This is a genomic window from Nonomuraea maritima (assembly GCF_900100395.1).
GTDB lineage: Bacteria > Actinomycetota > Actinomycetes > Streptosporangiales > Streptosporangiaceae > Nonomuraea > Nonomuraea maritima.
This window is the reverse complement of the sequence record NZ_FNFB01000003.1, coordinates 172,203-229,160: the sequence shown is the minus strand read 5'-3', so window position 1 is coordinate 229,160 and position 56,958 is coordinate 172,203. Positions and strand designations below refer to the sequence as shown.

Below are 56,958 nucleotides of genomic sequence, written 5' to 3'. Positions count from 1 at the left end.
CGACGGTGGCGGGCACGCCCATCCCGACGCCTCTGATCATCGAGCGCGGCCGGTCGCCGAGCAGCTCCTCCCAGGTGTCCATGAGGAGCGGCAGGACCACGTCGGGGCCCGCCTCGACATCCATCGCGAACTCGCGGCCGGCGAGCTCGACCCCGGCCAGGTCGCAGACGGCCACGCGGGTGCGGCTCGCGCCGAGCGCGGCCACCAGCACCACGCCACCCGAGGCGTTGAACTCCAGCCGGACGGGAGGACGCCCGCCCGTCGAGGGGGCATCGGTGCGTTCGACGACGAGCCCGCGTTCCAGCAGCTCGCCGACGCGCAGCTGCACGGCGGGGCGGGACAGGCCGGTCGCCCTGCCGAGCTCGGCCCGCGTGACGGCCTCGCCGGTGCGGATGAGACGGAGCACCTCGCCACTCGTGGCGAGGGCTGCGGCAGTACGTCGAGGCATCGCCTTAGTGAACCACACAGGCTTGTGTAATGAAAAGTCGTGACTTTTTCATCTCAGATACCAAAACTCCGCTTGTGTGCGACCCAAACTCTCGTTAGTGTCCGTTCTGTCCACGCTCGGCAGATCATCGGAGCTTCACCGTGTCCCCCGCAGTGCCCACCCACCAGGAAGCCGGTTCGCAGGCCGGCCAGCCCCACCTCGCCGACCTCGTCGTCTTCGGCGGCACGGGCGACCTGTCCATGCGCAAGCTGATCCCGGCGCTCTACCACGCCGACCGGGACGGCCGTCTGGCGCCGCAGACCCGCGTCATCGCCATGTCCCGCGGCGGACTGACCGACGATGACTTCCGCGGCAAGGTGGACGCCGAGGTACGCGGCCAGGTGCCGATCGACGACCCTGAGATGTGGCAGCGCTTCCTCGGCCGCCTGCACCACGTGTCGGTCGACGTCGGCAGCGACGACAAGTCCGGCTGGGACGGGCTGGCCAAGCTGCTCGCCGGCCACGAGGAGCGCGACCGCGTCTACTACCTCGCCAGCCCGCCGCGCACGTTCGGCCCGTTCTGCCGCGAGCTGCAGGGGGCCGGCCTGGTGACTCCGCACTCGCGCGTGGTGCTGGAGAAGCCGCTCGGCAACGACCTGCGCAGCGCGCAGGCCATCAACGACGAGGTCGGTGCCATCTTCGACGAGCACCAGATCTTCCGCATCGACCACTACCTGGGCAAGGAGACGGTCCAGAACCTGCTGGTGCTGCGCTTCGCCAACGCCTTCCTCGAGCCGATCTGGAACTCGCTGTGGATCGACCACGTCCAGATCACCGTGGCCGAGACCGTCGGCACGCCCGGCCGGCGCGGCTACTACGACCACGCGGGCGCGCTGCGCGACATGGTGCAGAACCACCTGCTCCAGCTGCTCACGCTGACCGCGATGGAGGCCCCGGCGCGCAACGACCGTGAGGCCGTCCGCGACGAGAAGGTCAAGGTGCTGCAGGCGCTGCGGCCGATCATCGGCGGCGAGGTCGGCCGTTTCACCGTGCGCGGCCAGTACACCGAGGCCGGCGACATGCCGGGCTACCTCGACGAGCCCGGCTCCACGCCGCCCACGGAGGCCTCGCGGCAGGTGGAGACGTTCACCGCGATCCGGGCCGAGATCAAGAACTGGCGCTGGGCGGGTGTGCCGTTCTACCTGCGCACCGGCAAGCGGATGCCGTACCGGCGTTCCGAGATCGTGGTGCAGTTCAAGGACGTACCGCACTCCATCTTCCCTGGCGGCTCCCCCAACCGGCTCATCCTGCGTCTGCAGCCGGAGGAGGGCATCGAGCTGCACATCATGGCCAAGGAGCCGGGCGCGGGCGAGACGACGCTGCGGCCGGTGCCGCTGTCACTGAGCTTCGGCGAGACGTTCACGGCCCGGGTACCTGAGGCGTACGAGCGGCTGCTGACCGACGTGCTGGCCGGCAACCCGACGCTGTTCATGCGGCGCGACGAGGTCGAGGCCGCCTGGCGGTGGATCGACCCGATCCTCGAGGCATGGAAGGCCGACCCCGCCCTGCCGGAGCCGTACGCCGCCGGGACCACGGGCCCCGCCGCGGCCCACGAGCTGCTCAGCCGCAGCGGTCGTGCCTGGCACGACCAGGAGGATGTGTGACCGATCGTGACCCCGGGTTCGCCCCGATGAAGGAGTGTCCATGAACCCCGTCGTCCAGGAGATCACCGACCGGATCGCCGAGCGCAGCGCCGCAAGCCGGTCCGCCTACCTGGAGCGGATCCGGCGGGACGGCGAGGCCGCGCGGGCGAAGGGCCCCGCGCGGGCGCACCTGGGCTGCGCCAACCTCGCGCACGGCTTCGCGGGCGCTCCGGCCGAGGACAAGCTCGCCCTGCGGGCTGTCAGCAGCACCGCCAAGCCGGGCGTGGCCATCGTGACGAGCTACAACGACATGCTGTCGGCGCACCAGCCGTACGAGACGTACCCGCCGGAGCTGAAGGCCGCGGTGCGCGCGGCCGGCGGCGTGGCGCAGGTGGCGGGCGGCGTGCCCGCCATGTGCGACGGCATCACGCAGGGCCGCGACGGCATGCAGCTGTCCCTCTACAGCCGCGACGTCATCGCCATGGCCACCGCGATCGCGCTGTCACACGACATGTTCGACGCGTCGCTGCTGCTGGGCGTGTGCGACAAGATCGTCCCGGGACTGTTCATCGGGGCGCTGCACTTCGGGCACCTGCCCGCGATCTTCGTGCCGGCCGGGCCGATGACCTCGGGCCTGCCCAACAAGGTCAAGGCCCGCACCCGCCAGCTGTTCGCCGAGGGCAAGGTGGGCCGCGACGAGCTGCTCGACGCCGAGGCGAAGTCGTACCACTCGCCCGGCACCTGCACCTTCTACGGCACCGCCAACTCCAACCAGGCGCTGCTGGAGGTCATGGGCCTGCACCTGCCGGGCTCGACGTTCGTCAACCCGCACACCGAGCTGCGCCACGCCCTGACGCAGGCGGCCGGCCGCCGGGCGGTGGAGATCACCGCGCACGGCGCGGAGTACACCCCGATCGGCGAGCTGGTCGACGAGAAGTCGATCGTGAACGCCTGCGTCGCGCTGCTCGCCACCGGCGGGTCCACGAACCACACGCTGCACCTGGTGGCCATGGCCGCCGCCGCGGGCATCGTGCTGACCTGGGACGACCTGGCCTGCCTGTCGAAGGTCGTGCCGTCGCTCACCAGGATCTACCCGAACGGCCAGGCGGACGTGAACCACTTCCGCGACGCCGGCGGCATGCAGGTGCTCATCGGCGACCTGCTGGACGAGGGCCTGCTGCACGGCGACGTGATGACCGTCGCCGGTCCGGGTCTCGACCGCTACCGCGAGGCTCCCGAGCTGGTCGACGGCGAGCCGGCCTGGGCGCCGGTCACCGGCGGCAGCGCCGACCTCGACGTGCTGCGCCCGGTCGCGCGGCCGTTCGCCGAGGACGGCGGCATCCACATGGTGGAGGGCAACCTCGGCCGGGCGGTCAGCAAGGTGTCGGCGGTCAAGCCGGAGCACCTGGTGATCGAGGCGCCGGCCAAGGTCTTCGACGACCAGCTCGACCTGCTGGCGGCGTTCGAGGCGGGCGAGCTGGACGGGCAGGACTTCGTGGCGGTCATCCGCTACCAGGGTCCGAGCGCGAACGGCATGCCCGAGCTGCACAAGCTGACGCCGCCCATGGCCGTCCTCCTGGACCGGGGGCAGCGGGTGGCGATCGTGACGGACGGCCGCATGTCGGGCGCCTCCGGCAAGGTGCCCGCGGCCATCCACCTGTCGCCCGAGGCGGCCGACGGCGGGCCGATCGCGCTGGTGCGCGACGGCGACGTGATCAGGCTGGACTCGGCGGCGGGCACGCTGGAGCTGCTGGTTCCCGCCGACGAGCTGGCCCGCCGCACGCCGGAGGGCCGTCCGCTGAGCGACGCGCAGTGGGTCGGGACCGGGCGTGAGCTGTTCGCCGTCTTCCGCCGCATGGCGGGTCCGGCCGAGCTGGGCGCGAGCGTCTTCGGGGTGAGCGGCGCCGAGTCGGCGCAGCACGGCCCCGGGCTCGGGTTCCCCGCCCAGGCGGGTTTCTCGCACCTGGAGACGGAGGCTCCGGCGGGTCCGCGTCCCGCCGGTCTGCCGCGGTGAGCCGCGCTTCGGATCCCGCCGCGCGCGGGATCCGGCCCAGCAGGAAGCTCGGCGCCGGACGTGGCATCCTTCCAGGTAATCGTGACATCGTCCCGGACGCCGGAGGTATGCGTGGGGGCCTTTGAATTTCCGTGGCTCGTCGCCGACATCGGGGGGACCAACGCCAGATTCGGACTGGTCACCTCGCCGGACGCGCGGCCGTCGAACGTGGCGGTGCTGGCCGGCGCCGACCATCCGACCCTTCCAGAAGCCGTGGCCGCCTATCTCGCCGAGCACGCGGGCGGAGTGCGGCCGGGGGCGGCCTGCCTGGCCCTGGCCGGACCGATCGAGGGCGACTGCTACCGGCTCACCAACTCGTCGTGGGCCGGGTCGGTACGCGAACTCGGCGTGCCGTTCGCCGCGCTGCTCAACGACTTCGAGGCGCTGGCCGTGTCGCTGCCGCACCTCGACGCCGACGACCTCGTCTCGCTGGGCGGGCCGCCGCCCGGCGAGGGGGTGAAGGCGGTGCTGGGCCCGGGCACCGGGCTCGGCGTCGGCGGGCTGGTTCCCTCGCGCGAGGGCTGGACGCCGGTGCCCGGCGAGGGCGGGCACGTCACGGTCCCGGTGGTGGAGCCGCGCGAGTTCGAGATCGTCCGGGCACTGCGGTCGCAGGGGCTCCCCCACGTGGTGGCCGAGCACCTGCTGTCCGGGCCGGGCCTGGTGCGGCTGCACCGGGCGCTGGCCGAGGTGAACGGCGTCACCGCGCCCGAGCTGACGGCCTCGCAGATCGCGGCGCGGGCGGACGACCCGCTGTGCGCCGAGACGGTCGAGGTGTTCTGCGCGATGCTGGGGAGTTTCGCCGGGAACGTGGCGCTGACGCTCGGCGCCCGGGGAGGGGTCTACCTGGGTGGCGGTGTGCTGCCCCGTATCGTGGACCGCGTGCGCACCAGCGACTTCCGCACACGTTTCACCGACAACCCCGACATGTCGCACTATCTGGCGGCTATCGGGACCGTGCTGATCGTCGCGTCCCAGCCGGCGCTCACCGGCGCCGCCGCGTGGCTGCGCCAGCGCGCCCGCACGGAGATCGCGAAGTGAGCCGGCGCCTGCCCGGTGGCGCCCGGCCCGACCATGGAACACACGGCCGGACACGTCCGGCCGACGAGGAGAAGAACACATGAGCCTGCTCGATCTCGCCCCCGTGATCCCCGTCGTGGTGATCGACGACGTCGCGACCGCCGTCCCGCTGGCCCGGGCGCTGGTGGCCGGGGGTCTTCCGGTCATCGAGGTCACCCTGCGCACGCCGGCCGCCCGTGAGGCCATCGCCCGGATCGCCGACGAGGTGCCCGAGGCGACCGTGGGCGCGGGCACCATCCGGACGAACGATGACATCGCGGCGTCCGTGGCGGCCGGGGCGCGGTTCCTCGTCTCGCCGGGCACGACGCTGTCGCTGGTCGAGGCGATGGACGCGAGCGGCGTCCCGTACCTGCCGGGCGCGGCGACCGTGTCCGAGGTGATGGCGCTGGTCGAGCGCGGCATCAAGGAGCTCAAGTTCTTCCCGGCCGAGGCGGCGGGCGGCGTGGCGTACCTCAAGTCGCTGGCCGGGCCGCTGCCTGACGTGCGCTTCTGCCCGACCGGCGGCATCCGGGTCGACACCGCCGCCGACTACCTCGCGCTGCCGAACGTCGGCTGCGTCGGCGGCAGCTGGCTGACCCCGGCCGACGCGCTGGCGTCCGGCGACTGGGACCGCGTCAAGAAGCTCGCCGCCGAGGCCGCCGCTCTGGGCTGACCTCCCTCCACCGGCCCGGCCCGGCGTCGACAATGATCGGCCGCGCGTCCAGGCCACGGGCGCGCAGGTGCTCGACCAGCGCCTCAAGCGCCAGGTCATATCGGCATCGGATGGTGCCGTCCGCCGGTTCGGCGCGTGGCGCCACGATGGCATGATCGCGACATGCGGATTCGCCGGGCTGTTGTCGACGATGCTCAACGTATTGCCGAGGTTCACGTGCGGTCCTGGCAGAAGGGATACCACGGGCTGTTGCCGCAGCCGTTTCTCGACGGGTTACATCCATCGCAGCGTGTGCCGCGGCGGAAGCTGATCATCCAGCAGGCGGCATGGCCATGCCGGGGCACGCTCGTCGCGGAGGATGCCCGTGATGTGGTCGGCTTCACCGATCTCTGCCCCACTCGGGACGACGACCGTGATGCCGTAGAGGTAGGGGAGATCGGCTCGTTCTACGTGCTGCCCGCCGCCTGGAGGCGCGGTGTTGGACGCGAGTTGATGACAGCGGCGATGCTCGCGCTCAGGGCGGCGAACTTCTCTTCTGCCACTCTGTGGGTACTGGAGGGAAATGTCCGTGCGATTCGGTTCTACGAACGGATGGGCTGGCAGCCGGACGGCGCCGTCAAGAACGCCGTGACAGGCGGGATCGCGGTCCGTGAGCTGCGGTATCGGTGTGAGTTCAGCTGACCACCCGCCAGGACGTGTCGCAGACCACGCGCAGCCGGAGCGGCTCGCGGGTCGGCGTTGTCGCCGTAGGCGGCATCGGCCACCACCACTGCGGGTGCTGCTCCCCCGAACGGCGCGTTCGTCCGGCATCTCCACGGCCATCTGTCATGTCGGGCGATGTGCCGTCCCGCGTCGGTCCTCGCAGATGGCCTCTGGCCCGATGATCGGAACGGGCTGATGGGTGAGCACCTCATGCGCGAGTGCGGAGTCACCCGCATCCGAACACCCTCCGACCAGCCCCAACAGGACTGCTAGCTCCAGATCGAGACGTGTACCGGGGGGCGGAAGCGGCTGCGGGGGATGCCGTCGTCCGGGGTGCGCATGACCTGGGTGGCGGCCGGGGTCGTCAGGAAGTCGAGGAACGCGTCGGCGGCGGCCGGGCGGTGGGGCGGCTCCAGGGTGGTGGCGTACCAGTAGGCGGACAGCGGGGTCACGGCGGTCTCGACCGGCACGAGGTCGCCCCTGCGCAGTTGGGAGGCCACCAGGTGGGCGGTGGCCGGCGCGACCCCCGCGCCCTCGGCCGCCGCCTTCCACGCCGCCGTCTGGTTGGCGAAGACCCGTACGCGTGACTCCTGGACGCGCAGCAGCCGCAGCAGCCGGCTGGTGTCGCTGGCCGGGTCGGTGCCCGACGGGCCCACCAGCCAGTGGTCGCGGCGGCCGTGCGGGGAGCCGACCACGATGAGGCGGCAGCGCAGCACCGGACGGCTCGCCAGCCCCGCCCCCGTGACCTGTGCGCCGAGGGCGACGTCGGCCAGCCGGCTCGCCAGCAGCAGCGGCAGCTCCGCCGTCGGCGCCACCCCGCTGGAGGCGTCGACCGGGCGGCGCTGGGTGAACAGGCAGAGCAGCGGCCCGGCGACGTACTCGGCGAGGTCGTTGGCCATGACGACGTGCAGGCGCGCCGGATGCCCGGCGCGGACGGCGGTGGTCGCCTCCGCGCCGAGCGCGACGATCTGCGCGGCGATGCCGACCAGCCGCCGCCCGCCCTCCGTGAGCACCATGCGGTCGCCGGATCGGGTGAGCAGCGGGTCGCCGAGATGCCGCCGCAGCTGGGCCAGCGACTGCGAGACGGCGGGCTCGCTGACGCCGAGCGCCCTTGCCGCGGCCTTGACGGAACCGAGGCGCGCCACGAAAACGAACGCGCCCAACTGGCTGAGGGTCACCCATTCTTCATAGATGGGGATTTCTCCTTAAGGAATCCCTTATTCGCCGATTGCCGTGGCAGATCGGTGACAGCACTGTGCTGTCATGCAGGTTCCCGCGAGGTTCGCCTACGAAAGAGCCGACAGCGTGCCCCACGCGCTCCAGCTGCTGGAGCGCTACGGCCCCGAGGCCCGCGTCGTGGCGGGCGGGCACAGCCTCATCCCCATGATGAAGCTCCGCCTGGCCCAGCCCGAGGCGTTGATCGACATCAACGGCCTGACCGAACTCGGGCAGATCACCGTCGAGGGCGAAGAACTGGTCATCGGCGCATTGGTACGGCACGCGGAATTGCTCGCCCACACCATTGCCACCGATCTTTTCCCGATATTTCGGGACGCAGAACGCGTGATCGCCGACCCGATCGTCCGCAATCGGGGCACCGTCGGCGGATCGCTGTGCCAGGCCGACCCGTCCGAGGACCTGTCGGCCGTCTTCTCGGCGCTGCGCGCCACGGCCGTCATCCAGGCCGGAGGCGCGCCTTCACGGAAGGTGCCGATCCGCGCGTTCCACCACGGCCCGTACGAGACCGCGGTCGAGCCCGGCGAGCTGCTCGTCCAGCTCCGGGTGCCGATCAGGACGGGCACGGGCAGCGCGTACGAGAAGGTCGAGCGGCGCGTCGGCGACTGGCCGGTGGCCGCGGCGGGAGCCGTCCTGCGGGTCGTGGACGGCGTGATCGAGCAGGCCGGCATCGGCCTGACGGCGGTCGGGGCCGAGCACTTCTGCTCCCCCGAGGCCGAGCGGTACCTCGAGGGCCGGCAGCCGGGCGAGGAGGCGTTCGCGCAGGCGGGCAGGATCGCCGCCGAGCACTGCGAGCCGCACGCCGACCAGCGCGGCCCGGCCGACTACAAGCGCCACCTGGCCGCCGAGCTGACCCGGCGCGCCCTGGCCGCGGCGGCGGAGAGGATCTGACATGCGCATCACGGTCTCCGTGAACGGGCAGCCGTACACCAGGGACGTCGAGCCGAGGCTGCTGCTCGTCCACTTCCTGCGCGACGAGCTGGGCCTGACCGGCACCCACTGGGGGTGCGACACCTCCAACTGCGGGGTGTGCACGGTGCGGCTGGACGGCGTGCCGGTCAAGTCGTGCACGGTGCTGGCCGTCATGGCCGACGGGCACGAGGTCACCACCGTGGAGGGCCTCGAACGCGACGGCGAGCTGGACGTCGTGCAGAAGGGGTTCGTGGAGTGCCACGGCCTGCAGTGCGGCTTCTGCACGCCGGGGATGCTGCTCACCGCGCGCTGGCTGCTGGAGCGCGACCCCGACCCCGACGAGGGCACGATCCGCGAGGCCATCTCGGGCCAGCTGTGCCGGTGCACCGGCTACGAGAACATCGTCCGCTCGATCCGCTGGGCGGCGGAGGCGCAGGCGCAGGCACAGCCACAGCCACAGTCACAGGCACAGGCACACGCACCGACGGACGCGGAGGCGCGACAGTGAGCTACGGACGCATGCACCGCAAGGAGGACGCCCGCTTCATCAGAGGGCGCGGCACCTACACCGACGACGTCCGGCTGCCCGGCATGCTGTACGGCGCGATCCTGCGCAGCCCGCACGCGCACGCGAGGATCGTCTCGGTCGACGCCTCGGCCGCCGAGGCGCACCCGAAGGTCCGGGCGGTCATCACCGGCCAGACCCTCGCAGGCCTCGGCCTGGCCTGGATGCCGACCCTGTCGCAGGACATCCAGGCGGTGCTGGCCACCGACAAGGTGCGCTTCCAGGGCCAGGAGGTCGCGTTCGTGGTGGCCGAGGACGCCTACTCGGCGCGCGACGCGCTGGAGCTGATCGACGTCGAGTACGAGCCCCTCGACGCCGTCGTGGACGCCAGGACGGCCCTCGACCAGGACGCCCCGGTCATCAGGGACGACCTGGAGGGGCGTACCGACAACCACCTCTTCGACTGGGAGGCCGGCGACCGGGCCCGTACCGACGCGATCTTCGAGCGGGCGGAGGTGAAGGTCGCGCAGGACATGCTCTACCCGCGCGTGCACCCGGCGCCGCTTGAGACGTGCGGCGCGGTCGCCGACTTCGACAAGGTCACCGGCAAGCTCACCGTGTGGTGCCCCACGCAGGCGCCGCACGCCCACAGGACGCTGTACGCGATGGTGGCCGGGCTGCCGGAGCACAAGATCCGGGTGATCTCCCCCGACATCGGCGGCGGCTTCGGCGGCAAGGTCGGCATCTACCCCGGGTACGTGTGCGCGATCGTCGGCTCGATCGTCACGGGCAGGCCGGTCAAGTGGATGGAGGACCGCTCAGAGAACCTCATGAGCACCTCCTTCGCCCGCGACTACCACATGCGCGGCGAGATCGCCGCGACCCGTGACGGGAAGATCCAGGCGATCCGCGTCAAGGTGCTGGCCGACCACGGCGCGTTCAACGGCACCGCGCAGCCGACCAAGTTCCCCGCCGGCTTCTTCCACGTCTTCTCCGGCTCCTACGACGTCGAGGCCGCGCACTGCGAGGTCACCGGCGTCTACACCAACAAGGCGCCCGGCGGCGTCGCCTACGCCTGCTCCTTCCGCGTCACCGAGGCCGTCTACCTGGTGGAGCGCATGGTGGACGTGCTCGCCGCCGAGCTCGGCACGGACCCGGCCGAGCTGCGGCTGCGCAACCTGCTGCGGCCGGAGCAGTTCCCGTACCACTCCCCCACCGGATGGGAGTACGACTCCGGCGACTACCCGCGCGCGCTGCGCCTGGCGCTCGACATGGCCGGCTACGACAAGCTCCGCGCGGAGCAGGCCGACCGGCGGGCCAGGGGCGAGCTGATGGGCATCGGCATCAGCTTCTTCACCGAGGCGGTCGGCGCCGGCCCGCGCAAGCACATGGACATCCTCGGCCTCGGCATGGCCGACGGGGCCGAGCTGCGCGTGCACCCGACGGGCAAGGCGGTGCTGCGGGTGTCGTGCCAGAGCCAGGGGCAGGGGCACGAGACCACGTTCGCCCAGATCGTCGGGCACGAGCTCGGCATCCCGGCCGACGACGTGGAGGTCGTGCACGGCGACACCGACCAGACCCCGTTCGGCCTCGGCACGTACGGCTCCCGCTCCACCCCCGTCTCCGGGGCCGCGGCGGCGATCGTGTCGAGGAAGGTCCGCGACCGGGCGCGGATCGTGGCGGCGGCCATGCTGGAGGCGTCGCCCGACGACCTGGAGTGGTCCGACGGCACGTGGTCGGTGGTGGGCGACCCGGCGAGCGGCAAGTCGCTGGCGGAGATCGCGCTGGCCGCTCACTCGAACCTGGAGCTGCCGGACGGCGTGGAGGGCCACCTGGACGCCGTCACCGTCTACAACCCGCCGAACCTCACCTATCCGTTCGGTGCGTACATCTGCGTCGTGGACGTGGACCCCGGCACCGGGCAGGTGCGGGTCCGACGGTTCGTCGCGGTGGACGACTGCGGCGTGCGGATCAACCCGATGATCGTCGAGGGGCAGATCCACGGCGGCCTGGCCGACGGGGTCGGGATGGCGCTCATGCAGGTGATGGCGTTCGACGAGGACGGCAACCACCTGGGCGCGTCGTTCATGGACTACCTGCTGCCGACGTCCATGGAGTGCCCGTCGTGGGAGCTGGGCGAGACCGTGACGCCGTCGCCCGCGCACCCGATCGGGGCCAAGGGCGTCGGCGAGTCGGCCACCGTCGGCTCCCCCGCCGCCGTGGTCAACGCGGTCGTCGACGCGCTCGCCCCGTACGGGGTGCGGCACGCGGACATGCCGCTGACCCCGGCGAACGTGTGGCGGGTCGTCAACGGCGACCCCTTCCGCACGGACCTGGCGATCTCGTGAGCGAGTTCCTCGGCATGCCGGCGTCCCGTCCCCGCGGCGGGGCGCCGGCACCCGGCCTGGACGACCGGCTCGCGCGGCTGCGGTCGGGGCGGGAGCCGTACGTGCTGGCCACGGTCGTGCGGGCGCAGCGGCCGACCAGCGCGCGGGCCGGCGACCGGGCGCTGGTGCTGCCCGACGGGACGATCGAGGGGTTCGTCGGCGGGGTCTGCGCGGCCGACACCGTCCGCGACCAGAGCCTGCGGCTGCTGCGCACCGGACGGGCCACGCTGCTGCGGATCTCCCCCGAGACGCGGGAGCGGCACGAGGAGGACGGCCTGGTCGCGGTGGGCCAGCCGTGCCTGTCCGGCGGCACGCTGGAGATCTTCCTGGAGGCGGTGCTGCCGCCCACGCTCGTGCGCGTGCACGGCGACAGCCCCATCGCGCGCGCGTTCGCCACGGTCGGCCGGGCACTCGGCTACGAGGTGGGATCAGGCTCCGTGGCCGAGGACCCGATCGCGCCGGGCACCTCGGCCGTGCTGGTCGCCTCGCACGGCGTCGGGGAGGAGCCGGTCCTGCGCGAGGCGCTCGCCGCGGGCGTGCCGTACGTCGGGCTGATCGCGAGCCGCGGACGGGGCGCGGCGGTGCTGGCCGGCGTCGAGGGCGGCGAGCGGGTGCACGTCCCCGCCGGACTGGACATAGGCGCCAGAACCCCCGCTGAAGTGGCGGTTTCCGTCTACGCGGAGATCATCCGATTGCGCTGGGACGGGTATCAGCGGGCGGCACCCGGGTAGGCATGGGAATGTCAAAACGCAGCCCCGGGAAGCCCCATCCGCTCCTCGGAGAGCGAAAGGGACATCCATGCCGACGCAAACGGTCACCCAGAGCCCGACGGTTCCCGACCAGCGCCCCGCGCCCCAGCCGGGCAGCCTCGAACGCGGGATCGACATCCTGATCGCGCTGGGCGCGTCCGACCACCCGGTGACGCTGGCGCAGGTGTGCCGTGCCACCGGGCTGCCGAAGTCGACCGCCCACCGGCTGCTCGGCGTGCTGTGCTCGCGCGGGCTGGCCAGGCGGACGGGCAACGCGTACGTACCGGGCGACCTGGCGTCGTCCATGGCAGGTCTGGCCCGTCCCCGCGTCCCCGGCACCCGCGCGGCCGTGCTGCCGTACCTGCTCTACCTGTACGAGACCACCCGGCAGACGGTGAACCTGGCCGTGCCGTCCGGGCTGGAGGCCCGTTACGTCGAGCGCCTGTACGGCCACAACCGGGTCCGCTCCCGCTCCGACGGGCTCGACCGGGCGCCGCTGCACTGCACGGCGACCGGGAAGGCACTGCTGGCGTTCGACCCGGCGCTGCGCCGCGAGGTGCCGGCGCGCGGCTCGTTCGAGCGGCTCACCCGCCGCACGATCACCGGCCTCGCGGCGCTGGAGCGCGAGCTGTCGCAGGTCAGGCGGCACGGGGTGGCGTACGCCCGTGAAGAGTTCACCGAGGGCGTGTCGTGCGTGGCCGCGCCGGTGTTCGGGCCGGACGGCCGGGTCCGCATGGCGGTGGGGGTGGCGGCCCCGGCGCACACGGCCTCGCTGGACCGGCTCGGCATCTCGGTGCGCGGCGCCGCCCAGGCGATCTCTGCCGCGCTCGCCACCTGACCGTTCCTGCCTCTGGAACGGTCCGCCTGTTCCGGTCTCCGGAACGACGACCGATCTCGGGGCCGGATGCGTTCCACTGGCCGAAACCCCGCATTGCGCGGGCGGCGTCCACGGCGATCACATCGAGACATGAACGCCCCACCCTCCCCGGAGACGCCCGTGCCCGGCAGGATCCGGCCCCCCGCCGCCGAGCCGTCCCCGGCCGGCGCGCGCCCGGGGGCCGGGTCGGGGAAGCTGCCGGCACCACGGGCGGCACGGCCGTGGGCGGGGCTCTCACGTGCCTAGGGGGCTGCCCAGGGCCTCCCTGCTGGAGAGCCTGAGGCTGGCCGGGATCCTGCTGCCCCCGGGGCACGTGACCCGTGGCCGCGACCTGCTGCGCTCGGGCGCGCTGCTGGCCGCCCTGGAGGCCCGGCACGGCGGCCGTCCCGTGCTGGTGCGGGGCGGTCCGCGCGGCCTGCGCGACCGGGCGCTGCTGGTGCTCGACCGGCACGACGCGGCGCGGGTGCTCCTCGGCCGGGACGACGGCTTCGCGCCGCCCGCCGACGAGCGGCCCTTCGCGCTGCGGGCCGACGTGCTGCGGGCCGAGGTGCTGCGTCCGGTGTTCGTCAGGATCGCGCAGGAGGAGGCCGCGGGGCTGAGGAGGGGCATCCTCGACCACGCGCGGCTGGACGCCGCCTGGCAGCGGGTGGCCAGGCGCTGCGTCTACGGCGACGGCGCGGCCTCCGACGAGGAGCTGACCCGGCTGCTGGAAGGCGTCATGCGCGGGAGCCGCCCGCACGCGCTCGGGCGGCGGGCGCCGCGCCGCCGGGAGGTGCTCTCCGGACGCTACGACGCCCGCATCCTCGACCACCTGCGCCGGGCCGAGCCGGGCAGCCTGGCCGGAATCATCGCGGGGACACCGCAGCCGGAGTCCCGCGGCCTCATGCAGGCGGCGTTCTGGCTGATGGGGCTGAGCCGCATCGCGGCCGGGCTGACGCAGACGCTGGCGCTGCTGGCCGCGCACCCGGCCCAGCGCAGGGCGGCCCGCGCCGATGCCGTGCACCTGCGCGCCTGCCTGCGCGAGGCGTTGCGGCTGTGGCCGCCGGTGCCGGCGCTGTCGCGGGTCACCCTCACCGAGACCGACTGGTACGGCTCCGTCCTGCCCGCGGGCGCCAGCGTGCTGGTGCCGCTCGCCGCCCACACCCGCAACCCCCGCCTGCCGTACGCCGACAGGTTCGCGCCCGAGATCTGGCGGGCCAACGGCGCGGCGGCGGACGAGTGGTGGGCCGGGCACGGCTGCGACGGCATGCAGCTGACGCTCGCCGTGGGCACGGCGTTCCTCGAGGCCATGCTGCGGGACGCGCGTCCGCTGCCGCACGGGCGGCTGCTGTCGGCGCACCGGCCGCTGCCGCGCACGATCGACGTGACGCGGCTGCGCGTCCGGATGCGCCCGCCGCGGCGGCATCCGGGTCGGAGCTAGTGTCCAACGGACACTGCCGACCTCCGTTAGAGTCTGGGGTACAAACGGGATGCCCGGCGGCGTAACGGTTCGGGTTCTCTCGGGACGAACCGGCGGGAGGAACGGGCCCGGGTTGAGACGGCAAGACGACGGCGAGAGGACGGCGACGTTGGGGCGCGGTTCTGGCACTCCGCTTCAGCCGGAGGACCCGCCGGCGATCGGCCTGTACGAGCTGATCAGCCGCCTCGGCACCGGCGGCATGGGGGTCGTCTACCTCGCCAAGGCACCCGACGCCTCCCGGGTGGCGCTGAAGGCGATCCGGCGCGACTTCACCGCCGACCCGGTCTACCGGGCGCGCTTCCACGAAGAGGTGTCCAACGCCCGCAAGGTGGCCTCGTTCTGCACGGCGCGGGTGCTCGACCACGGCGAGGACCGCGGGGTCCTCTACCTCGTCACCGAGTTCATCGACGGCATCTCGCTGGAAGACCACCTGATCGAGCACGGCGCGCTGTCGCCGTCGGTGCTGCACTCGGCGGCCGTCGGGGTGGCGGCGGCGCTGACCGCCATCCACGCGGCGGGGCTGGTGCACCGCGACCTCAAGCCCGCGAACGTGATGCTGACGCTGGCCGGGCCGCGGGTGATCGACTTCGGGTTGGCCCGTTCCACCCACGTCGACCAGCGGCACACCAACGCCGGCATGGTGATGGGCACGCCCGGCTGGATCGCTCCTGAGCAGGTCTTCGAGGGGCGGACGAGCCCGGCGGGCGACGTGTTCGCGTGGGGGTCGCTGATCGCGTACGCGGGGCTGGGCGGGCATCCGTTCGGTGAGGGCGACGCCTACGTGATGGCGGCCAGGGCCCGCACCGCGCCGCCCGACCTGCGGGGGCTGCCGGCGCCGCTCGACCGGCTGGTCGCGGCGGCCATCCACCCCGACCCGGCGCGGCGGCCCGCGGCCCGGCAGCTGCTGCTGGAGCTCGTGGGGGCGGCCGACGAGCCCGCGGCGCAGCTCGCCGCGACCAGACACCTGACGAACACCTGGAACGCGGCGGAGTTCGGCCCGTTGCGGCCCGGTGGCCACCCCGCCGGGCCCGGCCATCCGGTTCCCGGGGCCGTGCCGGCTCCCGGCCCGCGCCCGCCCCGCCGTCCCGACGCGCGCCCGCCGCACCAGGCGCCGCCCGCGGAACGCACGGGGCCCACACCCGGCCGCCAGGCGCCGCCCGCCGAACGGACGGGGCCAACGCCTGGCCGGCAGGTGCCGCCCGCGGAACGCATCGGCCCGACGCAGGGCACGTCCCGGATGCCGCATCCGCCGCCCATCGACCGCACGGGGCCCATACCCGCGGTGCAACCGCATCATGACCGCACCGGGCCGATGCCCGCCGTCGGGCACGTACCGCACCCTGAGCGCACCGGACCGATGCCCGCGGTCGGGCACGTGCCGCACGCCGAGCGCACGGGGCCCATGCCCGCGGTCGGGCAGGTGCCGCCGCGTCACGGCGGGCCGGTGCCGCCTCCCCACCAGCCGGGGCAGCCGCCGCACGCGGCCACCGGCCGGTGGCCGGGCGCCCGGCCACGTGGCGGTGTGACCTCGGGCTGCCTGACCGCCGTGCTGGTCACCGTCCTCATGCTGGTGGCGCTCGCGACCGTGCTGTTCATGCTGTTCCGGCCGCCCGCCGCCGGCGCGGACGGCCCGGTCGAGGACGGCAAGCTCCGCTTCGAGGTGACCGGCAAGAAGTGCCCCAAACCGGCGCGGGCGGCGGCGACGCGTACGTGCCGGATCGGCGTCGAGGTGAGCAACGTCGGCAAGGAGGCCCGCGTGCTCTACCCGGGCCAGCAGAAGCTCATCGACGAGGACGAGCAGGGCCACGGCGGAATCAAGCTGCTCGACGGGGGCGGCAAGGAGATCACACCCATCCGCATCGAGCCGGGCGCGTCGTTCACGGGCGCGCTCGTGTTCGAGCTGCCGAAGAACCAGGCGCCGATCGGCCTCGAGGTGCACGACTCGGGCCTGAGCGCCGGCGCCCGCCTCAACCTGGGCGACCAGACCTGACCCGGCTGACGGCGACCCCGCGCCATCGAGCCTCGCCGTCAGCCCTCGCCATCAAGCCTGCTCGTCAGGTCTCGCCGTCAGGCCGTCCAGGAAAGCCACCGCGCCTTCCCCGACGGTCATGGCACCGGGGAATGCTCACGTGCCCGCGAGGGCGGCTCGCAGGTCGTCGGTCACCATGTGCAGGCACCTGCGGAAATCCGCCTGCCCCGCGGTCGCGATCCAGTGCCGGAAGGCGTTCTGGAAGGCCACCGTGGCGAGCTGCGCGACCAGTTCGGCCGTGTCGGCGGTCACCTGGCGTTGCTTCAGGCCGTCGCGGATCGCCGCGGTGATCGCGGCCGCCTTGGTCCGTTCGCGCTCCTGCAGCTCAGGGCTGGCGTCGATCACCGCCTGACGCTCCGCGATGTCGGCCACCTGCTCGACGAGCTGCGTGCCGACCCGCGCCAGCGCGTCGAGAGCGGCGGCGAGCGGGGTCAAGGCCGGGTCCGCCGCCAAGACCGCCTTCGCCAGCGCCGGGGGCATGCGCTCCGAGCCGGCGAACAGGACCTCTCGCTTGTCCGGGAAGTAGCGGAAGTAGGAGCGCCGCGTGAGCCCGGCCCGTTCGGCGATGTCGGACACCGTCACGTTGTCGTACCCGCGCTCCAGGTACAGCTCGACGGCCGCCCGCTTCAGGCGCTGCTCGGCACCCGGATCCCACCTCGCCATGGGGTCGACTGTAACAGGTGATGTCTCACTGTGTCGTCAGTGCTAGCCTGCAGTCACGACACACTGTGTCATCACTGGGGCGCCCGTCCCCGGTGCGGCCAGGACCAGGCGAGGTGACGTTCGCATGAGCAGGACGAACGACGAGGTATGGATCGTCGGGGCGACCGGGCGGGTGGGCCGGGGCGTGGCCAGGCGACTGGCGGCGCGGGGACTGACGGTCGTGCCGGTCGGCCGCAGCCGGGAGCGGCTGCTCGCGGCCGGCCTTCCTGCAGACGCGAAGGTCGTCGTCGCGGACTCGGCCGAGCGGATCGCCGACGAGATCGTCCGGGCGCGGCCGCGGGTGGTGGTGAACACCATGGGCGCCTTCGCCGCCACCGCACCGGTGATCGCCCGCGCCTGCATGCCCGGCGGCCACTACGTCGACCAGGCCAACGACGTGGTCGCCGTGAACGGGCTGCTCGCCCTGCACGACGAGGCGACGCGCGCGGGCAGCACCCTGGTCACCGGCGCCGGATTCGGCGTGCTGGCGACGGAGGCGGTGGTGGCGAAGCTCCGCGCGGGCCGGCCCACGCCGCACCGGGTGCGAACCGACGCCGCGGCCTCGGTGTCCGTCGAGGCCGGCACGCTCGGCGCCGCCCTGGCGGCGAGCATCGTGGACGTGCTCACCTCCGGTGGACGACGGTACGAGAACGGGCGGCTCGTGACGGCGCCCCTCGGCGCGGACCCGCAGCGCCTCACCTTTCCCGACGGGGAGTCGGCGACGTCGGCGGGTGTCGCGTCCGGCGACCTCGTCGCGGCGCACGCGGCGAGCGGGGCACCGTTCGTCACCGCCACGTCCGCTCTCGTGCCGGCCGCTCCCCTGGTACGTGCGCTGCTCCCGGCGCTCGGCCGCCTGCTGTCCTTCCCTGCGGTGCGCCGCCTCGTCATCGACCGGCTCGGCCGGGTGCGAACCAAGGCCACCCCCCGCCCCCGCGAGCACTCCTGGGGGCACGCCGTCGTCGAGTGGCCGGACGGCACCCGGCACGAGGGATGGCTCCGCGCCGGCGACGGCATGGACTTCACGGCCGACGTCACCGCCACCGTCACCGAAATGCTGTCCCGTGGCGCCGGCAGGCCCGGGGCCTGGACGCCGGCAGCCGCCTTCGGAGCCGACCTGGCGACGACCGCAGGCGGCACCTTCATATTGCACTGAGGCACTTGACAGCGACGATACGCCCATCTATGTACGGAGATCCTGCGCAACGTCCCCACCAAAAAAGCGGTTGATGTCTTCCATCTCATTTGCGCGGCATTTGTACTAACGGGACGAAGCGCAAAAGGAAAAGGATGATGGAGTACGTCGACGCCCAGTTGTTGGATGGCATAGCCCTGCACGTCTTTGATTTCGATCCGGTGGGCGTGGCCGTGACGAGCGGCTCCACCCATCGGCTGATCTATATGAATAACGCGTACAGGAACATCGCCGGCGAGCGGGAGCTGGGCGTTCCGGTCCGGGAGGCGTTCGGTGACCTTCGCACGCAGAGCTTCTTCACCCGGCTCGACCGGGTGCTGGAGACCGGCGAGCCGATCGACCTGGAGAACTTCGCCTTCGCCTGCGGGGAACCGGACGCGGCTGACATCGAGCCCTTCGCCTCGATCGGGATATCGAAGATCTCGCTCAGAGGCGGCGAGCCGGGCCTGTTGATCAGAACCGTGGACGTCACGGAACGGGTCGACCTCGCGCGGGCGATCGAGTCCGTCAGGGAGGAGCGGCGCACCACCCTGCAGCGCTTCGAGAGCCTGACCGGCCTGCAGAAGCAGGCGATCTGGGTGTGTGATCTGCAAGGCAGGCCGAAGGAGCCGTGCCCCGGATGGGAGCGCTACACCGGCATGCGGTGGGAGGAGTACTGCGGGGACGGCTGGCTGAGCGCCGTCCACCCCGATGACCGGGAACGGACCAGGAGGACCTGGCTCACGGCGGTGGACCAGCGGCTGAGCTGCTGGAACCAGAGCTTCCGGGTGAGGATGAGGGACGGCTCCTACCGGCACGTCCGCGAACGCGGCGTGCCCATCGTCCGCGACGGCCAGGTGGTCGAATGGATCGGAACCATCGCCGACGTCGAGGAGGAGTGGCAGGAGGAACGCCGCAGGAAGCTGCTCGACCAGGCGGCCGCGGCGACCGAGGACCTCGCCGGCCTGGAGGACGTGCTGCACGCGCTCGCCGACGTGATCGTGTCCACCCTGGCGGACGCCTGCTGCATCTACGTGCTGCCGGACACGCAGGAGGAGTCAGTGCCGCTGACCAGCGAGCTCCTGGTCTCCATCGCGCGGACGCGGGGCAACCCTCCCCCGACGGGCCCGGTGACGTTCGGCCCCGACAGCCATTTCGTCGAGGCAGTCACCAGTCGCCGGCCGGTCCGCTGGAACTTCCGCAGGGGCGAGCCGCCGCCGGGTGTCGCGCGCCACGTCAGGGAGTGGATCATCGCCGCCGAGGTCAACAGTCTGAGCCTGGTGCCGGTGGTCGTGGACGGCGCCGTGGCGGCGGTGGTCGCCGCCGTGGTGTGCGAGGACCGCGAACCGCTCGGCGCGGCTGACGTGACCCTGCTGCAGCAGATGCTGAACCACGCGCACGCCCATCTCCGCAACGCGATGCGGTTCCAGCACACCCAGCGGGTCGCCCTCGCGCTGCAGCACTGCCTGCTCCCGCAGCCGCCGAAGGTCGCGGGGCTGGAGATCACCGCCCGCTACCAGCCGTGTGCCACCTCGGCGGAGATCGGCGGCGACTGGTACGACTCGTTCGTGCCGCCGTGCGGCTCCCTGCTCCTGACCATCGGCGACGTGGCCGGGCACGACCTGAAGGCGGCCGTCGCGATGAGCCAGTTGCGCAACATGCTCAGAGGCCTGTCGATGGACTGTGAGCAGTCTCCCGGCGAGATCCTGCGCCGGTTGAACGTCGCCACCGAGTCCCTCTGCCCCGAGTGCGTGGCGACCTGCGTCCTGGCGCGCCTGAGCGTCTGCGACGACGGCGGCTGGCGACTCAGCTACTCGGTGGCCGGGCACCCGCCGCCCCTGCTGGTGACCTGCGACGGCGAGGCCCGCTATCTCGCGGGCGCGGTCAACCCGCTGCTCGGGGTGGGTTCCGACCTGCCGCGCACCAGCGCCGTCGCCGCGCTGCCGCTGCGGAGCACGCTGCTTCTCTACACCGACGGCCTGATCGAGGTGCCGGGCGAGCACCTCGACTCGGGACTGGAACGGCTGCGCCGCAAGGCCGCGGCCCTCGCCCGCGCCCCGCTCGACGACTTCTGCGACGGCCTGCTCACCGGCCTGACCGCGGCGTGCTCGGACGACATCGCCATGATCGCGGTCCGGGTCCCCGGCGCCTGACCTTCGACCGGCGGACCGGATGGCCTGTGTATCGTCCCGATGACAACGTCGTCATTTCTTCCGGTGCTGCCCGTGGCGACACTTCGCCACCATGAAAAGGCAAAAGTCGGCTTTTATCACGACAACAGACATTACTAGCTTGGCTTTGTTTTTTCTGCTAACTTATCGCCCTTTACCATTCTATGGGGCGGGCGGATCTGCGGCGACACACACCCCGATGCCACCCATGCCTCACAGCGGTAAAGGCCCTGTTGACAGCACTTCCCCTATAGGGCCAAAGCGGCAGGAAATGTCGGAAAAGGCCATCACCACGTTGTCGCTCCACCGCATGCGTCGTCGGCGGCACCATCCACGCGCCCGACTCCAAGGCGAGCACGTCTTGACGCGTCCTGAGGTGCGATGTGCAATATATTGCATGCCGGTACCGCAGAACCGAGGGGTCGTCGCCCGGTCGTTGCTCCGGGATGACGCGTACCGCGCGATCAGGGACGCCATCGTGGACGGCACGCTCGCCCCCGGTGAGCGGCTCAACGACGGCGATCTCGCCGCCTGGCTGGGCGTGAGCCGGACTCCCGTACGGGAGGCGCTGACCCGGCTGGAGCAGGCCGGGCTGGTGCGTACCAAACCGGGGCGTTACACCATCGTCAGCGAGGTGGACGTGCGTGCCGTGCGCGCCGCGCAGTCGGTGACCGCCGCCATGCACGAGCTCGCCGTGCGGGAGGCGCTGCCGTACCTGTCCGAAACCGAACTCGACGCCATGCGCGAGGCCAACGCGCGCTTCGCCGACGCCCTGCGCCGCGACGACGTCGACGCGGCGCTCGCCGCCGACGACGCCTTCCACGCCGTGCCGGTGACCGCCTCCGCCAACCCGGCGATCCGTACCGTCCTCGACCAGTTCACGCCGGTGCTGCGGCGGGTGGAGCGGATCCGGTTCTCCTCGCTGAGCGGACGCGGGTCGCTCGCCCAGCACGAGCGGATCATCGCGCTGTGCGAGGCGGGCGAGGTGGAGGGCGCGGCGCTCGCCGTCCGCGCCAACTGGATGACCCTCGCGCCGCTCCTCGACACGATGCTCGGCGACGAGAACTCCCCACCCGAGCAGTGAGTCCCTGACAACCGTCTCCCGAAGCCCCGACTCCGAGCACTGACGACACTCCGCTCCCCCATGGAGGCCGCGCATGTCCATCGACGACTTCGAGCGCTATCCCCTGCTGTTCGGTCCGAGTCCCGTCCACCCGCTCGACCGGCTCAGCGACCACCTCGGCGGGGCCCGCGTCTGGGCCAAGCGGGAGGACTGCAACAGCGGGCTGGCGTTCGGCGGGAACAAGACCCGCAAGCTGGAGTACCTGATCCCCGACGCGCTCGCCCAGGGCGCGGACACCCTGGTCACCATCGGCGGCGTCCAGTCCAACCACACCCGGCAGGTGGCCGCGGTCGCCGCCAGGCTCGGGCTGAAGGCCGTCCTCGTCCAGGAGAGCTGGGTCGACTGGCCCGACGCGGTCAACGACAAGGTCGGCAACATCCTGCTGTCACGGCTCATGGGGGCCGACGTCCGCCTGGTGGAGGCCGGGTTCGGCATCGGCTTCAAGGAGAGCTGGCAGGCGGCCCTGGAGGACATCGCCGCGGCGGGCGGCCGTCCGTACGCGATCCCGGCCGGGGCGTCCGACCACCGCCTGGGCGGGCTCGGCTTCGCCAGCTGGGCCTACGAGGTGCAACGGCAGGAACAGGAGCTCGGCGTCTTCTTCGACACCGTCGTGGTGTGCAGCGTCACGGGAAGCACCCAGGCGGGCATGATCGCCGGCTTCGCGGGCCAGGACCGGCCGCGCCGGGTGCTGGGCATCGACGCCTCCGCCAGGCTCGCCGAGACCCGGGCGCAGGTGGAGAAGATCGCGCGGGCCACGGCCGAGCTCATCGGTCTCGGCCGTGACCTCGGCGACGACGAGATCACGGTGCTGGAGGGCTGGGCGGGCGACGCGTACGGCGTCCCCGTGCGGTCGACGCTCGACGCCATCCGGCTCACCGGACGGCTCGAAGGCGTGATCCTCGACCCCGTCTACGAGGGGAAGTCGATGGCCGGGCTCATCGACCTCGTCCGGCGCGGCGACATCCCGGCGGACGCGAACGTCCTGTACGTCCACCTCGGCGGCCAGCCCGCGCTCAACGCCTACAGCGGCGTCTTCCGCTAGAAGCCCTGTTCCTAGAAGCCCTGTTCCGGGGAGACGACCCCGTCGAGCGGCTCCCCGGCGGCGAAGCGCCTGACGTTCTCGGTGACGCGTTCGGTCAGCGCGCGCCAGTAGGCCGGGTACGGGTTCGCGGTGTGCGGGGTGATGAGGACGTTCTCCAGCTCCCACAGCGGATGGCCGTCGGGCAGCGGCTCGGGGTCGGTGACGTCGAGCGCCGCCCCGCCGATCCGGCCCGCACGCAGCGCGTCCACCAGGTCGCCTGTGACGACGAGGCTGCCGCGCGCGATGTTCACCAGCCACGCGTCCTCGCGCATGAGGCCGAACTCGTGGGCGCCGAACATGCCACGGGTGCCGGGCGTGGCGGGCGCGGCGACGACCACGTACGCGGCGTCGGGCAGCGCCTCGCGGTAGCGGGCGCGCGGCAGCACGCGGGCGGCGCCGGGCACCTCGCCGCGGTCGGTGACGGCCACGATCGTGCACCCGAACGGCTCCAGCAGCCGGATCAGGGCCCGCCCGATGCCGCCGCAGCCGACGATCGCGACGGTCGAGCCGGCGAGTTCCACCGACCTGGTGGCGCCCCAGGTCGTGGCCCTGGCCGCCCGGTGCAGGCCGCGCGCCGCGGCCAGCATGAGGGCCAGCGCGTGCTCGGCCACCTGAGGTCCGTACGCGCCGGTGGCGGCGGTGAAGACGGGGTGACGGGTGACGACGCCGGCGTCCACCCACCGTTCGACGCCCGCGCTCGGGAGCTGCACCCAGCGGATGCCCTCGTGCAGCATGGAACGCAGCCGCTCGGCGGCGCCGCCGCCGTGGTAGACGATCGCCTCGGCCTCCTGCAGGGGTGCGACGCGCCCGCCGCCCCGGCGTACGGCGTCGTCGAGGGCGGGTGACGGCTCGGGGCCGACGTGGACGGCGACGGTCATGCCTGGTCTCCTCGTGGTCGGGTGGGTGGTGCGGTCAACGGGCCTGGGCGAGCGTGTCCAGCAGCTTGGCGACGCGCTCGCCGGCCGCCTGCGCGCCGCCCGAGGTCAGGGCCGAGCCCATGCCGCACGCGACCGCGCCCGCCGCGATCCACTCCGGCGCGGTGTCGATCGTCACGCCGCCGGTGGGGATCGCCGGGACCTGGGGCAGCGCGACGCGCAGGTCACGCAGCCAGGACGGCGACAGCTCCGACACCGGGAAGATCTTGACGGCGTCGGCGCCCTCCTCCAGGGCGCGCATGATCTCGCTCGGAGTGGACACGCCGGGGAAGACGGGAACGCCGTAGCGGTGGCCCGCGCGGATCACCTCGGGGTTCAGGTTGGGCGCGACCAGGAAGCGGGCGCCGTTCTCGACGGCCGCACGGGCGGCGGCGGCATCCAGCACGGTTCCCGCGCCGACGATCGCCTGCGGGTGCTGCTCGGTGAGCCGGGCGATGGCGGTGAGGGCGCGGGGCGTGGTCAGCGCCACCTCGACGGCGCGCAGCCCGGCGTCCAGCACGGCCTCTGCGGCGGACACCGCCTCGTCCGGGCTCGCGCTCCGCACGATCCCGAACACGCGCTGGCCGGTCACTGCCTGGACGGTCTCCCAGCGATACACGACTACTCCCTCAACGATGTACGGTCTCCCCGGCTTCGGCGAAGCCGGCCAGTGCCCGATCGAGCCCGGCCCGGTCGGGCAGCCCCTCGGTGTCGCCGACGCACTGCACCACGAGCGCCGCCACCGCGGCGGCCTCGCGCAGGCAGATCTCGTACGGCTCGCCGCGCAGCAGCCCCGACAGGAACCCGGCGGCGAACGCGTCACCGGCACCCACGGGATCGACCATCGGCACCGGGAACGCCTCCTGCCGCAGCTCGCCCAGCGTCGCCGACTTGTCGCGCCGCTTGACGACCGCCGGCCCGCCGAGCGCGGCGGGGTCGACGCCGAGCAGTTCCAGCTCGTCCTCCCCCGCGAGGACGACGTCGGCGCGGCCGAGGAGTGGCGCGACGCGTTCGCGCCACTGCTCGGGGGCGCCGAGCTTGAGGCGGATGTTCGGGTCGAACGAGACGAGCGCGCCCACCTCGCGGGCGAGGTCGAACAGGCGCAGCGTGGCCCGGTGCGCCGAATCGGACAGCATCGGCGTGATGCCGGTGACGTGGACGACGCGGGCGCCGTCCAGCATCTCGGGCGACAGTTCGTCGGGGGCGAGCCGCGACGCGGCCGAGCCGGCGCGGTAGTACTGCACGTCGATCGCCCGCGACGGGTGGCTGTCGCGGACGAGCAGGCCGGTGGGCGCGTCGGGGTCGACGACGGCGTGGCGGGTGTCGATGCCGTCGGCGCGCAGCATGGCGAGCACCGAGCGGCCCGCGGGGTCGGCCCCGAGGCGGCCGATCCAGCGCGCGTCATGTCCGAGGCGGGCGAGTCCGGCGGCCACGTTGCTCTCCGCGCCTGCGACGGAGCGGCGGAACGCGGTGGCCCGCTCCAAGGGGATGCCGGGCTCGGCCAGCATCAGCAGCATCGCCTCACCGCACACGACGACGGTCACAGCTCGCACTCCTCGCTCGGGCGTTCTGCCAGGCAGACGCGGAAAAGCGTACTAAATGGCCTTTGTGGTGGGTTACCCGGAGGTACGGGCGAGGAGCAGGTCCTCCGTGATGGGCGACTCGTGCGTGCCCGCGACCGTGCAGGCGTGCGCCCCGGGCACGAGACAGCCGTCCGCGCCGCGCGTGGACACGACGGTGCGGGCGCGTCCGTCGCGCACGATGCCGGGTGCCCGCCGGGGCACGTGGTAGGAGCAGCGGTACGGCAGCGGCAGCCCCGGCACCCGCACGGTCGTGTCGACCCCCGCGCCACCCAGGACGAGGACGTCGTACGTCACCGGTTGACCAGCGGCCCCGAGCCCGTGGACCCTCGGACGACCAGCTCCGGCTGGAAGATGAGCTCGACGTGCCGCGCGGGAGCGCCGTTGACCTCCTCGAGCAGCGTCTGCACCGCGGCCGATGCCATCGCGCCGATCGGCTTGCGCACCGTGGTCAGCGGCGGGTCGGTGAACGCGATGAGCGGCGAGTCGTCGAACCCGACCACGGACACGTCGCCCGGCACCGACAGCCCCTTCTCGCGGCAGGCGCGGATCGCGCCGAGCGCCATGAGGTCGCTCGCGCACACGATGCCGGTGCAGCCGCGCAGCAGCAGTTGCGCGGCGGCCGCCTGCCCGCCCTCGACGGAGAACAGCGAGTGGGAGATCAGCTCGTCGACGTCGGAGGCTCCCAGCAGTTGTGCCATGGCCTGCTTGTACCCCTCGATCTTCCTGATCACGGGGACGAACCGGCGCGGCCCGACCGCGATGCCGATGCGCTCGTGGCCGAGGTCGACGAGGTGCTGCACGGCCAGGCGGGCGGCGAGGCGGTCGTCGGGCGAGATGAAGGGGGCGTCGACGCCCTCGTTGTAGCCGTCGACGAGCACGATCGGCAGCCCGCGGTCGGCGAGGCGGGTGTAGCGGTCCATCCGGGCGGTGGTGTCGGCGTGCAGGCCGGACACGAACACGATGCCGCTCACGCCGCGGTCGACCAGTAACTCGGTGAACTCGTCCTCGGGGGCGCCGCCGGGCAGCTGGGTGCACAGCACGGGCGTGTAGCCGTGCTGGGTCAGCGCCTTCTCGATGGCCTGCGCGAACGCGGGGAAGATCGGGTTGTCGAGCTCGGGCGTCACCAGGCCCACGAGGCCGTTGCTGCGCTGACGCAGCCGGGACGGGCGCTCGTAGCCCATGAGGTCGAGCGCGGTCATCACGGCCTGGCGGGTGGTGGCCGAGACGCCGGGCCTGCCGTTGAGCACCCGGCTGACGGTGGCCTCACTCACCCCGGCCTGGGCGGCGATGTCGGCGAGGCGAGCGTTACCGTTCATGCCCCACACTTTACTTTCCACCGAAGGCCCACCCCGGCTGTCGCGGACGGGCCGAGGCCGTGTGCGGCGGGCGGGTGGTCGGCGAGTGGTTCCTTCGAAGGGCCGGGGTTGTGGGGCTGTTCGGTCTTCGCGATCCGCCGTCGGCCGGTCATCGTGCCCCTCTCGTCGCGCGTCCCGACCATGAAAGCTATTGCCGCAACTTTACGCAAGACCTTCCAGGCCTCTTGAGTCGTGAAATATCGCGCCATCATGACCAGGTGATCGATCACTACCGCGCTCTCTTCCGGCAGCACTCGTGGCTCACGGACAGTCTCTGCTGGACCGTGGTGCAACCCCTCGACGAGGGGATCGCTCTCGACGACCTCCTGTGGCGGCTGAACAGCGGGCGCGACCCGGAAGAACGCGTCATGGACGACCCCATGGAGGTGGCCATGGACGAGGACCTCGCCCTGCTGTACGTCTTCGAGGGCGACGGCGCGTACGGGTTCCTGGAGGGCAGGTTCGGCGACTCCCTGCCCGACGAACTCCTCGCCGCGCTCAGCGAGGACGCCCGGGTGTGGACGACGTCATGGGGGTTCAACCGGACATCGACGATCGCCTACGCGGGCGGTGGCAGGATTCGGGCACGGATTGACAATTACGTCCGTGGTCAACAGATCGATGACGTGCCGGAAATATTCGCTGATTTCCCCGTCATGCTCGACGGCCTCGACCGCGAGGATCTCGTCGGCAGACAGAGCGCGGCGTTCGCCTTCATCGAGATGGCCACGGGGGTCGGCGTCGAAGGCGACAGGCTGGACGGCGAAGGATGTCGTGTGATCGTTCTCGACACACCTGCGCTCTGGCCGTAATTGCTGCCCGAAATTGTCCTGAATTGCGTTCTTCATAGGGAGGGTGGACATGTCGTCTTGTACCGCGATGTACTACCTCTCCATTCCCAGGTGACACTTGCGCAAGGTGTGGGCCCATGAGTTCGGTCGTACTCGACAAAGTGACCAAGGTTTATCCGGGCGACTTCCTCGCCGTGGACCGTCTCAGCCTGCATGCGGACGACGGCGAGTTCCTCGTCCTCCTGGGGCCTTCAGGATGCGGGAAGTCCACGCTGCTCCGCATGATCGCGGGCCTGGAGGGCATCACCGAGGGGTCGTTGTGGCTGGACGGCCAGGTCGCCAACCACCTCGCGCCGCGCGACCGCGACGTCGCCATGGTGTTCCAGAACGGCGCCCTCTACCCGCACAGGACCGTACGCGGCAACATCGCCTTCCCCCTGGAGATCGCCAAGGCCGACCCCGCGATGGTGCGGGAACGCGTCACCGAACTGTCGAAGGCGCTGCACATCGACGAGACGCTCGACCGGCGGCCCGGCACGCTGTCCGGCGGTCAGCGCCAGCGCGTGGCGATGGGCCGGGCGATCGTCCGCCGGCCGCGGCTGTTCCTCATGGACGAGCCGCTGTCCAACCTCGACGCGGGCATGCGCACCGAGCTGCGGATGGAGATCTCGGCCCTGGTCAGGTCGCTCGGCGTCACCACCATCTACGTCACGCACGACCAGGTCGAGGCGCTCACCCTGGCCGACCGGATCGCGATACTCAACCGGGGCGTGCTGCAGGACGTCGGCACCCCCGCCCAGATCTACAACGACCCGGCGACGGCGTTCGTCGCCGCCTTCCTCAACTCCCAGCAGCTGAACCTGCTCGCGGCCGAGGTCAGGACGCCGCAGAACCAGTACGTGCTGCTGGACTTCGGGCCGCACCAGCTGACCCTGCCGTGGAGCGACCCCCGGGCGTACGCGATCTCGCAGCACACCGGCGGTCAGGTGCTCGTCGGCCTGCGGCCCGACGGGCTGGCACCGGTACCGGAGTCGTACGAGGGGCCGTCGTTCTACGGGCGGGTGCGGGCGCTGGAGTACCACGGGCACGACTGGCTGGCGTACGTGGACTGCGGGATCCCGCACGTGCCCGTGCCCGAGCCCCCTGACCCGCGCGCCCGCGCCGCCCAGGACGGCGAGGCACCCGGCGGGCTGCCCGGCCTGGTGCGGCGGCTGTTCGGCTGGCAGGAGGAACATCCGGAGCAGGAACGGGTGGGCCGGCACCCGGACGCCGGCGTCCATCGCCGCGCCGACCTGGTCGTCCGCCTGGGCGGTCGGCCCGTCTGGCGCGCGGGGGACGCCGCCAAGGTCGCGGTGGACCTTTCCCGCATCATGCTCTTCAACCTGGACGGCACCCGCGTCGACCCGCCACGTCGTTGAAATGGTGACAAAAAAGCCTGCAACCGTAATGGGCCCACCCGGCAGACCAGCGCCGAACAAAAGGGGTACTGTATCAAGTTACAGACAATAACCGTATGGTAAAGAAGGCATAACAGGTGAACGCCTCAGCTCGACGGGTCGTCCCCGTCGACCGGATCGGCCACGTGGCCATGGGGCCACGCGCGGCGCCACGGCCGGCTGGGGGCAGGACATGCTCCACCGGTGCAGCCTTCATGACGTCATGGCCGGTGCCGCTCGCCTCGGCGGCCCGCCCGCCCAGGAAGGCGAGGAGTTGACGTGGAACCGATCCGCATCCTGCACTGGTTCGACTTCACCTGCCCCTTCTGCTACGTGGGGCAGCAGCGCTGCGACATCCTCGAGAGCCGCGGCCTGAAGGTCGTCCACCTGCCGTTCCAGCTTCATCCCGAGATCCCGCCCGAGGGCATGGAGGCCGGTCCGCGCGTCAGCGACGTGCACGTGGCGCTCCGGAACGAAGCCGCGGCGGCCGGCCTCCCGCTGACGTGGCCGCGGCGCCTGCCCAGCACCCGGACGGCGCTCGCCGCGGCCGAGTGGGTCCGCCTGAACCGTCCCGACCTGTCGTGCCTCTTCACCAGGCGGTTGTTCGCCGCGCGCTACGTGCTCGGTGAGGACCTCGGCGAGCAGTCCGTGATCGAGCGGCACGCGATCGAGTCCGGCGTGGACGTCGCCGAACTGCGCGCCGCGCTCGCCTCGGCCGCCGCGTACACGTCCGTCGCGGAAGCCGAGGCGCTCGGCGCGCGGTACGGCGTGCGGGCCACGCCCAGCTGGCTCATCGCCGGAGAACTGGTGTCGGGGCTGCTCCCGCAGTCGGAGTTCGAACGCCTGGCGGAGAAGATCAGCGCCCGCACCGTGCGGGACGCCGCCGGCTGACGGACGCGCACCGCTCAGGGGACGAGGGACCAGCGGGAGCCGTCGGGGGTGTCCTCGACGGTGATGCCGCCGCTGTGCAGGGCCGCGCGCAACGCGTCGGCCACCTCGTAACGGCCCTGGGAGCGCAGGTCGGCGCGCAGCGCGAGCAGCGGCTCCACCAGGGCCGGCAGACTGCGGGAGCGGCGGGCCTCGGCCGCCGCCAGCTCGCCGAGCCGGGCGACCAGCAGCCGCAGCAGCTCACGGGCCTGCTCGACGCCGCCGGAGTCCTCCTCGGTGTCGGCGGCCCACCTGACGATCTCGGCCTCGAGGTCGAGCACCACCTGCGCGGCCGCCACGGGGTCGGGCCGGGCGACCGCCGCGCCGAACAGCTTCTCGCACGCGCCGATCGACTCCTCCAGGGTGGCCTCGGCTTCGGCGGCCTGCTCCGGCGCCGGCCGCGGCGGCGGCGCCGCTCCCGCCGCGCCCTCCGCGAGGCGGCGCAGCCCGGCGAGGTCGGTGCCGGTGCCGGACGGCAGGAACACCTGGCTGCCCGGACGGCGCACGGTCAGGCCGCCGCGGCCCGACACGCGTACCGACTCGCTCTCCAGGTCGATCACCAGGGCGGTGTGCTCGTCGAGGCCGAGCACGGCCGTGCCGGGGGGCAGCTCGCGCTCCATCCGCGCCAGGCGGCGCTCGCCGAGGTAGCAGAAGCGGGTGTCGTGGGTGCCGCCCTCGGCGTTGTCATAGTGCGGAATGAGCACGGCCTGCAGGCCGAGCGACTCCAGCAGGCCGAGCCCTTCGCGCCAGTGGGGCTCGGCGCCGACCTTGTAGATCTCGTACACCGGCACCGTGGCCAGCCCCGCCGTGCAGGCGGCCGCGGAGGCGAGCACGGTCACGCCCTCGCGGGCCCTGATCCGGGCGCGCAGGTCTCCGGCCACCCCTGAGCCGGCCCACCGGTCGAGCGCGTACGTGGGGCTGCCCGGGCCGGAGAACACCCAGTCGGCGCCCGTGATGCCCGCGGCGACCTCGACGTCGAGGCCGACGCTGCGCGCGAAGTAGCGGCAGGCGCGGGCCGAGATGTCGGCGCGGTTCTCCTGGAAGGCGTACGGCGTGTCGAGCAGCACCGCCCGCGCCCCCGGCCGCAAGGTCCGCGCGGCGGCGCGGTGGATCTCGACCATGGTCGGGCTCGTCTCGCCCGAACCCATCAGCACCAGCGAACCGGGCATGGCTGTCGGCCCCTCTCTCGCACCCCATCGATCACAACCCGGCCGCTCGCGACGTTCAAGAGCGTGACACATATGCTTGGCGTACGTACCTGCACATCGTTGGCAGTAAGTTGGTGGCGGTGGAAGGACTCGTGGTCCGCGTCGAGACCCTCATGCTACGGGTGGCCACCGACGGCCGCTGGTCCTACCGGCATGCCGCCGCCCCGCCCATGCCCGGGGAAACGCCCGACGGTACGGCCCGCAGGCTGTCCGGCGTCCCGGCCGGCGACCCCGGCACGGTCGTCCACTCCACCAGTTGGCGGCACGAGCCCGGCGGGACGATCGTGCTGACCTACGCGGTGTGCCCCGACCCGGCGCCGTGGCTGCCCGCGACCGAGGTGCCGGTGCTCGACATCGCCCGTGGCGACAGGCCCGCGGCGCCGTCGCCCGAGCACCTCGCGCTCGCCAACGTGGTCGCGCACGCGGTCAGGCACCTCGCCTTCCTCATGGCCGAGGACCCCGTCGTGTCACGCGCGCTCGCCGGCCACCCGGGCCTCGCCCGCGCCCTGCAGCCGGTCACCGAGCCGGTCTGAGAGGGCGCGGCCGTGACCAGGTTCCCCATCCCGTCGCGGTGCTTTGCTGCTGGCGGACCTGTGTCCGCCGACCGGAATCCAGGCGCCCAAGCCCTCCACCGACTCACGGGGGACGGGCTGGGCGGTGCCGTCACCGTCATCGCCTTGTAAGGAGTGGCGCACGAGAGCGCTTCTAGGGTGGCAGGCATGAGCGACTTACGAACCGCGGCAGCGACGACGGCGATCGCCCTGCTGGCGGTCGCGTGTGGCCCCACAAGGCAGGACGAGGCCGGGTCCACGACCGCCACGGCAGGCACGGCAGGCACGGCCACCTTCGCACCGGCACAGTCCCCATCGCACTCACCGAGCTCATCGAAGGCGGGCAAGGCTGCGGCGCCCGCCGCGCTGCGGTTCACCACACGGACGCTGGATGGACAGACCTTCCGGGGCGAGAGTCTGGCGGGCAGGCCCATCGCCTTCTGGTTCTGGGCGCCGTGGTGTCCCAAATGCCGCGCGGAGGCGCCCACCGTCAAGGCAGCGGCCGCGCAGCACGGTGATGTCGCGTTCGTCGGGGTCGCCGGCTTGGACACCGAGGCGGCGATGAAGGAGTTCGTCTAGCGCACAGGGACCGGGAACCTTCTGCACCTGTCGGACACCAAGGGCGCGGTGTGGACGATGCTCGGCGTCAGCGAGCAGTCCACCTTCGTGTTCATGAAACCGGACGGTTCCATGGAGAAGGCCTCCGGCCCGCTCAGCAGGGAGACGCTGAACGAGCACCTTCGCACGCTGCTCGGCCGGTAGCCGAACCATGTCCTTCGGCATGGGCGTCGCCGAGGCACCGCTCGCCTTGGCGCTCACCGCCGGCATGGTGGCCGCGTTCAATCCGTGTGGCTTCGCCATGTTGCCGGCATACCTCACCTTGCTCATCAACGATCAGGGAGCTGGTCCCCTCCGCCGGGCGCTGGTCCTGTCGGCGGCGATGACCGCGGGGTTCGTCACGGTCTTCGGCCTGTTCGGTTCTGTCGTGACCGTGCTCGCGGTGTCGGTGGGCGGCCAACTGCCGTGGGCGACCCTGGTCATCGGCGCGATCCTGGTCGGGCTCGGCCTGTGGTTGCTGTCCGGCCGTGAGCTGCTGCTGCGCCTGCCGGGCTTGGCCACCGGCCGCCCGACCACCTCGCCGCTCTCCCTGTACGGCTATGGCGTGTCCTATGCGTCGGCCTCCTTGTCCTGCACCGTCGGGCCGTTCCTTGCGGTCGTGTCGGCCGGGCTGTCCGGCGGCGGGATGGCCGGCGGGATGGCGGCGTTCGCCACCTACGCGCTCGGCATGGGTTCGGTCATCGCAGCGCTGTCGCTGGCGGTGGCGGTCGCCCGCGCCGCCGTCGTGGCCCGGTTGCGGCGCCTGCTGCCGTACGTGTCCAGGACCAGCGGTGCCCTGCTGACCCTCGCGGGCCTGTACGTGTTGTATTACGGCTGGTACGAGCTGCGCGTCTTCGCCGGTGCGGATGCCGACGACCCGATCGTGGGTGCCGCGACCGCCGTGCAGGCGGCCGTCGCCGGTTGGGTCGCTCGGCTCGGCCCCGGGTGGATCGGCGTCGTGCTCGTCCTCATGGGTCTGGCGGCTCTGGCCTTGCGTATGGCGCGTCGCAGCCGAGCTCGCTGAGGCCGGCGGCCGCCGCGCCGAAAAGGACCGGCTGCCGTGCTCCGGCAGGTCAGGGTCGTCCAGCCGCAGGCGAAGGCGGCTCCAGAGGCCTCGCAGTGAGTCCATCGACTCCGGCGGGTATTGGACCTGAACGCTGTGACACAAGTGAGCGAGGTGCCTGGGCGCTCGCGATGTCGCCGGATCGACCGTCCGCGACGATGCGCGGCGGATGACATCCATGACGCCATCCTCGAAGGTTCGGGAGTAAGCACCAGCCCGGGGGCCGCGGGGACAACGGACGCCTGCCGGAGGGGCCACGTGAACACGGACTTCGCGAACGTCGTCGAAGCGGTCGGCCAGGCGGTGGATCTCGCCGGGGTCGCCATCATCGTGCTGGGTGCGCTGGCGGCGACCGTTCTCTTCAGTGTCAGGAGCATACGACGGCGGGGTGATTTCCACGACGGCTACCGGGCGTATCGGCAAGGGCTCGGCAGGGCCATCCTGCTGGGGCTGGAGTTCCTCGTCGCCGGAGACATCATCCGGACTGTGGCCGTGGCGCCCACCTTCACGGGTGTCGGCGTGCTCGCACTCATCGTCGTGGTCCGCACCTTCCTCAGCTTCTCCCTGGAGGTGGAGCTGGAGAACCGGCTGCCCTGGCAGCCACGTCCGCAGCAGCGGCCCTGACGTCGCCGACCGCCCGGGTCGTGGACGGCCTTGGCGGTACCGTCATCACCCAGGCCGCGGTAGCAGCAGAGCACCGCACTGCGAGGAGGTCACGAGCGGCGACTCCACTGGCGGCCGGTCCGGCTCCGCATGTCCACGCGTACCAGCCGGATTCGCCTGATCACACCGCGACGTCAGAGCCGTGAACGCGCGAACCCCCATCCGGGATCCCGCCCCGGGCACCGGGCGGCAGCCCCAGCGGCGGCGGAGCCGCGAGGCGGCGGAGCCGCGAGGCGGCGGGAGAGCCGGCGGCCCATGGCCTGCAGGGGTTTCTCGATGTAGCGGTAGGCGAGCGCGCTGAGGACCATGGTCACGACGAGCGCCAGCCCGGTCATGGCCAGCTGGTACGCCAGCTCCCGGGAGCGCAGGTCTCCGGTGATCGCCACGACGTACTTGAGCACCGGGTGGTGCACCAGGTAGAGCGAATAGCTGATGAGCCCGAGCCACACGACCACCTTGGGCAGCCGCCGCCCGCGCAGCGCCATCGCACCCGCGAACGTGGCCCCCGCCAGCGCCGTCGTGGTCACCCACACGTCGGCGCGCACCCACCACCAGCCATTCATGATCGCCCACACCGGCGCGGCGGCGACCAGCGCGGCGGTCACCGCGACCGGCCAGAGCGGACCGGTGCCGCGCTCCCACCGGTAGATCGCCGTACCGGCGAACATCACCGCGACGATCGCCAGCCCCAGCCACGGCACCCGGCTGCCCATGGCCAGCAGCGTCACCGCCATGACGCCGAGCACGACGGCGGCGACCGTACGGAACCTGCCCCACACCACGCACGCGAGCCCGCACACGAAGATCACGCCCGACGCGTACGCCAGCCAGCCGCCCTGCAGGAGCGCGCCCGACGACAGCAGCCCGACCACCACGGCCGCCGCCGCGAACGCCATCGCCAGCGTCCCGCTGCGCTCGTGCCCGCGCGTCAGGAACAGCGCCGTGACGACGAGGTAGAAGACCATCTCGTACGAGAGCGTCCACATGGTGTCGGCGATGCCGCCGACGCTGACGACGTCGAGCAGCATGGTCGCGTGCGCGGCCACCGCGCTGCCGTCGCGCACCACGGCCTCGCGCACCGGCACCCACCACGCGAGCGCCAGCATCACGGCGATGACGGCCAGGTAGAGGGGGTAGAGGCGGAAGAACCGGCTGATCCAGAACGCGCGCACGTCGCCGCGGCGTTCCAGCGAGGCGGGGATGATGTAGCCGCTGACCAGGAAGAAGACGAGGATCCCGTAGACGCCCGGGTTGAACCAGTAGAAGCGCAGGCTCGGCAGGTACCAGGGCAGGGTGTGCTCGACCACGACGGCCATGGCTCCGATGCCACGCAACGCGTCCAGCCAGGCCAGGCGGGAAGTGGAGACGGGGGACGGCACGGGGGGCCGTGCGGCGGAAGACACCCGCCCCAACCTACCCGTCCACGGCGAATCATGCCCCGCCCACCCCATTTCCCCCCGACATGAAGCGGGCGAACTCCGACGTCCACCCACGTCAGCGCTCTGGAGCCGACTTCGGGGCAGGCGCGTCCTGAGTCATGGGTGGCGGTGGTCGGCCAGGCGGGCGTGGTGGTCGGTGCCGGTGGGGCCATCAGGATCGGTGTGGACCGTGGCGGCTCTCAGGCGCGGCAGGTCGTGGATGAGACGGTGTTCCGCCTCCACCGCCACCCCGTGCGCCTCCACGACGGACACGTCGTGCCGGACGAGCACCTCGACCTCCGCGTGCAGGGCGTGGCCGATCCACCGCAGCCGTACGGCCCCCACGCGGCGCACGCCCGCCACGGTCGCGAGGACACGTTCTGCCTGGTCCACGAGGGCCGGGTCGACCGCGTCCATCAGGCGGCGGCAGATCTCGCGGGCGGCGTCGCGCAGGACGAAGCAGATGGCGACCGTGATGAGCAGGCCCACGATCGGGTCGGCGATCGGGTGGCCGAGCGCCGCACCCCCCGCCCCCAGCAGTACGGCGAGCGACGTGAACCCGTCGGCGCGGGCGTGCAGGCCGTCGGCGACGAGCGCCGCCGAGCCGATCCGCCGGCCCACGCTGATGCGGTAGCGGGCCACCCACTCGTTGCCCGCGAACCCGATCAGCGCCGCGGCGGCCACCCATCCCACCGCCCTGATCTCCTGCGGGTCGAGGAGCCGCTGGACGGCCTCGTACCCGGCGAAGGCGGCCGAGGCGGCGATGAGCGCCACGATGACGATGCCCGCGAGGTCCTCGGCGCGGCCGTACCCGTAGGTGAACCGGCGGGTCGCCGCGCGGCGGCCCAGCGAGAACGCCACGGCCAGCGGGACGGCGGTGAGGGCGTCGGCCAGGTTGTGCAGCGTGTCGCCGAGCAGCGCGACCGAGCCCGACGCGAGGACGATGACCGCCTGCACGGCCGCGGTGACCATGAGCACCGCGAACGAGACCGCGACCGCACGCAGCCCTCGACCACTCGACTCCAGAACTCCATCGGTCCTGCCGGTGCTGTCATGGCTGTGCGGAGCAACACCATGCGCCACCCATCCGACCGCCCGCCTGACCCACCCCGCCTCTCCCCCATGCCCGTGCCCATGGCCGTGCCCCTGGGCGGGGCTGTGGGCGTGGCCGTGCTCGGGGCCGGGAGCGTGCTCGTGCTCGGGGGCGATGGCACGGGGGTCAGGCGGTCGGTGGTTGGTGTGGGGTGGGGGGTTGTTGTGGGCGTGAGGGTTCTGCTCGGGCATGGTCGTTCCTCACTTGCGTGAATGGCCCCTTTTGAGCAGGATATGTAGTTATGTACGCACGCGACAACGTCTCACGTGCCACCCCCTCGCAGGAGCAACCCACTCCCGCTCAGGTGGAGGCGGCGGTCAACGCCTTCCGCATGCTGAGCGACGGCACCCGTTTGCGGCTGATGTGGCTGGTGTCGTCCGGCGAGCAGGATGTGAACACGCTTGCCACCGCCGTCGGCGCGCCGCGCCCATCCGTGTCGCAGCACCTCGCCAAGCTGCGGCTCGCCGGTCTGGTGACGACCCGCAGGGACGGCCGGCGCGTCCTCTACCGCGCGCGCGACTCCCACGTGCGCGCGCTCATCGCCGAGGCCGTCTCGCACGCCGACCACGAGATCTCCGGACGTCCCCGGCACGACTGACCCACACGCTCAGGCCTCCGGACGCCCCGGGACTGACCCGGTGCTCAGGGCTCGCGGTCGAGGTCTACACTCCCCTGAGATCGTTTCGGGAGGTTGGGGTGCTGGAGGTGGTCGGCCTCGGGGCTGAGATGGAGTGGGTCTACGAGGTTCTGGTGGGCTCCCGCTCGTCCGACGCCGCCGAGTTGTCCGCGGTCACCGGCCTGCCCGAGCAGCAGGTGCGCGCCGCCCTTTCCGACCTGGAGCGGCTCGGCCTCGCGCGCCGGCTGCGCGGCCGGCCCGGGCACTTCGCCGCCGCCGATCCGAGCAGCGCGCTCGACGTCCTGCTGCTGCGCCGCGAGGAGGCGATCCAGAACGCCCGCCTGCGCGCCAAGGAGCTGTCAGAACGCTTCCGCGAGGCCACGTCCAGGCAGGCGCCCGACCAGCTGGTCGAGGTGGTGGTCGGCCGCGAGGCCGTACGCGATCGGGTCGACACGGCGCGGCGCGGCGCCCGCACCGAGCTGCGGATCTTCGACAAGCCCCCGTACGCGGCCGAACCGAACCCGCCGGAGGTCGAGCCGAGCGGCGACCTGCTGCTGCGGCGCGGCGGGAGCGTCCGCACGATCTACGAGCAGACGTCCCTGGAGGTGCTGGGACGCCTCAGGGGCGAGATCTCGACGGCCGCCGCCCGCGGCACGCTCGACCGCGTGCTGCCCGAGCTGCCGCTGAAGATGGTCCTCGTGGACGACCGGCTCGGCATCGTCCCGCTCCAGGCGGCGCCCACAGTGATCGACACCGCCGTCATCGTGCACCCGTCCGGGCTGCTGACGGCCCTGTCGGCGCTGTTCGAGACGCTGTGGCGGGTCTCGCTCCCCCTCGCGCTGGACGACACCGGCGCCTGCGCCCGACCGGCCGCGCCCGGCGAGCAGCCGTCGGACGCCGAGCGGCACATCCTGGCGCTGCTCACCACCGGCGTGCCCGACGACGCCATCGCCCGCGAGCTGGGGCTGAGCGAGCGCACGTTCCGCCGCCGGGTGCAGAACCTGATGGAACGGCTCGGCGCCCGCACCCGCTTCCAGCTCGCCCGCCAGGCGGCCCGCCGGGGCTGGCTCGACGACGACACGAACTGACCCGACCGACCTGCGAAGGCCTGGACTACCAGCCGATCCTGCCCTTGCCGGAGACCAGCGCCCGCGCGATGACCATGCGCTGGACGTCGTTGGTGCCCTCGCCGATCGCCATCAGCGGCGCGTCCCGGTAGAGCCGCTCCACCACGAACTCCTGCGAGTAGCCGTACCCGCCGTGGATCCGCATCGCCTCCAGGGACGCCTTCAGCGCCACCTCGGAGGCGAAGTACTTCGCCATGCCTGCCTCCATGTCCACCCGCTTGCCCGTGTCGGCCTGGGAGGCGGCCCAGTACGTGAGCAGCCGCGCGGCCTGGATCTCGGTGGCCATGTCGGCGAGCTTGAGCTGGATGGCCTGGAAGTCGGAGATGGGCTGGCCGAACGCGGTGCGCTCGCGCGAGTACGCCAGCGCGGCGTCGTAGGCGGCCTGCGCGACCCCGACCGCGCGGGCGGCGATGTTGATGCGGCCCATCTCCAGCCCGCCGAGCACCTGCTGCATGCCGCGCCCCTCGACGCCGCCGAGCAGCGCCGACACCGGCACCCGCACCTCGTCGAGCACCACCTCGCACGTCTCGGTGCCCTTGTAGCCGAGCTTGGGCAGGTCGCGGCTGATGCCGAACCCGGGCGATGACGGGTCGACCAGCAGCACCGACATGCCCCGGTGCGCGGGTTTCTCGACGCTGGTCTTGACCAGCACGGGCAGGGGGTCGGCGTGGCGGGCGTTGGTGATCCACGTCTTGGTGCCGGTGACGATGTAATGGTCCGCGTCGCGTACGGCGCGGGTCTGGATGCCCTGCAGGTCGGTGCCGGCTCCCGGCTCGGTCAGGGCGATCCCGGTACGGCGGGCGCCGGAGGCGAGGTCGGGCAGGTGGGCCCGCTTCTGTTCGTCAGTGCCGTGCCGCGCGATCATCCAGCAGGCCAGCGCGTGGGAGCCGATGGTGCCCGCGACGCCCATCCAGCCGCGTGCGATCTCCTCGAAGACGAGCGCGAACGACACCATGTCGGCGCCGAGGCCGCCGTACTCCTCGGGCACGGACAGCCCGAACAGCCCCATCTGCTTCATCTTGTCGACGATCTCGGTGGGATAGCGGCCGGAGTGCTCCCACTCGGTGGCCACCGGGATGATCTCTTTCTCCACGAACGCCCGCAACGCCGCGCGGAAGTCCTTCTGCTCCTCGGTCAGCTCGAAATCCATCAAACCCTCCCGAGGGGACCGTCGCCTTGAGGTGACGGGGGAATCGGGAGCGGGAGGGCCGTCAAGGCCCGAGCGTGCAGTGACCTGTCAGGTCTGCGCATCGGAGATCTCCGTTCATCGCACGTCAGATGGATGGCGCCGTCATAGTGATCGTGTGACTCGCCGGGTGCGCACTTCCCCGGGCGCGGCCTACGACCTCGGATACCACGTGGTGTGGTGCCCGAAGTACCCCCGATACGCAGACCAGTCGGCCGAGTTGAAGCACATCCGCGCCGACGACACCGGCGGGCAGGGCCGGTGGTCGTTCTCCTCCCAGCAGGCCACACTGCGGCGGCTCGACAAGGCGTTCCGCGCGTTCTTCGACCGGGTCAAGGCCGGGCGTACGCCGGGCTTCCCCCGTTTCGAGGGGCGCGGCTGGTTCGACAGCGTGGATGCGGGTTGGGGGGTGTTCCTGACGGTCCTCGCGCACAAGGCTGAAAGCGCCGGTCGAGAGCTGATAGCGGTGAACCCCGCCAACACCTCCCGCACCTGCGCCCGCTGCGGGCACTGCGCGAAGGAGAACCGCGTCACCTCCGTTCAGAGCGGGCCGGTCCTGGCCTGCGGGAAGTAGCCCTTGTCGTGCGGGGCGTCGCGCTTGTAGACCATGACGGTCCGCGTCCACGACATGACCTCGTCGCCGTCCTGGTTGAGCCCGCGCGTGTAGAAGCTGACGATGCCCGCGTACGGCCGCGACTTCGACTCCCGCTTGGCGGTCACCTTCGACTCGGCGTAGAGGGTGTCGCCGACGAACACCGGATGGGTGAGCTTGATGGCGTCCCAGCCGAGGTTCATGAGCGCGGTCTGGCTCATGTCGATGACCGACAGGCCCAGCACGATGGCCACGCTGAGCCCGGAGTTGACGATGATCTTCCCGGTGGGCGCCTGGGCCGCGAAGTGGGCGTTGAAGTGGTTCTGGTTCGTGTTCATGGTGAGCAGCGTGAACCACGTGTTGTCGGCTTCGTTGATCGTGCGCCCCAGCGGGTGCTGATAGACGTCGCCGATCACGAAGTCCTCGTAGTGATGCCCCAGGTGTGGTTCGTGGACGGTCACGGGCCGCTCCTGTTCACACGATCAGAGTGCCCACGTTAGTGATCAGACGTTTTCCCGGTCAATCGGCTGAGGCGGACAAATGATCAGGTTGGGCGGCCAGTCGGGCGACGACGTCGACGATGCGCGCGGCGCGTTCCACCTCGGCGCGGTGGAAGACCGGGCCCTCGGCGCGGGCCACGATCACGTGCAGCCCCGCCGCGAGCACGGGCAGCAGCATCAGGCGGTGTTCCTTGCCGTCCAGGCTGATGGCCCGCAGGGGCGCGTCGGGCAGCTCCATCTCCGGCGGCGCGGCCACCGAGGCGTGCCACACGGACCCGCCGGACACCGCCACCGACCACTCCGCCCCGCACAGTCCGGGCAGCGCGTCCACCAGCGTGGCGAAGCCCCGTGACGGCTCGGAGACCACATGCATGAGCAGGTCGTAGTCGGCGGACGAGCCGGGCGTCTCCTTCGTCGCCCACACGCCTTCGATGCGCACGCCGGGAATCGACGACAGCCGTTCACGCGCCTCGGCCGGCGCCACGGGCCCTGGCCAGGTGACGGTGAAGTCGTCGATGGCCCGCCCGGCCTCGCGTTCGAGGACGGTCACCTGAAGGATGTCCGCCCCGAGCGCGCCCAGGGCCCTGGCGACCTGACCGAGCCCTCCCGGCCGATCCGGCAACGAAACCCTCAGTCGCAGCAGCATTGCGCCTCCTTTCCAGAGGCTCTCACAGTGCCGTGAAAAGATTTCTTCCGTGTTCCACGGACATGTCACACATGCTGCGCTTATTTCCCAGAATGCTGGTTTAAGACGGCTCTTCGGATAAAGGAACGCTGGAGTTTCCGCAGGTCACCGTGACATGCCCCCCTGCTCCGTACCCCGCCTGCATGATCGGCGCACCCTCCGGCCGCTCAGCCCTCCGGCGGGCGCTCCTGGAGGATCCAGCCGTTGCCGTCGGGGTCGTCGAAGGACACGAACGCGTTCCACGGACCGCCCCCGCCCTCGGCCAGGGCGCCGTCGGCGCGGTAGTGATAGACCCCGCTCACCTCGACGCCGCGCCCGGCCAGCTCGGCACGGGCGGCCTCGATGTCGGGCACCACGAGCTGCACCCCTCGTACGGAGCCCGGCGCGGTGCCGGTCGGGGCGCCGAGGACGACCGAGCAGGCCGACCCGGGCGGGGTGAGCTGCACGATCCGCGAGTATTCGCTGATCTGGGTGTCGTGGTCGACCACGAACCCGAGTCGCTCACTGTAGAACTGCTTCGCCACGTCAACGTCGGCCACCGGGATGGGGACGACCTCGAGCTTCCAGTCCACGCCGTACATCTCCTTCCGCGCGCTCCGGCCGTCGCCGAACCCGAGCACCCGTTCGAAAGACCGAGGCTCCCATGAAACCATCCGCGGCCCGGAAGGGGAAGCGGATCGCGGCGTCAGCCGGCCGCCTCCCAGACCGCCTCGAAGGCGTCCTGCGTGATCTCCGTCAGCTCCCAGATCTCGAGCGGCTGGTCGGTGAGGAAGCCGTGCTCGTCGCTCAGGTGGCGCCACCAGTAGCGGCGCGCGACCGGGCCGGACGGCCCCGCGCCGACCTCGACCTGCCGGACCGCCCACAGCTCGCCGTCGCCCTCGACGCTCTCGAACAGCCAGGCCCGCCCGTCCTCGTCGCCGAGATGCCAGTAGCGGCGGGGGCCGTCGGAGTCGGCCAGTTGCCGCACCAGCGGCCTGCGGAGCTCCTCTTCGATCACGCCGTTCACTCTAGGGGGGTCAGCGCTGGTACGCGCCCGCGTCGGGCGTGGCGGACAGCGGCTTGCCGGCGGCGTCCTTGGCGAACTCGCTGCCGCCGAACCAGGAGGCGGTGAGGGGGACGCCGCGGCCGAGGGCCGGGGAGCCCGGCCGAAGCCGCAGGTCGGTGCGGGAGACGAACTTCGGGTCTGCCATGACCGACTTCGGGCCCAGCTTGAACCTGGCGCTGCGGCCCACATAGACGCTGCCCGCCTCGTCGGCGCCCTTGCCGTCCTCCCAGCCGGACTCGCCGCCGACCACGACGACGTTGTTGCGCAGCTTGAGTATGGACGGCGAGCAGCCGTCGTGGCACGACCAGCCGATGGTGTGGCGCGCGGGCAGGTAGACCGAGTTGTGCACGGCGACGGTGCCGAGGACCGGGCCGACGGCGTGATGGGGGCCGCGGGTGACGAGGAACGAGCCGCGGCCGCGCGAGGAGGTGACGACGTTGAAGGCGAAGATGTTGCCGGTCGCGGTGCGGCCCTTGCGCGCGCCCAGCTCGGTGAAAGTCTCGTTGTCCCTGGCGGTGTTGTGGGTGACGCGGTTGCGGTCGCCGTTGTAGATCTCGACGGCGGCGCCGTCGGCGCCGTAGTCCTTGCTGTGCGCGTAGCTGCCGGTGATGGTGTTGCCCGTCACGACGTTGTCGTCGCCGTTGAGCAGCACACCGAACGCGCCTGAGTCGTTGTCGCCGCCCTTGTCGTTGACGCTCATCCGGTTGTTGTCGGTCAGGACGCTGCCGCGGATGGTGTTGTGCGAGCCGGACGCGGTGACGTGCACGCCGGCGGCGTTGTGGTCGGCGGCCACCCCGGCGAGCACGTTGTGGTCGCCCGCGACCAGGAAGCCCGCCCAGCGGCAGCCGGATGCCTGCAGACCGCCGACGCGCCAGTGGTCGCCCTTGACGAGCACGCATTCCCCGGCCCTGCCGCTGATCTTCGCGAGCGCGCCGCTGCCGTACGCCTTGACCGTGATGGGGCGGGCGGCGGTGCCGCTCGCGCTCAGGGTGAGCGGCGCGGTGAAGCTGCTGCCGCGCCGGAACGCGATCGTGTCGCCGGGCTTCAGCTCGGCCGCGTTGACCCGCTCGAGGGTCTTCCACGCGGTACGGGCGCCGGTGCCGGCCGCCGCGTCGTCACCGGAGCGGGAGTCGACGTAGTACGTCGTTCCTGCCTTGGTCCGCGCGGCTTGCGGTACTGCTTGCGGTACGGCTTCCGGTACGGCGGGAAGGAGCGAGGCCAGCACGGCCACGGACAGCATCCTCATGCGAGCACACCACACATCTGCATCGGCACGGACGTCGGAGAAAGGCCACCGTAGCCGATCAGACAGTGACGCGCCAGACACCCAGAAAAGGCCCTCGACCAGGGATGATGTCTCCGTCATCGGCGTGCAAAACCCCGGTCATGCGCCGGTCGAGACGCAGCGGCGGGCCGGGCGCGCGGCGCGCGCACACGATCAGACTCTCCTCGTACGTCTCCCGTGCGAACACCAGGCAGTCGGCGTCGGCGTGCAGCCAGCGCAGGCCCCCGTGACGCAGGGCGGGCTCGGCGCGGCGCAGCCCGAACAGCTCGCGGTAGCCGGCCAGGGTCGGCTCGTCGCGGTCGTGCGGCCGGTTCCACGGCATCGGGGTGCGGGAGTGCTCGCCGTTCACGCCGGTCAGGCCGAACTCGCTGCCGGCGAACAGCATGGGGGTGCCGGGCAGCGTGGCCTGCAGGCCGGCGGCGAGCAGGTGGCGTTCGCGCGAGCCGGTGACGGTGCGGATGCGGGCCGAGTCGTGGGAGTCGAGCAGCTGCCAGGAGTGCACGTACGAGCGCCACGACATGTGGGAGGCGAACGCGCGCAGCGAGGCGAGCGTGGCGGTCCCGTCGCGAGAGGGGACGCCGCCCGGCACGCCGAGGAAGTGGCCGAGGTCGAGGTCGGGGCCGCGCAGCCAGGCCCAGACCGGGCGGGTGAAACCGCCGTAGTTCATGGTGCCGTGCCAGCCGTCGCGGTCGAGGTCGGGCGAGGCGTCGTGGTTGTGCTCGGCGATGAGGGCGGCGCCGGGGCCGAGCCGGGCGCGCAGCAGGGCCGCGACCGCGTGGGTGTGGTCGTCGCCGCCGCGCCGGCCGGACATGTTGGCGACGTCCACGCGCCAGCCGTCGAGCGGGCCGAGCCACCTGCTCAGCACCTCCGGCATGCGGCTGCGGACGAGCTCGCTGCCCCAGTTGAGCTTGGGCAGCGACGCGAAGCCCCACCACGACTCGTAGCCGCCGGTCTCGGGGTCGAAGTAGAACATGTCGCGTTCTGGGGCGGTCGGGTCGGCGACGGCCCGGGTGAACCACTCGTGGCCGGCGCCGCAGTGGTTGACGGTGATGTCGCCGAGCAGCCGCATGCCGCGCTCGTGCAGCGCCCCGGACAGCCGCAGCAGGGCCTCGTCGCCGCCGAGCAGCGGGTCGACGTGGTCGAACGTGGCGGCGTCGTAGCGGTGGGTGGATCGGGCCGGGAAGAACGGCGTGAGGTAGACGGTGTCGGCGCCGAGGCTCCGCACGTGGTCGAGCCGCCGGACGACACCGTCGAGGTCGCCGCCGTAGAACTGCTCCGCGGTGCCGGGGCCGCTCGGGATCACCGGGTCGCGGTCCCAGTCGCGCGGCAGCGCCCATTCCGGCGGCTCGGGCGTGCGCCCGGAGCGGTCGAAGCGGTCGGGGAAGATCTGGTAGACGATCGCGTCGCGCATCCACGACGGCGGGGCCTGGTGGCAGACGAGCCGGAAGTCGCCCGAGTCGGGCACGTCGTGCGCGGCGAGCCCGGCCGCGGTCAGCCACACCTGCCCGCCGCGGGTGCGCAGCAGGAAGCGGTACGGGGTGACGGGGTTGACCGCGGTGATCTCGGCCCGCCACCAGACGTCCGTGGCGCCGTACCCGCCGGCGCCGGTGCGCGCGGGGTCGACGGACGCCTCGGCGTAGCGCGGCTCGCCGTCGTGCACGGCCCGTACGTGCACGCCCTCGATCCCGGCGGCGCGCGGCGCGCGCAGCCAGAGCGTCACCCGCGAGCCGAGCGCGGGCTCCTGGTCGGAGACGTACAGCGCCGAGCCGTCGTGGTGCGGCTCCCCCAGAAAGCGCACAGTGATCTACCCCTTCACGGCTCCGGACGTGAGCCCGGAGACGATGTACTTCTGCAACCAGAGGAACACACCGACGGTCGGCACGGCGGTGATCAGCGTGGCCGCGGCGAACATGCCGAAGTTCGCGTTGCGGTGGTCGCCGGCGATCATGCCGTACATGCCGACGGCGAGCGTCTTGCTCTCGGGGTCGCGCAGGAACACGTTCGCCATGAGGAACTCGCTCATGATGCCGATGAACGCGAGCATCGCGGTGACCGCGAGGATCGGCGTGACCAGCGGCATGATGACCCGCCAGAAGATCTGGGCGTGGGTGGCCCCGTCGACGGTGGCGGCCTCGTCGAGTTCCTTGGGGACGGTGTCGAGGAAGCCCTTCATCAGCCAGGTGTTCACGCCGAGCGCGCCGCCGAGGTAGAGCAGCAGCAGGCCCCAGACCGTGTCGAAGCCGAACGCCGGGTAGAGCTCGGTGACCTCGGTGAAGATCATGAAGATCGTCACGATGGCCAGGAACTGCGGGAACATCTGGATGAGCAGCAGCGCCATCAGGCCCACGCGCCGGCCGGTGAAGCGCATGCGGCTGAAGGCGTACGCGGCGAACATCGACAGCAGCAGGCTGGCGAACGACGACACCAGCGCGATGAACACCGAGTTGAAGAACCAGCGCGCGAACGGATAGCTGTCGGAGGTCAGCAGCTCGACGAGGTTGCCGAGGCTCGCGCCGGTGGGCAGCAGCTCGCTGGAGGCGAGCGTGCCGAGCGGGTTGATCGCGGCCGAGACCACGAACACGATCGGGAAGAGCGCGAACGCGCACACGATCACCACGAAGACGTGCCGGAGTGCGAGTTTCATGCGTAGACCTCCTCCTGCCTGCGGGTGCGCCGGAAGGCCACGGCCGAGATGATCGCCACGATGGTGAAGATGAACACCGAGATCGCCGCCGCGAAGCCGAACTGCGCGCCACCCGCCCCGAACGCCAGCCGGAACGTGTACGTGATGAGCAGGTCGGTGGCGCCCACCTGCGGGCTGTCGGCCGGGAACGGCCCGCCCTCGGTGGTGAGGGCGATCGCGTTGAAGTTGTTGAAGTTGTAGGCGAACGACGAGATGAGCAGCGGCGTGAGGGCGACGAGCAACAGCGGCAGCGTCACCCGGCGGAACGCCTGCCACGGCCTGGCCCCGTCGATCGCGGCCGCCTCGGTCAGCTCGCGCGGGATCGCCTGCAGCGCCCCCGTGGTGACGAGGAACATGTACGGGAAGCCGAGCCACAGGTTGACCAGGATGACGCCGAGCCGGGCGGTGGCGGGCTCGCCGAGCCAGTCGACGTGCACGCCGAGCAGCTGGTTGATCAGGCCGAAGTCGCGGTTGAACAGGTCGCGCCAGACGAGCAGCATGGCGAAGGACGGCATCGCGTACGGCAGGATCAGCGCGATCCGGTAGACGCGGGTGGCGCGCATCCGCGGGTGGTGCAGCGCGAGGGCCACCGACATGCCGAGCGCGAAGGTGCCGAGCACCGAGGCGAGGGCGAAGACGAGGTTCCAGCCCAGAACTCCGGTGAAATATCCGTAGATTGTGGGGTTGGTCAACACTCGCGCGAAGTTGTCCAGGCCGACGTTCACCTGCCAGCCCTGGGCCAGGTGCTCGCCCCTGTCGTTGACGAAGTAGCCCTGGCTCTCGTCGGCCGTCCAGGTGCCGCCGTCGCCGCGCACGCAGTCGCAGGCGGCCTCGTACACGAGGCTCGCCCTGCCCTCGACCGCGCGGCTGAGCCCGTTCGCCTTGATGGCACCGCCCGGGGTCGGGACGGTCAGCGCCGAGATCTCGGCGCCGCGGGCGGCGGCCTGGGGCGCGGTGAGCACGGTCACGCCGGGGGCGCGCAGCACCTTGCCGGTGACGCCGACCTGCGCGCCCGCCAGCGGCTCGACCCCGTCGGCGGTGCCGAGCGTGACCTGCTTGGTCCGCGGATCGGTCAGCAGGAACACGAGCTGGTCGCCGCGCAGGCCCGCGGTCAGCGTGTACTCGGGAGAGCCGGGCGTCTGGCGCACCGAGCCCGACTCGATGGCGGCGACGGCCTCGGCCTTGCCGCCGCGGTGGCCGTCGCCGAAGTTCGTGAACGCGGTCGTGACGGTGTAGACGACCGGGACGACCTGGAAGGCGATGAGGAAGACGGTGCCGGGGACGAGGTATTTCGCCGGGACGAAGCGCCTGGTCAGGTAGAGGTAGGCGATGGCCGCGCCGGCGGCGCACAGCACCGCCAGCGCGATCCACGACTCGGTGGCGACCAGCGGCGGTGCCGCGTAGAGCAGGATCGCCGCCGCCACCGAGAGCACCGCGATCCTGCTCACCACGAACGCCGTGGTCGTCTCCCGGCGCGCCGGCCGCCGTGCGCCGGCGGCCTCGTCCGCAGGCTCGCGCACGTCGAGAGCCATGACGTCAGTTCTTGAGCGCGCCGTCGATGGCCTGCTGCGCCGCGCCGGCGGCCTTCGCGGCGTCGCCGCCCTTGACGACGGCGTTCTCCGCGATGCCGAACGGCTCCCAGATGGCCGCCATCTCGGGGATGGCCGGCATCGGCATGCCGTCCCTGCCCGCCTCCATGAACTTGACGGCGTCGGGGTCGGTGGCCTGGACCTCCTGCAGCGCGGCGGTCAGCGCGGGCGGACGCGGGTCGGCCTCGTACAGGGCCTTGGCGACGTCCTTGTTGGTCACGTAGTTGGCGACGAACTCCTGGGCCAGCGCCTTGCTCTTGCCCTTGGAGGCGACGAAGAAGGACTGGACGCCGACGAACGGCGTGGCCGGCTCGCCGCCCTCGAACCCGGGGACGGCCGTGATGTCGTACGCGACCCCGGCCTTCTTGATCTCGCTCATGGCCCACGGGCCGGAGACGAGGTAGGCGCACTTGCCGCCCGCGAAGGTGACGATGTAGTTCTCGTTGGTCAGCGAGGTGCGCAGCGCCCCCTCGCCCTTCTCGCCGAGCTCCTTCAGCTTCCCGAACGCCTTGACCGAGCCTGGCGAGCCGAGCAGCACCTGCTTGGGGTCGGGGTCGCCGGTCGCGGTGGCGCCGAACAACGCGCCGCCGCCGGAGGCGAAGATCGGGTAGACGTGGAAGGCGTCGCCCTTCTGGCCTACGGGCAGGCAGAGCACCTCGTCGACCTTGCCGTCCGCCTTGAGCTTCTTGCCGGTCTCGATGAGCTCCTCGATGGTGGCGGGCGCCTCGGGGGCGAGCTCGGTGTTGCGGATCAGCGCGATGTTCTCGACCGCGTACGGGGCCCCGTAGATCTGCCCGTTGAACGTGACCGCCTGGATCGCCTTCGCGGAGAAGGCGGCCTTCTGCTCCTCGGTCAGCGTGACCGGGTCGATGGCGCCGTTCTGCACGAGGTTGCCGATCCAGTCGTGCGCGCCGATCATGATGTCGGGGCCGCTGCCCTGCTGCGAGGCGGTCAGGAAGGTCTGCTGGTTGTCCTTGCTGATCTCCTTCACCTCGACCGTCACGCCGTTCTCGGCGCCGAACTGGTCGGCGAAGGGCTTGAGCGGGGTGACCCGGCTGGGGTCGGCCCAGATCACGAGCGTGCCGCCGCCGGCCGCGGGGGCGGAGGATGCGGCGGAGGCGGACGGTGCTGCCGGGGCGGACGGCGGTGACTCGCCGCACGCCGTCGCCGCGAAAGCCAAGGTCGCGAGAGCTGCCACACCCAGTGCCCGTAAGCGCATGGAGACCTCCTGAGGTCACGGGGGGAACGGCGGCGCCGGCGCGCCGCCATACGGGAACCGCACGTTTCCGGGACGTTAGCCGCTCTTTGCAAGAATTGGAAGAACTTGCAAACGAGCGTTACGCGATCCTCATCGCGGGCACGACAGGGCGCCACGGGGGCCCGGCGGCGCATGCGGAGACGCCGGGCGGCCGTCGGCTTTCGCAAGTTTCCGCAACTTGCACTTGACCCTGCGCGGCACGGCGGGTCATCCTTCACCGAACCATCAGGAGCCACCAGGGAGAGACGAACATGCTAGGCAACGACGACTGGTGGCGGGACGCCGTCGTGTACCAGGTGTATCCGCGCAGCTTCGCCGACGCTGACGGTGACGGCGTGGGCGACCTGGAAGGCGTCCGCGGGCGGCTCGGCTACCTCGCCGACCTGGGCGTCGACGCGATCTGGCTGAGCCCCTTCTACACCTCCCCCATGGCCGACGGCGGCTACGACGTGGCCGACTACCGCGACGTCGACCCGATCTTCGGCACGCTCGCCGACTTCGACGCGCTGGTGGCCGACGCGCACGCCAGGGGCATCAGGGTGGTCGTCGACCTCGTCCCGAACCACTCCTCCGACCAGCACCCGTGGTTCCAGCAGGCGCTGCGCGGCGAGCGCCGCGACCGGTACGTCTTCCGCGACCGTCCCAACGACTGGGAGTCGATCTTCGGCGGCCCGGCCTGGACGCGCACGGCCGACGGGCAGTGGTACCTGCACCTGTTCGCCCCCGAGCAGCCCGACCTCAACTGGGAGAACCCCGAGGTGCGCGCCGAGTTCCGCGACATCCTGCGCTTCTGGCTCGACCGGGGCGTCGACGGGTTCAGGATCGACGTGGCGCACGGCATGATCAAGGCCGACGGGCTGCCCGACGTGGGGCAGAAGGAGGGGCCCCAGGCCGAGATGCTGGGCGATGAGCGGGTGCCGTACTTCGACCAGGACGGCGTGCACGAGATCTACCGCGAGTGGCGGCCGATCCTCGACTCCTACCCGGGCGGCCGCATGGCGGTGGCGGAGGCGTGGGTCTCCTCGCCCGAGCGGCTGGCCCGCTACGTCGGCCCCGACGAGCTGCACCAGGCGTTCAACTTCGAGTTCATGATGGCCGACTTCCACGCCAAGTCGTTCCGTACGGTCATCGACAAGTCGCTGCGCGAGGCGGAGCTGGTGGGCGCGCCCACCACGTGGGTGCTGTCGAACCACGACAAGCCGCGTCACGTCACCCGGCACGGCAGCCTGGCCAGGGCGCGGGCGGCCACGCTGCTCATGCTGGCGCTGCCCGGCTCGGCCTACCTCTACAACGGCGAGGAGCTGGGCCTGCCAGAAGTGCTCGACCTGCCCGACGAGCTGCGACAGGACCCGGCGTGGCTGCGCCGGGGCGAGAGCCGCGACGGCTGCCGGGTGCCGATCCCGTGGACGTCCTCTGGCGATCTCGGCTGGCGCGACCCGTGGCTGCCGATCCCGCCGGAGTGGTCCGCGCTGTCGGCCGAGGCCCAGGAGCACGACCCCGCCTCGACGCTGAACCTGTACCGGGCCGCGCTGCGGCTGCGCCGGTCGCACCCGGCGCTCGGCGGCGGCACGCTGAGGTGGCTCGACTCGCCGAAGGACGTGCTGGCGATCGAGCGCGACCCGGGGCTGGTGGTCGTGTTGAACACAGGGGACCAGGCGGTGAAGGTGCCGGGCGAGGTGCTGCTGGCGAGCGGCCCGCTGGCCGACGACGGCGCCGTCCCGCCGGACACCACCGCCTGGCTGCAAACCTGACGATTGCCGAATCTTTTCCAATACCGGACAAATCACTGCAATCACGCTCGGTAACCTCGGGGCGTGGTTCCCCAATGGGCCAGGTCCCTACGGGGACGCGTCACCCTCATCGCGACGGCCGTTGCCGCCCTCGTGCTCATTCCCGTGGGCGCGGGGGGCGTCGCGGTGACCCGGGCCATGGTCACCGCGGGCGTCTACAGCGAGACCCGTGACACCGCGGAACGCATCGCCTTCGAGATGCGCGGCGGCGTGCTGCCCATCGGCGCGGCCATCCCCGTGCCGCACCCGTCGGTCGACCTCATCCAGGTCGTCGGCGCCGACGGCAGGCTCATCGCGACGAGCGACGCGGCTCGCAACATGCCGCAGCTCGACGACGTGCGCCCCTCGTCCAAGGACCGCGCCGTCAACACCACCAACTGCCTGCCCAACCAGTGCCTCCACCTGACCGCGGTCAGAGTGACCATGAACGTCGACTCCCCCGTCGTGTACGCCGGGCGCAGCACGCCCGACCTGCTCGCCACCCGGACCGTCGACGTCATCGTGTTCGGCGAGATCGCCGTGCTCATCGCGCTCACCGGCTGGGCCACCTGGCTGATCACGGGCCGGGCACTGCGGCCGGTGCGGATCATGCGCGGCGAGCTGGACGCCGTCCACGTGAGCGACCTGAGCCGCCGGGTGACGCAGCCACCGGGCGACGACGAGGTCGCGCAGCTCGCCCGATCCGTGAACAGCACGCTGGAACGGCTCGAACGCGCCTCCGAGCAGCAGCGCCAGTTCGCCTCCGACGCCTCGCACGAGCTGCGCACCCCGATCGCCGGGCTGCGCGCCCAGCTGGAGAGCGCCCAGCTCTACCCGTCCGACACCGATCTGGAGGCGCTGGTGGAGAGCTCGCTGCGCGACACCGACCGGCTGGAGGCCATCATCACCGACCTGCTGCTGCTCGCCAGGATCGGTTCGCGCGCGGATGCGGTCAGGGAACGCATCGACCTCGCCGGCCTCGTCCAGGCGGAGCTCAAGGCCCGCAACGACAAGCTGCCCACGCAGGTGGAGCTGGAGCGGGGCGTGTTCGTCGAGGGGGTGCGCCTGCAGCTCGCGCGCGTCCTGACGAACCTGCTGGACAACGCCCAGCGGCACGCCGAGACCACGGTACGCGTCACGGTCGGCAAGCAGGGCGACCGGGCGGTGCTCGCGGTCGAGAACGACGGCGTGGAGATCGGCGTCGCCGACCGCGAACGCATCTTCGAGCGTTTCACCCGTCTGGACGCCGCCCGCAGCCGCGACACCGGCGGCACCGGCCTGGGCCTCGCCATCGCCCGTGACGTGGCGCGGGCGCACTGCGGCCAGCTGCGCGTCGAGGACCACACGGGCGGCGCCCGCTTCGTCCTGCGGCTGCCTCTGTCCCCTCGCGCGTCGCGGTGAGCGGGCCGAACGCGCCGGGGACATGCGCGGCGGGACCGGGGCAGGCGGTCCCGCCGCGACGGTCGCCCGGGTCAGGCGGGCGACATCTCCTTGGCCGGGTCGCTGGGCTCCGGCCGGTGGTCGTCGTCGAGCAGCGTGGCCTCGTCGAACGGCGCCTGACCGGTCAGCACCTGCGCGGCGCGCTCACGGTCGAACTCGCCGGTCCAGGTGCCCACGAGGACGGTGGCGACGGCGTTGCCGGCGAAGTTCGTCAGCGCGCGGGCCTCCGACATGAACCGGTCGATGCCCACGATGAGGCCGACCCCGTCGACCAGCGCGGGCCGGTGCGCCTGCAGGCCACCGGCCAGGGTGGCCAGGCCCGCCCCGGTCACGCCCGCCGCGCCCTTGGAGGCGATCATCATGAACAGCAGCAGCCCGATCTGCTCGCCGATCTGCAGCGGCGACCCGGTCGCCTCGGCGATGAACAGCGTGGCCATGGTCAGGTAGATCGCGGTGCCGTCGAGGTTGAAGGAGTAGCCGGTCGGCACCGTGATGCCGGCCACCGTCTTGCTCACGCCCAGGTGCTCCATCTTGGCGATGAGCCGCGGCAGCGCCGTCTCCGACGACGAGGTGGACAGGATGAGCAGGAACTCGCGGCCGAGGTAGCTCAGCAGCGCCCACAGGTTGATCCTGGCCACCAGCCACAGCACCGAGCCGAGCACCACGCCGACGAACAGCACGCACGTGATGTAGAAGGCGACCATGATGATGGCCAGGCTCTTCAGCGCCTCGATGCCGGTGGCGCCCACGACCGCGGCCATCGCGCCGAACGCGCCCACCGGGGCCGCCCACATGATCATGGCGAGGATCCGGAAGACGAGCCGCTGCAGGTGTTCCACGCCGCGCAGGATGGGCTCGCCCTTGGGGCCCATGGCCTGCAGCGCGAACCCGACGAGCAGCGCCACGAGCAGTGCCTGCAGCACCGAGCCCGCGGTGAGCGACGACAGCAGCGTCTTCGGGATGATGCCGAGCAGGAAGTCGACGGTGCTGGCCTCGCCGCCCTTGGCCGCCTCGGCCTCGGCCGCCTGGCGGGCGCTGTCGCTGAGCTGCAGGCCCGCGCCGGGGTCGATGAAGTTGCCGACGACCAGGCCGATGAGCAGCGCCACCGTCGACATGACGATGAAGTAGCCGAGCGCGAGCCCGCCGACCTTGCCGACCTTGGCGGCCTGGCGCACCGAGCCCACGCCGAGCACGATGGTGCAGAAGATGATCGGGCCGATCACCATCTGGATCAGCGCGACGAAGCCGGTGCCGAGAGGCTTGAGCGCGGTGCCGACGTCGGGCCAGACGAATCCGACGACGATGCCGACCAGGACCGCCGCGATGACGGCCAGGTAGAGATAGCGGGTGCGATCACGCATGGGAGTGTCTTTCGGCGGTTTACGGAGGGACCTTCTGATGTGCGACTATGCGCCTCACGCGTGATTCAGGTCACCATTGAGTAAGTTTCGTTCACGGAGGAGTCCCATGCGGCGCTGGAGCCTGGCGGGCCAGATGCTGGTGCTGCAGTTGCTCGTGGTCGCGGTCACGGCGACCGGCGGCGCGGTGCTCGCGCTGGTGCAGGCGCACGAGTTGCTGACCGAGGAGGCGGGGGCCACCGCGCGGGCCGTGGCGGTCAGCGTGGCCGCCTCGCCCGACGTGCGCGACGCGCTGCGCACGCCCGACCCGAGCGTGCGCCTGCAGCCGTACGCCGAACGGGTGCGCCTCGCGACCGGGGTCGACTTCATCACCATCATGCGGCCGGACGGCACCCGCTACACCCATCCGAACCCCCGGCAGATCGGCCACCGCTTCCTCGGCCACACCCAGCGGGCGCTGGCCGGCCAGACGTTCATCGAGACCTACACCGGCACGCTCGGCCCCTCCCAGCGCGCGGTGACGCCCGTTATGGCCGACGGCCGGGTGCGGGCGCTGGTCAGCGCGGGCATCACGGTCAACCGGATCAGCGAGAGGCTGCGCGGGCAGTTCGCCTGGGGCGGCCTCATCGTCGCGCTCGCGCTGTCCCTCGGCGCCGCGGGCACCTGGCTCGTCACCGTCCGGCTGCGCCGCCAGACGCACGGGCTCGGGCCGGTCGAGCTGGGCCGCATCCACGACCACCACGACGCCGTCCTGCACGCCGTACGCGAGGGGCTGCTGCTGGTCGGCAGGGACGGCCGGCTGGCGCTGTGCAACGACGCCGCCCGGCAGCTGCTCGGCCTGCCCGACGACGCAGAAGGGCGGCACCTGTCGGAACTGTGCCCGGCCGCGCTGGTCGAGGGGGTGCGCGGCGGCGGGGAGCAGGTGCACCTGAGCGGCGACCGGGTGCTCGCGGTGAGCGGCGCGCCGAGCCGGCTCGGCACCGTCGTGACCGTACGCGACCACACCGAGCTGCAGGCGCTGACCGGCCAGCTCGACGCCGAGCGGGGCTTCGCGGAGTCGCTGCGCTCGGCCGCGCACGAGGCGGCCAACCGGCTGCACACCGTGATCACCCTCGTGGAGCTGGGCCATACCGACCAGGCGGTCGCGCTCGGCACCGCCGAGCTGCGGGCGGCGCAGGAGCTGACCGACCGCGTGGTCGGCGCGGTACGCGAGCCGGTGCTGGCCGCCCTCCTGCTGGGCAAGAGCGCCGAGGCCGCCGAGCGCGGCGGCGAGCTCGTGATCAGCGAGGACAGCGAGCTGGACGACCTCGGCCTCGACCCGCGCGAGCTGGTCACCATCGTCGGCAACCTCATCGACAACGCGATCGACGCGGCCGGCCGGGTGGAGGTGCAGCTGCGCGCCGACGACGGCGGCCTGACGATCCGGGTGGCCGACGACGGGCCCGGGCTGACCGACCAGGCGGCGTTCGAGCGGGGCTGGACCACCAAGGGCGACGGCCACGGCCTCGGCCTCGCGCTCGTCGGCCAGGCGGTGCGACGGCTCGGCGGCACCATCGAGGTGACCGGCTCCGAGTTCACCGTGCGGCTGCCCGTACCGGAGGCGGTGCGATGAGCGACCTGATCAGCGTGCTCGTCGTCGAGGACGAGGAGATCACCGCCGAGGCCAACCGCATCTACGTCGAGCGCGTGCCCGGCTTCGAGGTGGCCGGGGTGGTGCGGTCGGGCGGCGAGGCGCTGCGCCTCCTGCGCCGGCGACCGGTCGACCTCATCCTGCTCGACCTCAACCTGCCCGACATGCACGGGCTGGAGGTGTGCCGGGCGGTGCGGGCCGGTGGGCTCATGTGCGACGTCATCGCCGTCACCTCGGCGCGCGACCTCGCCATGGTGCGCTCGGCGGTGTCGCTGGGCATCTCGCAGTACCTGCTCAAGCCGTTCACCTTCGCGACACTCGCCGAGAAGCTGCAGCGTCATGCCAGGTTCAGGGACGAGGCGGGACTCGCGGTCGGGCAGGGCGACGTCGACCGGCTGCTCGGCGCGCTGCGGGGCAGCTCCGAACTGCCCAAGGGCATGTCGCGCGACACTCTCGACGCGGTCGCGGGGCGGCTTCGCGAACACCCGCACGGGATGGCGGCGCAGGGCGTGGCCGACGTGGTCGGGGTGTCGCGCGTGACCGCCCGCCGCTACCTCGAACACCTGGTGGAACTGGGGATCGCGGTGCGTGTGCCGAGGTACGGAGGGGTGGGCCGGCCAGAGTTGTTCTACCGGCTGCCCATGGAAAGTTAATTGCGGTGACGCTGGGCGTTCAATCCGGCCATCTAGCTTCTGGGTGCTATCCGAGCAATGAGGAGAAACACCTTGCGAGTCCTGGCCGTAGTTCCCGCCCGCGGAGGTTCGGCGGGCGTTCCCCTGAAGAACCTCGCCCTGGTCGGGGGCGTCCCGCTGGTCACCCGCGCGGTGCGGGCCTGCCTGCGCGCCGAACTGGTGGACGAGGTCGTGGTCAGCACCGACCACGCCGGGATCGCCGAGGCCGCCAGGAAGGCGGGCGCCACCGTCGTCGATCGTCCTGAGGAGCTGAGCGGCGCCGCCGCCTCCAGCGAGTCGGCCGTGCTGCACGCCCTCGACGCGCTCGGTGCCGACCCCGAGGTCGTCGTGCTGGTGCAGGCCACGAGCGCGTTCATCGACCCCGAGGCCCTCTCGGCCGCGGTGCGCAAGGTGCTGGACGGCGAGGCCGACTCGGTGGTGTCCGGCCTGCCGACGCACGCGTTCCTGTGGACGGCCGCCGGCGCCGGCGTCAACCACGACCCGGCCGTCCGCAAGCTCCGCCAGGAGCTGGAGCCGCAGTACCGCGAGAACGGCGCCTTCTACGTCATGCGCGCCTCCGGCCTGCGCGAGCACGGCCACCGCTTCTTCGGCGCGATCACCGTGCAGCCGGTGCCGGCGCAGCACGGCCTCGAGATCGACACGCCCGAGGACCTCGAACTCGCCCGCGCCCTCGCCCCCTTCGTGGACCGGCCCGAGCCGATCGACGTGGACGCCGTCGTCACCGACTTCGACGGCGTGCACACCGACGACCGCGCCTACGTCGACTCCGACGGCCGCGAGATGGTGCAGGTCAGCCGCTCGGACGGGATGGGCGTCTCGCTGCTGCGGCGGGCGGGCGTGCGGGTGCTGGTGCTGTCCACCGAGCAGAACCCGGTGGTGGCCGCCCGTGCCCGCAAGCTCGGCGTGCCGGTGCTGCAGGGCCTGGCCGACAAGCGGACGGTGCTGCGG

General features: G+C 72.0%; 54 protein-coding genes (2 of these 54 running past the window's edge). 32 read left to right on the top strand and 22 right to left on the bottom strand.

Going from position 1 to position 56,958, the window contains the following annotated elements:
* Positions 1-448, bottom strand: partial view of an ROK family transcriptional regulator gene (locus BLR04_RS07890; protein ID WP_090761559.1) — the 5' end (the start) only. It extends 767 nt beyond the left edge of the window; 448 of the gene's 1,215 nt are visible here — the first part of the coding sequence; the start codon lies at positions 446-448; its stop codon lies off the left edge, out of view.
* 140 nt (positions 449-588) lie between these two features.
* Between BLR04_RS07890 and zwf the strand changes: the two genes are divergently transcribed.
* From zwf to BLR04_RS07865, 5 genes are all read left to right on the top strand, one after another.
* On the top strand, positions 589-2,091 hold the full coding sequence (zwf, locus tag BLR04_RS07885) for a glucose-6-phosphate dehydrogenase (RefSeq protein ID WP_393495689.1): 1,503 nt from the start codon (positions 589-591) through the stop codon (positions 2,089-2,091).
* Positions 2,092-2,131: 40 nt separating this feature from the next.
* Positions 2,132-4,084, top strand: a complete 1,953-nt coding sequence (gene edd, locus BLR04_RS07880; protein WP_090761203.1) for a phosphogluconate dehydratase — start codon at positions 2,132-2,134, stop codon at positions 4,082-4,084.
* A gap of 111 nt (positions 4,085-4,195) precedes the next feature.
* Complete coding sequence (gene glk / locus BLR04_RS07875) at positions 4,196-5,161, top strand: glucokinase (protein ID WP_090761201.1); 966 nt, start codon at positions 4,196-4,198, stop codon at positions 5,159-5,161.
* Positions 5,162-5,240: 79 nt separating this feature from the next.
* Positions 5,241-5,852, top strand: coding sequence for a bifunctional 4-hydroxy-2-oxoglutarate aldolase/2-dehydro-3-deoxy-phosphogluconate aldolase (gene eda, locus BLR04_RS07870; RefSeq protein ID WP_090761199.1), 612 nt, complete (start codon positions 5,241-5,243; stop codon positions 5,850-5,852).
* Positions 5,853-6,014: 162 nt separating this feature from the next.
* On the top strand, positions 6,015-6,533 hold the full coding sequence (locus BLR04_RS07865) for a GNAT family N-acetyltransferase (protein ID WP_090761197.1): 519 nt from the start codon (positions 6,015-6,017) through the stop codon (positions 6,531-6,533).
* A gap of 290 nt (positions 6,534-6,823) precedes the next feature.
* On the opposite strand, the gene BLR04_RS07860 is transcribed toward BLR04_RS07865, so the two are convergent.
* Positions 6,824-7,717, bottom strand: coding sequence for a LysR family transcriptional regulator (locus tag BLR04_RS07860; protein WP_245740096.1), 894 nt, complete (start codon positions 7,715-7,717; stop codon positions 6,824-6,826).
* Between the two features lie 100 nt (positions 7,718-7,817).
* Between BLR04_RS07860 and BLR04_RS07855 the strand changes: the two genes are divergently transcribed.
* The 7 genes from BLR04_RS07855 to BLR04_RS07825 all read left to right on the top strand — a co-directional run bounded on the left by BLR04_RS07855 (position 7,818) and on the right by BLR04_RS07825 (position 16,669).
* A complete protein-coding gene (locus tag BLR04_RS07855) occupies positions 7,818-8,681 on the top strand; it encodes an FAD binding domain-containing protein (protein ID WP_090761194.1) in 864 nt (287 codons plus the stop codon).
* Position 8,682: 1 nt separating this feature from the next.
* Positions 8,683-9,210 carry a (2Fe-2S)-binding protein gene (locus BLR04_RS07850; RefSeq protein ID WP_090761192.1) on the top strand — a complete coding sequence of 176 codons (528 nt, stop codon included), beginning with the start codon at positions 8,683-8,685 and terminating at the stop codon, positions 9,208-9,210.
* Entirely contained in the window at positions 9,207-11,555 is a 2,349-nt protein-coding gene (locus BLR04_RS07845) for an aerobic carbon-monoxide dehydrogenase large subunit (protein WP_218128760.1), read from the top strand. Before BLR04_RS07850 ends, BLR04_RS07845 begins: the two co-directional genes overlap by 4 nt.
* Complete coding sequence (locus tag BLR04_RS07840) at positions 11,552-12,325, top strand: XdhC family protein (protein ID WP_218128759.1); 774 nt, start codon at positions 11,552-11,554, stop codon at positions 12,323-12,325. The genes BLR04_RS07845 and BLR04_RS07840 overlap by 4 nt, the downstream gene beginning before the upstream one ends.
* Positions 12,326-12,392: 67 nt before the next feature.
* Positions 12,393-13,181 carry an IclR family transcriptional regulator gene (locus BLR04_RS07835; RefSeq protein WP_090761190.1) on the top strand — a complete coding sequence of 263 codons (789 nt, stop codon included), beginning with the start codon at positions 12,393-12,395 and terminating at the stop codon, positions 13,179-13,181.
* Between the two features lie 277 nt (positions 13,182-13,458).
* A complete protein-coding gene (locus tag BLR04_RS40490; RefSeq protein ID WP_176902993.1) occupies positions 13,459-14,640 on the top strand; it encodes a cytochrome P450 in 1,182 nt (393 codons plus the stop codon).
* Positions 14,641-14,752: 112 nt separating this feature from the next.
* The gene (locus BLR04_RS07825; protein ID WP_176902992.1) at positions 14,753-16,669 is read left to right on the top strand and encodes a serine/threonine-protein kinase; all 1,917 of its coding nucleotides are present in this window, start codon (positions 14,753-14,755) and stop codon (positions 16,667-16,669) included.
* A 135-nt stretch (positions 16,670-16,804) separates the two neighbouring features.
* Here BLR04_RS07825 and BLR04_RS07820 read toward each other — a convergent pair whose 3' ends face one another.
* The gene (locus BLR04_RS07820; RefSeq protein ID WP_090761183.1) at positions 16,805-17,371 is read right to left on the bottom strand and encodes a TetR/AcrR family transcriptional regulator; all 567 of its coding nucleotides are present in this window, start codon (positions 17,369-17,371) and stop codon (positions 16,805-16,807) included.
* Between the two features lie 124 nt (positions 17,372-17,495).
* On the opposite strand from BLR04_RS07820, the gene BLR04_RS07815 reads away from it, so the two are divergent.
* The 4 genes from BLR04_RS07815 to BLR04_RS07800 all read left to right on the top strand — a co-directional run bounded on the left by BLR04_RS07815 (position 17,496) and on the right by BLR04_RS07800 (position 22,917).
* Positions 17,496-18,563, top strand: coding sequence for a saccharopine dehydrogenase NADP-binding domain-containing protein (locus BLR04_RS07815; protein WP_090761181.1), 1,068 nt, complete (start codon positions 17,496-17,498; stop codon positions 18,561-18,563).
* A 134-nt stretch (positions 18,564-18,697) separates the two neighbouring features.
* The gene (locus BLR04_RS07810) at positions 18,698-20,734 is read left to right on the top strand and encodes a SpoIIE family protein phosphatase (RefSeq protein ID WP_245740095.1); all 2,037 of its coding nucleotides are present in this window, start codon (positions 18,698-18,700) and stop codon (positions 20,732-20,734) included.
* A 415-nt stretch (positions 20,735-21,149) separates the two neighbouring features.
* Positions 21,150-21,836 (top strand): GntR family transcriptional regulator, encoded by a 687-nt coding sequence (locus tag BLR04_RS07805; RefSeq protein WP_090761179.1) that lies wholly within the window; start codon positions 21,150-21,152, stop codon positions 21,834-21,836.
* 73 nt (positions 21,837-21,909) lie between these two features.
* Positions 21,910-22,917, top strand: a complete 1,008-nt coding sequence (locus BLR04_RS07800) for a 1-aminocyclopropane-1-carboxylate deaminase (RefSeq protein ID WP_090761177.1) — start codon at positions 21,910-21,912, stop codon at positions 22,915-22,917.
* Positions 22,918-22,928: 11 nt separating this feature from the next.
* On the opposite strand, the gene BLR04_RS07795 is transcribed toward BLR04_RS07800, so the two are convergent.
* The 5 genes from BLR04_RS07795 to BLR04_RS07775 all read right to left on the bottom strand — a co-directional run bounded on the left by BLR04_RS07795 (position 22,929) and on the right by BLR04_RS07775 (position 26,769).
* Positions 22,929-23,834, bottom strand: coding sequence for a D-isomer specific 2-hydroxyacid dehydrogenase family protein (locus tag BLR04_RS07795; protein ID WP_090761175.1), 906 nt, complete (start codon positions 23,832-23,834; stop codon positions 22,929-22,931).
* A 34-nt stretch (positions 23,835-23,868) separates the two neighbouring features.
* A complete protein-coding gene (locus BLR04_RS07790; RefSeq protein WP_090761172.1) occupies positions 23,869-24,489 on the bottom strand; it encodes a bifunctional 4-hydroxy-2-oxoglutarate aldolase/2-dehydro-3-deoxy-phosphogluconate aldolase in 621 nt (206 codons plus the stop codon).
* A 10-nt stretch (positions 24,490-24,499) separates the two neighbouring features.
* Positions 24,500-25,414: a sugar kinase gene (locus BLR04_RS07785; RefSeq protein ID WP_090761170.1), complete on the bottom strand. Its 915-nt coding sequence runs from the start codon at positions 25,412-25,414 to the stop codon at positions 24,500-24,502.
* A 72-nt stretch (positions 25,415-25,486) separates the two neighbouring features.
* Positions 25,487-25,747 carry a hypothetical protein gene (locus BLR04_RS41255; protein WP_090761168.1) on the bottom strand — a complete coding sequence of 87 codons (261 nt, stop codon included), beginning with the start codon at positions 25,745-25,747 and terminating at the stop codon, positions 25,487-25,489.
* Positions 25,744-26,769: a LacI family DNA-binding transcriptional regulator gene (locus BLR04_RS07775; RefSeq protein WP_090761166.1), complete on the bottom strand. Its 1,026-nt coding sequence runs from the start codon at positions 26,767-26,769 to the stop codon at positions 25,744-25,746. Before BLR04_RS07775 ends, BLR04_RS41255 begins: the two co-directional genes overlap by 4 nt.
* Before the next feature lie 110 nt (positions 26,770-26,879).
* Between BLR04_RS07775 and BLR04_RS07770 the strand changes: the two genes are divergently transcribed.
* From BLR04_RS07770 to BLR04_RS07760, 3 genes are all read left to right on the top strand, one after another.
* On the top strand, positions 26,880-27,620 hold the full coding sequence (locus BLR04_RS07770) for a hypothetical protein (protein WP_218128758.1): 741 nt from the start codon (positions 26,880-26,882) through the stop codon (positions 27,618-27,620).
* A gap of 116 nt (positions 27,621-27,736) precedes the next feature.
* Positions 27,737-29,017: an ABC transporter ATP-binding protein gene (locus BLR04_RS07765; RefSeq protein ID WP_090761161.1), complete on the top strand. Its 1,281-nt coding sequence runs from the start codon at positions 27,737-27,739 to the stop codon at positions 29,015-29,017.
* Between the two features lie 297 nt (positions 29,018-29,314).
* The gene (locus tag BLR04_RS07760) at positions 29,315-29,926 is read left to right on the top strand and encodes a DsbA family oxidoreductase (RefSeq protein WP_090761159.1); all 612 of its coding nucleotides are present in this window, start codon (positions 29,315-29,317) and stop codon (positions 29,924-29,926) included.
* Positions 29,927-29,940: 14 nt separating this feature from the next.
* Here BLR04_RS07760 and BLR04_RS07755 read toward each other — a convergent pair whose 3' ends face one another.
* Positions 29,941-31,131: a CysS/YqeB C-terminal domain-containing protein gene (locus BLR04_RS07755; RefSeq protein ID WP_090761157.1), complete on the bottom strand. Its 1,191-nt coding sequence runs from the start codon at positions 31,129-31,131 to the stop codon at positions 29,941-29,943.
* A gap of 119 nt (positions 31,132-31,250) precedes the next feature.
* Between BLR04_RS07755 and BLR04_RS07750 the strand changes: the two genes are divergently transcribed.
* The 5 genes from BLR04_RS07750 to BLR04_RS07735 all read left to right on the top strand — a co-directional run bounded on the left by BLR04_RS07750 (position 31,251) and on the right by BLR04_RS07735 (position 34,005).
* A complete protein-coding gene (locus tag BLR04_RS07750) occupies positions 31,251-31,703 on the top strand; it encodes a hypothetical protein (protein WP_143021981.1) in 453 nt (150 codons plus the stop codon).
* A gap of 186 nt (positions 31,704-31,889) precedes the next feature.
* Positions 31,890-32,300, top strand: coding sequence for a redoxin domain-containing protein (locus tag BLR04_RS07745; RefSeq protein WP_090761153.1), 411 nt, complete (start codon positions 31,890-31,892; stop codon positions 32,298-32,300).
* A 57-nt stretch (positions 32,301-32,357) separates the two neighbouring features.
* Positions 32,358-32,483, top strand: a complete 126-nt coding sequence (locus tag BLR04_RS42255) for a hypothetical protein (RefSeq protein ID WP_281191331.1) — start codon at positions 32,358-32,360, stop codon at positions 32,481-32,483.
* A 19-nt stretch (positions 32,484-32,502) separates the two neighbouring features.
* Positions 32,503-33,342 (top strand): cytochrome c biogenesis CcdA family protein, encoded by an 840-nt coding sequence (locus BLR04_RS07740; protein WP_090761547.1) that lies wholly within the window; start codon positions 32,503-32,505, stop codon positions 33,340-33,342.
* 297 nt (positions 33,343-33,639) lie between these two features.
* Positions 33,640-34,005 (top strand): DUF1622 domain-containing protein, encoded by a 366-nt coding sequence (locus tag BLR04_RS07735; protein ID WP_090761151.1) that lies wholly within the window; start codon positions 33,640-33,642, stop codon positions 34,003-34,005.
* Positions 34,006-34,178: 173 nt separating this feature from the next.
* Here BLR04_RS07735 and BLR04_RS07730 read toward each other — a convergent pair whose 3' ends face one another.
* Together BLR04_RS07730 and BLR04_RS07725 are read right to left on the bottom strand one after the other, a co-directional pair.
* Positions 34,179-35,447 (bottom strand): acyltransferase family protein, encoded by a 1,269-nt coding sequence (locus tag BLR04_RS07730; protein ID WP_245740094.1) that lies wholly within the window; start codon positions 35,445-35,447, stop codon positions 34,179-34,181.
* A 132-nt stretch (positions 35,448-35,579) separates the two neighbouring features.
* Positions 35,580-36,746, bottom strand: coding sequence for a cation diffusion facilitator family transporter (locus tag BLR04_RS07725; RefSeq protein WP_245740093.1), 1,167 nt, complete (start codon positions 36,744-36,746; stop codon positions 35,580-35,582).
* Positions 36,747-36,796: 50 nt separating this feature from the next.
* On the opposite strand from BLR04_RS07725, the gene BLR04_RS07715 reads away from it, so the two are divergent.
* Entirely contained in the window at positions 36,797-37,153 is a 357-nt protein-coding gene (locus tag BLR04_RS07715; protein ID WP_090761143.1) for an ArsR/SmtB family transcription factor, read from the top strand.
* A 98-nt stretch (positions 37,154-37,251) separates the two neighbouring features.
* Complete coding sequence (locus BLR04_RS07710) at positions 37,252-38,259, top strand: helix-turn-helix transcriptional regulator (protein WP_090761141.1); 1,008 nt, start codon at positions 37,252-37,254, stop codon at positions 38,257-38,259.
* A gap of 25 nt (positions 38,260-38,284) precedes the next feature.
* Here the strand turns inward: BLR04_RS07710 and BLR04_RS07705 are convergent, their stop codons facing one another.
* Entirely contained in the window at positions 38,285-39,448 is a 1,164-nt protein-coding gene (locus BLR04_RS07705; protein ID WP_090761139.1) for an acyl-CoA dehydrogenase family protein, read from the bottom strand.
* Between the two features lie 166 nt (positions 39,449-39,614).
* Between BLR04_RS07705 and BLR04_RS07700 the strand changes: the two genes are divergently transcribed.
* On the top strand, positions 39,615-40,058 hold the full coding sequence (locus BLR04_RS07700; protein WP_245740092.1) for a zinc ribbon domain-containing protein: 444 nt from the start codon (positions 39,615-39,617) through the stop codon (positions 40,056-40,058).
* Here the strand turns inward: BLR04_RS07700 and BLR04_RS07695 are convergent.
* The 9 genes from BLR04_RS07695 to BLR04_RS07655 all read right to left on the bottom strand — a co-directional run bounded on the left by BLR04_RS07695 (position 40,025) and on the right by BLR04_RS07655 (position 49,082).
* Positions 40,025-40,537, bottom strand: coding sequence for a MaoC family dehydratase (locus BLR04_RS07695; protein ID WP_090761137.1), 513 nt, complete (start codon positions 40,535-40,537; stop codon positions 40,025-40,027). The two genes, BLR04_RS07700 and BLR04_RS07695, sit on opposite strands and share 34 nt — an antisense overlap.
* Before the next feature lie 58 nt (positions 40,538-40,595).
* Positions 40,596-41,222: an ACT domain-containing protein gene (locus BLR04_RS07690; protein ID WP_090761135.1), complete on the bottom strand. Its 627-nt coding sequence runs from the start codon at positions 41,220-41,222 to the stop codon at positions 40,596-40,598.
* Positions 41,223-41,428: 206 nt separating this feature from the next.
* Positions 41,429-41,833: a VOC family protein gene (locus tag BLR04_RS07685; RefSeq protein ID WP_090761545.1), complete on the bottom strand. Its 405-nt coding sequence runs from the start codon at positions 41,831-41,833 to the stop codon at positions 41,429-41,431.
* Positions 41,834-41,946: 113 nt separating this feature from the next.
* Positions 41,947-42,258 carry a hypothetical protein gene (locus BLR04_RS07680; protein ID WP_143021980.1) on the bottom strand — a complete coding sequence of 104 codons (312 nt, stop codon included), beginning with the start codon at positions 42,256-42,258 and terminating at the stop codon, positions 41,947-41,949.
* Positions 42,259-42,277: 19 nt separating this feature from the next.
* Positions 42,278-43,552 carry a right-handed parallel beta-helix repeat-containing protein gene (locus BLR04_RS07675; RefSeq protein ID WP_245740091.1) on the bottom strand — a complete coding sequence of 425 codons (1,275 nt, stop codon included), beginning with the start codon at positions 43,550-43,552 and terminating at the stop codon, positions 42,278-42,280.
* A gap of 58 nt (positions 43,553-43,610) precedes the next feature.
* Positions 43,611-45,389 carry a glycoside hydrolase family 13 protein gene (locus BLR04_RS07670; RefSeq protein WP_090761129.1) on the bottom strand — a complete coding sequence of 593 codons (1,779 nt, stop codon included), beginning with the start codon at positions 45,387-45,389 and terminating at the stop codon, positions 43,611-43,613.
* A 6-nt stretch (positions 45,390-45,395) separates the two neighbouring features.
* Positions 45,396-46,235 (bottom strand): sugar ABC transporter permease, encoded by an 840-nt coding sequence (locus BLR04_RS07665; protein ID WP_090761127.1) that lies wholly within the window; start codon positions 46,233-46,235, stop codon positions 45,396-45,398.
* Positions 46,232-47,806: an ABC transporter permease subunit gene (locus BLR04_RS07660; RefSeq protein ID WP_090761125.1), complete on the bottom strand. Its 1,575-nt coding sequence runs from the start codon at positions 47,804-47,806 to the stop codon at positions 46,232-46,234. Before BLR04_RS07660 ends, BLR04_RS07665 begins: the two co-directional genes overlap by 4 nt.
* A gap of 4 nt (positions 47,807-47,810) precedes the next feature.
* Positions 47,811-49,082, bottom strand: coding sequence for a sugar ABC transporter substrate-binding protein (locus tag BLR04_RS07655; protein ID WP_090761123.1), 1,272 nt, complete (start codon positions 49,080-49,082; stop codon positions 47,811-47,813).
* Positions 49,083-49,372: 290 nt separating this feature from the next.
* Here BLR04_RS07655 and BLR04_RS07650 point away from each other — a divergent pair, with 290 nt between their 5' ends.
* Entirely contained in the window at positions 49,373-50,872 is a 1,500-nt protein-coding gene (locus BLR04_RS07650; RefSeq protein ID WP_090761121.1) for a glycoside hydrolase family 13 protein, read from the top strand.
* A gap of 63 nt (positions 50,873-50,935) precedes the next feature.
* Complete coding sequence (locus BLR04_RS07645; RefSeq protein WP_090761119.1) at positions 50,936-52,291, top strand: sensor histidine kinase; 1,356 nt, start codon at positions 50,936-50,938, stop codon at positions 52,289-52,291.
* 71 nt (positions 52,292-52,362) lie between these two features.
* Here the strand turns inward: BLR04_RS07645 and BLR04_RS07640 are convergent, their stop codons facing one another.
* Positions 52,363-53,691: a cation:dicarboxylate symporter family transporter gene (locus BLR04_RS07640; RefSeq protein WP_090761117.1), complete on the bottom strand. Its 1,329-nt coding sequence runs from the start codon at positions 53,689-53,691 to the stop codon at positions 52,363-52,365.
* 106 nt (positions 53,692-53,797) lie between these two features.
* On the opposite strand from BLR04_RS07640, the gene BLR04_RS07635 reads away from it, so the two are divergent.
* From BLR04_RS07635 to BLR04_RS07625, 3 genes are all read left to right on the top strand, one after another.
* The gene (locus tag BLR04_RS07635; RefSeq protein WP_090761115.1) at positions 53,798-55,300 is read left to right on the top strand and encodes an ATP-binding protein; all 1,503 of its coding nucleotides are present in this window, start codon (positions 53,798-53,800) and stop codon (positions 55,298-55,300) included.
* Positions 55,297-55,971 carry a response regulator gene (locus BLR04_RS07630; protein ID WP_218128757.1) on the top strand — a complete coding sequence of 225 codons (675 nt, stop codon included), beginning with the start codon at positions 55,297-55,299 and terminating at the stop codon, positions 55,969-55,971. Before BLR04_RS07635 ends, BLR04_RS07630 begins: the two co-directional genes overlap by 4 nt.
* 72 nt (positions 55,972-56,043) lie before the next feature.
* Positions 56,044-56,958, top strand: the start of a protein-coding gene (locus tag BLR04_RS07625; protein WP_245740090.1) for an N-acetylneuraminate synthase family protein. Its footprint extends 1,137 nt past the window's final position; the window shows 915 of its 2,052 coding nt (coding positions 1-915); it begins with the start codon at positions 56,044-56,046; its stop codon lies off the right edge, out of view.

Bases quoted from the DNA above. Each gene is read 5' to 3' on its own strand.
- BLR04_RS07795 (WP_090761175.1), bottom strand. From the start codon at position 23,834: ATGACCGTCGCCGTCCACGTCGGCCCCGAGCCGTCACCCGCCCTCGAC.
- BLR04_RS07850 (WP_090761192.1), top strand. From the start codon at position 8,683: ATGCGCATCACGGTCTCCGTGAACGGGCAGCCGTACACCAGGGACGTC.
- BLR04_RS07725 (WP_245740093.1), bottom strand. From the start codon at position 36,746: ATGCCCGAGCAGAACCCTCACGCCCACAACAACCCCCCACCCCACACC.
- BLR04_RS07765 (WP_090761161.1), top strand. From the start codon at position 27,737: ATGAGTTCGGTCGTACTCGACAAAGTGACCAAGGTTTATCCGGGCGAC.
- BLR04_RS07740 (WP_090761547.1), top strand. From the start codon at position 32,503: ATGGGCGTCGCCGAGGCACCGCTCGCCTTGGCGCTCACCGCCGGCATG.
- BLR04_RS07655 (WP_090761123.1), bottom strand. From the start codon at position 49,082: ATGCGCTTACGGGCACTGGGTGTGGCAGCTCTCGCGACCTTGGCTTTC.
- BLR04_RS07690 (WP_090761135.1), bottom strand. From the start codon at position 41,222: ATGCTGCTGCGACTGAGGGTTTCGTTGCCGGATCGGCCGGGAGGGCTC.
- BLR04_RS07820 (WP_090761183.1), bottom strand. From the start codon at position 17,371: ATGGCGAGGTGGGATCCGGGTGCCGAGCAGCGCCTGAAGCGGGCGGCC.
- BLR04_RS07755 (WP_090761157.1), bottom strand. From the start codon at position 31,131: ATGCCCGGTTCGCTGGTGCTGATGGGTTCGGGCGAGACGAGCCCGACC.
- BLR04_RS07660 (WP_090761125.1), bottom strand. From the start codon at position 47,806: ATGGCTCTCGACGTGCGCGAGCCTGCGGACGAGGCCGCCGGCGCACGG.
- BLR04_RS42255 (WP_281191331.1), top strand. From the start codon at position 32,358: ATGCTCGGCGTCAGCGAGCAGTCCACCTTCGTGTTCATGAAACCGGAC.
- BLR04_RS07640 (WP_090761117.1), bottom strand. From the start codon at position 53,691: ATGCGTGATCGCACCCGCTATCTCTACCTGGCCGTCATCGCGGCGGTC.
- edd (WP_090761203.1), top strand. From the start codon at position 2,132: ATGAACCCCGTCGTCCAGGAGATCACCGACCGGATCGCCGAGCGCAGC.
- BLR04_RS07800 (WP_090761177.1), top strand. From the start codon at position 21,910: ATGTCCATCGACGACTTCGAGCGCTATCCCCTGCTGTTCGGTCCGAGT.
- BLR04_RS07635 (WP_090761115.1), top strand. From the start codon at position 53,798: ATGCGGCGCTGGAGCCTGGCGGGCCAGATGCTGGTGCTGCAGTTGCTC.
- BLR04_RS07805 (WP_090761179.1), top strand. From the start codon at position 21,150: ATGCCGGTACCGCAGAACCGAGGGGTCGTCGCCCGGTCGTTGCTCCGG.
- BLR04_RS07630 (WP_218128757.1), top strand. From the start codon at position 55,297: ATGAGCGACCTGATCAGCGTGCTCGTCGTCGAGGACGAGGAGATCACC.
- BLR04_RS07855 (WP_090761194.1), top strand. From the start codon at position 7,818: ATGCAGGTTCCCGCGAGGTTCGCCTACGAAAGAGCCGACAGCGTGCCC.
- BLR04_RS07810 (WP_245740095.1), top strand. From the start codon at position 18,698: ATGATGGAGTACGTCGACGCCCAGTTGTTGGATGGCATAGCCCTGCAC.
- BLR04_RS07675 (WP_245740091.1), bottom strand. From the start codon at position 43,552: ATGAGGATGCTGTCCGTGGCCGTGCTGGCCTCGCTCCTTCCCGCCGTA.
- BLR04_RS07650 (WP_090761121.1), top strand. From the start codon at position 49,373: ATGCTAGGCAACGACGACTGGTGGCGGGACGCCGTCGTGTACCAGGTG.
- BLR04_RS07865 (WP_090761197.1), top strand. From the start codon at position 6,015: ATGCGGATTCGCCGGGCTGTTGTCGACGATGCTCAACGTATTGCCGAG.
- BLR04_RS07745 (WP_090761153.1), top strand. From the start codon at position 31,890: ATGAGCGACTTACGAACCGCGGCAGCGACGACGGCGATCGCCCTGCTG.
- eda (WP_090761199.1), top strand. From the start codon at position 5,241: ATGAGCCTGCTCGATCTCGCCCCCGTGATCCCCGTCGTGGTGATCGAC.
- BLR04_RS07815 (WP_090761181.1), top strand. From the start codon at position 17,496: ATGAGCAGGACGAACGACGAGGTATGGATCGTCGGGGCGACCGGGCGG.
- BLR04_RS07775 (WP_090761166.1), bottom strand. From the start codon at position 26,769: ATGAACGGTAACGCTCGCCTCGCCGACATCGCCGCCCAGGCCGGGGTG.
- BLR04_RS07715 (WP_090761143.1), top strand. From the start codon at position 36,797: ATGTACGCACGCGACAACGTCTCACGTGCCACCCCCTCGCAGGAGCAA.
- BLR04_RS07835 (WP_090761190.1), top strand. From the start codon at position 12,393: ATGCCGACGCAAACGGTCACCCAGAGCCCGACGGTTCCCGACCAGCGC.
- BLR04_RS07705 (WP_090761139.1), bottom strand. From the start codon at position 39,448: ATGGATTTCGAGCTGACCGAGGAGCAGAAGGACTTCCGCGCGGCGTTG.
- BLR04_RS07665 (WP_090761127.1), bottom strand. From the start codon at position 46,235: ATGAAACTCGCACTCCGGCACGTCTTCGTGGTGATCGTGTGCGCGTTC.